51 protein-coding genes and 2 pseudogenes (2 of these 53 running past the window's edge) are annotated in these 57495 nt (G+C 54.5%); 24 read left to right on the top strand and 29 right to left on the bottom strand.

Going from position 1 to position 57495, the window contains the following annotated elements; translation table 11 throughout:
• Positions 1-255, bottom strand: partial view of a histidine phosphatase family protein gene (locus FKN99_RS05140; RefSeq protein WP_172116908.1) — the 5' end (the start) only. Its footprint begins 342 nt before the window's first position; 255 of the gene's 597 nt are visible here — the first part of the coding sequence; its start codon is at positions 253-255; the stop codon falls past the left edge of the window.
• Between the two features lie 182 nt (positions 256-437).
• On the opposite strand from FKN99_RS05140, the gene phnD reads away from it, so the two are divergent.
• The 8 genes from phnD to FKN99_RS05100 all read left to right on the top strand — a co-directional run bounded on the left by phnD (position 438) and on the right by FKN99_RS05100 (position 10481).
• The gene (gene phnD / locus FKN99_RS05135) at positions 438-1424 is read left to right on the top strand and encodes a phosphate/phosphite/phosphonate ABC transporter substrate-binding protein (RefSeq protein WP_172116907.1); all 987 of its coding nucleotides are present in this window, start codon (positions 438-440) and stop codon (positions 1422-1424) included.
• 53 nt (positions 1425-1477) lie between these two features.
• Positions 1478-2275: a phosphonate ABC transporter ATP-binding protein gene (gene phnC, locus FKN99_RS05130; RefSeq protein WP_172116906.1), complete on the top strand. Its 798-nt coding sequence runs from the start codon at positions 1478-1480 to the stop codon at positions 2273-2275.
• Positions 2262-3074 (top strand): phosphonate ABC transporter, permease protein PhnE, encoded by an 813-nt coding sequence (phnE, locus tag FKN99_RS05125; protein ID WP_172116905.1) that lies wholly within the window; start codon positions 2262-2264, stop codon positions 3072-3074. Before phnC ends, phnE (FKN99_RS05125) begins: the two co-directional genes overlap by 14 nt.
• On the top strand, positions 3068-3877 hold the full coding sequence (gene phnE, locus FKN99_RS05120) for a phosphonate ABC transporter, permease protein PhnE (protein ID WP_172116904.1): 810 nt from the start codon (positions 3068-3070) through the stop codon (positions 3875-3877). The genes phnE (FKN99_RS05125) and phnE (FKN99_RS05120) overlap by 7 nt, the downstream gene beginning before the upstream one ends.
• A gap of 65 nt (positions 3878-3942) precedes the next feature.
• Entirely contained in the window at positions 3943-4374 is a 432-nt protein-coding gene (locus FKN99_RS05115) for a host attachment protein (protein ID WP_172116903.1), read from the top strand.
• A 119-nt stretch (positions 4375-4493) separates the two neighbouring features.
• Positions 4494-6365, top strand: a complete 1872-nt coding sequence (locus FKN99_RS05110) for a methyl-accepting chemotaxis protein (protein WP_172116902.1) — start codon at positions 4494-4496, stop codon at positions 6363-6365.
• 51 nt (positions 6366-6416) lie between these two features.
• Positions 6417-8528: a methyl-accepting chemotaxis protein gene (locus tag FKN99_RS05105; protein ID WP_172116901.1), complete on the top strand. Its 2112-nt coding sequence runs from the start codon at positions 6417-6419 to the stop codon at positions 8526-8528.
• A 96-nt stretch (positions 8529-8624) separates the two neighbouring features.
• Positions 8625-10481 (top strand): methyl-accepting chemotaxis protein, encoded by a 1857-nt coding sequence (locus tag FKN99_RS05100; RefSeq protein ID WP_172116900.1) that lies wholly within the window; start codon positions 8625-8627, stop codon positions 10479-10481.
• A 4-nt stretch (positions 10482-10485) separates the two neighbouring features.
• Here the strand turns inward: FKN99_RS05100 and FKN99_RS05095 are convergent, their stop codons facing one another.
• Entirely contained in the window at positions 10486-11412 is a 927-nt protein-coding gene (locus FKN99_RS05095) for a LysR family transcriptional regulator (protein WP_172116899.1), read from the bottom strand.
• Between the two features lie 166 nt (positions 11413-11578).
• Here FKN99_RS05095 and FKN99_RS05090 point away from each other — a divergent pair, with 166 nt between their 5' ends.
• On the top strand, positions 11579-12355 hold the full coding sequence (locus tag FKN99_RS05090; RefSeq protein ID WP_087110558.1) for a ferredoxin--NADP reductase: 777 nt from the start codon (positions 11579-11581) through the stop codon (positions 12353-12355).
• A gap of 155 nt (positions 12356-12510) precedes the next feature.
• Here FKN99_RS05090 and glnK read toward each other — a convergent pair whose 3' ends face one another.
• The 3 genes from glnK to FKN99_RS05075 form a co-directional block, all read right to left on the bottom strand.
• Positions 12511-12849, bottom strand: coding sequence for a P-II family nitrogen regulator (gene glnK / locus FKN99_RS05085; RefSeq protein WP_027337179.1), 339 nt, complete (start codon positions 12847-12849; stop codon positions 12511-12513).
• 164 nt (positions 12850-13013) lie between these two features.
• On the bottom strand, positions 13014-14261 hold the full coding sequence (locus tag FKN99_RS05080; protein ID WP_172116898.1) for an ammonium transporter: 1248 nt from the start codon (positions 14259-14261) through the stop codon (positions 13014-13016).
• A gap of 46 nt (positions 14262-14307) precedes the next feature.
• Positions 14308-14646 (bottom strand): P-II family nitrogen regulator, encoded by a 339-nt coding sequence (locus FKN99_RS05075; RefSeq protein ID WP_172116897.1) that lies wholly within the window; start codon positions 14644-14646, stop codon positions 14308-14310.
• 352 nt (positions 14647-14998) lie between these two features.
• Between FKN99_RS05075 and FKN99_RS05070 the strand changes: the two genes are divergently transcribed.
• The 6 genes and pseudogenes from FKN99_RS05070 (at position 14999) to FKN99_RS05045 (ending at position 22590) form a co-directional block, all read left to right on the top strand.
• Positions 14999-15379, top strand: a complete 381-nt coding sequence (locus FKN99_RS05070) for an accessory factor UbiK family protein (protein WP_172116896.1) — start codon at positions 14999-15001, stop codon at positions 15377-15379.
• A gap of 199 nt (positions 15380-15578) precedes the next feature.
• A complete protein-coding gene (locus FKN99_RS05065) occupies positions 15579-16502 on the top strand; it encodes a helix-turn-helix transcriptional regulator (RefSeq protein WP_172116895.1) in 924 nt (307 codons plus the stop codon).
• A 111-nt stretch (positions 16503-16613) separates the two neighbouring features.
• Positions 16614-18731: a TonB-dependent siderophore receptor gene (locus FKN99_RS05060; protein ID WP_172116894.1), complete on the top strand. Its 2118-nt coding sequence runs from the start codon at positions 16614-16616 to the stop codon at positions 18729-18731.
• Between the two features lie 141 nt (positions 18732-18872).
• The gene (locus tag FKN99_RS05055) at positions 18873-19754 is read left to right on the top strand and encodes an ABC transporter substrate-binding protein (protein ID WP_172116893.1); all 882 of its coding nucleotides are present in this window, start codon (positions 18873-18875) and stop codon (positions 19752-19754) included.
• Positions 19755-19891: 137 nt separating this feature from the next.
• Positions 19892-20740: pseudogene (locus FKN99_RS05050) on the top strand (YifB family Mg chelatase-like AAA ATPase); the annotation flags it as partial.
• Between the two features lie 80 nt (positions 20741-20820).
• Complete coding sequence (locus FKN99_RS05045) at positions 20821-22590, top strand: hypothetical protein (protein WP_009286194.1); 1770 nt, start codon at positions 20821-20823, stop codon at positions 22588-22590.
• Between the two features lie 33 nt (positions 22591-22623).
• On the opposite strand, the gene FKN99_RS05040 is transcribed toward FKN99_RS05045, so the two are convergent.
• A complete protein-coding gene (locus FKN99_RS05040; protein WP_009286195.1) occupies positions 22624-23994 on the bottom strand; it encodes an MFS transporter in 1371 nt (456 codons plus the stop codon).
• Between the two features lie 34 nt (positions 23995-24028).
• Complete coding sequence (locus FKN99_RS05035) at positions 24029-24304, bottom strand: metal-sensing transcriptional repressor (RefSeq protein WP_051051813.1); 276 nt, start codon at positions 24302-24304, stop codon at positions 24029-24031.
• A 128-nt stretch (positions 24305-24432) separates the two neighbouring features.
• Here FKN99_RS05035 and FKN99_RS05030 point away from each other — a divergent pair, with 128 nt between their 5' ends.
• Genes FKN99_RS05030 through FKN99_RS05020 form a run of 3 tightly spaced genes read left to right on the top strand, consistent with a single transcriptional unit; the run spans position 24433 to position 26377 of the window.
• Positions 24433-24798, top strand: coding sequence for a hypothetical protein (locus FKN99_RS05030; protein WP_039857633.1), 366 nt, complete (start codon positions 24433-24435; stop codon positions 24796-24798).
• A gap of 55 nt (positions 24799-24853) precedes the next feature.
• Positions 24854-25588, top strand: a complete 735-nt coding sequence (locus tag FKN99_RS05025) for a HupE/UreJ family protein (RefSeq protein ID WP_009286196.1) — start codon at positions 24854-24856, stop codon at positions 25586-25588.
• 15 nt (positions 25589-25603) lie between these two features.
• Entirely contained in the window at positions 25604-26377 is a 774-nt protein-coding gene (locus tag FKN99_RS05020; RefSeq protein WP_039857635.1) for a hypothetical protein, read from the top strand.
• A gap of 88 nt (positions 26378-26465) precedes the next feature.
• On the opposite strand, the gene FKN99_RS05015 is transcribed toward FKN99_RS05020, so the two are convergent.
• From FKN99_RS05015 to FKN99_RS04995, 5 genes are all read right to left on the bottom strand, one after another.
• Entirely contained in the window at positions 26466-27527 is a 1062-nt protein-coding gene (locus FKN99_RS05015) for a hypothetical protein (RefSeq protein WP_236614920.1), read from the bottom strand.
• A gap of 353 nt (positions 27528-27880) precedes the next feature.
• The gene (locus FKN99_RS18085; RefSeq protein WP_083868672.1) at positions 27881-28969 is read right to left on the bottom strand and encodes a TniQ family protein; all 1089 of its coding nucleotides are present in this window, start codon (positions 28967-28969) and stop codon (positions 27881-27883) included.
• Positions 28969-29853 (bottom strand): TniB family NTP-binding protein, encoded by an 885-nt coding sequence (locus FKN99_RS05005; RefSeq protein WP_172116892.1) that lies wholly within the window; start codon positions 29851-29853, stop codon positions 28969-28971. Before FKN99_RS05005 ends, FKN99_RS18085 begins: the two co-directional genes overlap by 1 nt.
• On the bottom strand, positions 29850-31778 hold the full coding sequence (locus tag FKN99_RS05000) for a Mu transposase C-terminal domain-containing protein (protein WP_172116891.1): 1929 nt from the start codon (positions 31776-31778) through the stop codon (positions 29850-29852). The genes FKN99_RS05005 and FKN99_RS05000 overlap by 4 nt, the downstream gene beginning before the upstream one ends.
• Positions 31771-32451, bottom strand: a complete 681-nt coding sequence (locus FKN99_RS04995; RefSeq protein WP_172116890.1) for a TnsA endonuclease N-terminal domain-containing protein — start codon at positions 32449-32451, stop codon at positions 31771-31773. The genes FKN99_RS05000 and FKN99_RS04995 overlap by 8 nt, the downstream gene beginning before the upstream one ends.
• A gap of 141 nt (positions 32452-32592) precedes the next feature.
• Between FKN99_RS04995 and FKN99_RS04990 the strand changes: the two are divergent.
• Positions 32593-33255, top strand: a pseudogene (locus tag FKN99_RS04990) (ATP-binding protein); the annotation flags it as partial.
• Between the two features lie 72 nt (positions 33256-33327).
• Here the strand turns inward: FKN99_RS04990 and FKN99_RS04985 are convergent.
• Positions 33328-34239 carry a LysR family transcriptional regulator gene (locus tag FKN99_RS04985; RefSeq protein WP_172116889.1) on the bottom strand — a complete coding sequence of 304 codons (912 nt, stop codon included), beginning with the start codon at positions 34237-34239 and terminating at the stop codon, positions 33328-33330.
• An 89-nt stretch (positions 34240-34328) separates the two neighbouring features.
• Here FKN99_RS04985 and FKN99_RS04980 point away from each other — a divergent pair, with 89 nt between their 5' ends.
• On the top strand, positions 34329-35501 hold the full coding sequence (locus tag FKN99_RS04980) for an MFS transporter (protein WP_172116888.1): 1173 nt from the start codon (positions 34329-34331) through the stop codon (positions 35499-35501).
• Between the two features lie 134 nt (positions 35502-35635).
• Here the strand turns inward: FKN99_RS04980 and FKN99_RS04975 are convergent, their stop codons facing one another.
• Together FKN99_RS04975 and FKN99_RS04970 are read right to left on the bottom strand one after the other, a co-directional pair.
• On the bottom strand, positions 35636-36214 hold the full coding sequence (locus FKN99_RS04975; RefSeq protein WP_172116887.1) for an NADPH-dependent FMN reductase: 579 nt from the start codon (positions 36212-36214) through the stop codon (positions 35636-35638).
• Positions 36215-36242: 28 nt separating this feature from the next.
• Positions 36243-37238, bottom strand: a complete 996-nt coding sequence (locus FKN99_RS04970) for an alpha/beta hydrolase (RefSeq protein WP_172116886.1) — start codon at positions 37236-37238, stop codon at positions 36243-36245.
• 182 nt (positions 37239-37420) lie between these two features.
• Here FKN99_RS04970 and FKN99_RS04965 point away from each other — a divergent pair, with 182 nt between their 5' ends.
• Positions 37421-39595, top strand: coding sequence for a malate synthase G (locus tag FKN99_RS04965; RefSeq protein ID WP_172116885.1), 2175 nt, complete (start codon positions 37421-37423; stop codon positions 39593-39595).
• A 130-nt stretch (positions 39596-39725) separates the two neighbouring features.
• Here FKN99_RS04965 and FKN99_RS04960 read toward each other — a convergent pair whose 3' ends face one another.
• Genes FKN99_RS04960 through FKN99_RS04935 form a run of 6 tightly spaced genes read right to left on the bottom strand, consistent with a single transcriptional unit; the run spans position 39726 to position 44857 of the window.
• Positions 39726-40472 (bottom strand): SDR family NAD(P)-dependent oxidoreductase, encoded by a 747-nt coding sequence (locus FKN99_RS04960; RefSeq protein ID WP_172116884.1) that lies wholly within the window; start codon positions 40470-40472, stop codon positions 39726-39728.
• Positions 40473-40475: 3 nt separating this feature from the next.
• A complete protein-coding gene (locus FKN99_RS04955) occupies positions 40476-41327 on the bottom strand; it encodes a fumarylacetoacetate hydrolase family protein (RefSeq protein WP_172116883.1) in 852 nt (283 codons plus the stop codon).
• Positions 41324-42313 carry an aldo/keto reductase gene (locus FKN99_RS04950; RefSeq protein ID WP_172116882.1) on the bottom strand — a complete coding sequence of 330 codons (990 nt, stop codon included), beginning with the start codon at positions 42311-42313 and terminating at the stop codon, positions 41324-41326. The genes FKN99_RS04955 and FKN99_RS04950 overlap by 4 nt, the downstream gene beginning before the upstream one ends.
• Positions 42310-43107 (bottom strand): amidohydrolase family protein, encoded by a 798-nt coding sequence (locus FKN99_RS04945; protein ID WP_172116881.1) that lies wholly within the window; start codon positions 43105-43107, stop codon positions 42310-42312. The genes FKN99_RS04950 and FKN99_RS04945 overlap by 4 nt, the downstream gene beginning before the upstream one ends.
• Positions 43104-43538, bottom strand: coding sequence for an RbsD/FucU family protein (locus tag FKN99_RS04940; RefSeq protein ID WP_172116880.1), 435 nt, complete (start codon positions 43536-43538; stop codon positions 43104-43106). Before FKN99_RS04940 ends, FKN99_RS04945 begins: the two co-directional genes overlap by 4 nt.
• A complete protein-coding gene (locus tag FKN99_RS04935) occupies positions 43535-44857 on the bottom strand; it encodes an enolase C-terminal domain-like protein (RefSeq protein WP_172116879.1) in 1323 nt (440 codons plus the stop codon). Before FKN99_RS04935 ends, FKN99_RS04940 begins: the two co-directional genes overlap by 4 nt.
• Positions 44858-44954: 97 nt before the next feature.
• Here FKN99_RS04935 and FKN99_RS04930 point away from each other — a divergent pair, with 97 nt between their 5' ends.
• Complete coding sequence (locus FKN99_RS04930; protein ID WP_172116878.1) at positions 44955-45668, top strand: FadR/GntR family transcriptional regulator; 714 nt, start codon at positions 44955-44957, stop codon at positions 45666-45668.
• Between the two features lie 16 nt (positions 45669-45684).
• On the opposite strand, the gene fucP is transcribed toward FKN99_RS04930, so the two are convergent.
• Positions 45685-47034 (bottom strand): L-fucose:H+ symporter permease, encoded by a 1350-nt coding sequence (gene fucP / locus FKN99_RS04925; protein ID WP_319941232.1) that lies wholly within the window; start codon positions 47032-47034, stop codon positions 45685-45687.
• 275 nt (positions 47035-47309) lie between these two features.
• Here fucP and FKN99_RS04920 point away from each other — a divergent pair, with 275 nt between their 5' ends.
• Entirely contained in the window at positions 47310-47723 is a 414-nt protein-coding gene (locus FKN99_RS04920; protein ID WP_172116877.1) for a PaaI family thioesterase, read from the top strand.
• 110 nt (positions 47724-47833) lie between these two features.
• On the opposite strand, the gene FKN99_RS04915 is transcribed toward FKN99_RS04920, so the two are convergent.
• The 5 genes from FKN99_RS04915 to FKN99_RS04895 all read right to left on the bottom strand — a co-directional run bounded on the left by FKN99_RS04915 (position 47834) and on the right by FKN99_RS04895 (position 53681).
• Positions 47834-48802 (bottom strand): substrate-binding domain-containing protein, encoded by a 969-nt coding sequence (locus FKN99_RS04915; RefSeq protein WP_172116876.1) that lies wholly within the window; start codon positions 48800-48802, stop codon positions 47834-47836.
• 108 nt (positions 48803-48910) lie between these two features.
• The gene (locus tag FKN99_RS04910; RefSeq protein WP_172116875.1) at positions 48911-49903 is read right to left on the bottom strand and encodes an ABC transporter permease; all 993 of its coding nucleotides are present in this window, start codon (positions 49901-49903) and stop codon (positions 48911-48913) included.
• A gap of 1 nt (position 49904) precedes the next feature.
• The gene (locus FKN99_RS04905; RefSeq protein WP_172116874.1) at positions 49905-51428 is read right to left on the bottom strand and encodes a sugar ABC transporter ATP-binding protein; all 1524 of its coding nucleotides are present in this window, start codon (positions 51426-51428) and stop codon (positions 49905-49907) included.
• A complete protein-coding gene (locus FKN99_RS04900) occupies positions 51425-52603 on the bottom strand; it encodes a Gfo/Idh/MocA family protein (RefSeq protein ID WP_172116873.1) in 1179 nt (392 codons plus the stop codon). The genes FKN99_RS04905 and FKN99_RS04900 overlap by 4 nt, the downstream gene beginning before the upstream one ends.
• Before the next feature lie 22 nt (positions 52604-52625).
• The gene (locus tag FKN99_RS04895; protein ID WP_172117030.1) at positions 52626-53681 is read right to left on the bottom strand and encodes a sugar phosphate isomerase/epimerase family protein; all 1056 of its coding nucleotides are present in this window, start codon (positions 53679-53681) and stop codon (positions 52626-52628) included.
• 377 nt (positions 53682-54058) lie between these two features.
• On the opposite strand from FKN99_RS04895, the gene FKN99_RS04890 reads away from it, so the two are divergent.
• The gene (locus FKN99_RS04890; RefSeq protein ID WP_172116872.1) at positions 54059-55108 is read left to right on the top strand and encodes a LacI family DNA-binding transcriptional regulator; all 1050 of its coding nucleotides are present in this window, start codon (positions 54059-54061) and stop codon (positions 55106-55108) included.
• Positions 55109-55184: 76 nt separating this feature from the next.
• Here FKN99_RS04890 and paoC read toward each other — a convergent pair whose 3' ends face one another.
• Together paoC and FKN99_RS04880 are read right to left on the bottom strand one after the other, a co-directional pair.
• On the bottom strand, positions 55185-57368 hold the full coding sequence (gene paoC, locus FKN99_RS04885; protein WP_172116871.1) for an aldehyde oxidoreductase molybdenum-binding subunit PaoC: 2184 nt from the start codon (positions 57366-57368) through the stop codon (positions 55185-55187).
• 3 nt (positions 57369-57371) lie between these two features.
• On the bottom strand, positions 57372-57495 hold the end of the coding sequence (locus FKN99_RS04880) for an FAD binding domain-containing protein (RefSeq protein ID WP_172116870.1). Its footprint extends 827 nt past the window's final position; only the last 124 of its 951 coding nucleotides appear in the window; its start codon lies off the right edge, out of view — the gene reads right to left on this strand; the stop codon is at positions 57372-57374.

Raw genomic sequence — 57495 nt, 5'->3', positions numbered from 1 at the left:
CTCGGCCACGCGGGCAGCCGTTTGGGTGGTGCGCAAAAAATCAGAATGCACCACCTGCGTTGGCACCGGCCAGGCCCATGCATGCACGGCGCTCGCCAGTTGCTGCTCGCCGATAGTGGAGAGTCCAAACGCTTCAACACCCCGCCCGGGACTGCTGATAATCAACGCTTGCTGGTTTGCCTGGCTATGACCATGACGCATCAACAGGTAACGATTACGCCAATGGTAGGAGGCGGCAAGAAAAGTGTTTGACATAACTTTGTAACAAACCCTAGATTGAGAGTGTCGATTTTCGAAAAATAAATATTTTGATGGCTAAATGTACATTTTCGAAACACTTGACGCCTTTTGATCATGGCACAAAGTATATAAAAGAACATCATTAGCCTGCTGAGCAACTGCAAGAACACAAAAATAATTCATGAATGAGGCCCCTTATGACTTCCATGACGTTTTGCAAGCGTCCGCTTGCCCTACTGACCACAACTACGCTCTTGGCACTGCTTTCCAGTCATGCCTACGCCGAATGCGAACGCGGCGACCTTGATGCGCTTTACTGTGACGAAAACTCCGATATGGTCGCGGACCGTCCCGCCGATGAGGCGCAATGGCTAAATCCCGACACGCTTATCTTTGCCTATACCCCGGTGGAAGATCCAGCCATCTATTCCGATATATGGCAGCCCTTTATCGACCACCTGTCAGAGGTGACCGGCCGCGATGTGCGCTTCTTCGCCGTTCAGTCCAACGCGGCCCAAGTGGAGGCAATGCGCAGCGGGCGACTGCATATCGCGGGCTTTTCTACCGGTCCCACGCCCTTTGCAGTCAACCTGGCAGGGGCAGTTCCCTTTGCATTAATGGGCTCAGATAGCGGCCAGTTTGGCTATACCCTACAGCTTTTCACCCACGCAGACTCCGACATCCATGAACTGGAAGACCTGAAAGGTAAACGGGTTGCCCATACATCACCCACTTCTAATTCAGGCAATCTGGCGCCTCGGGCACTACTGCCTGAACTGGGTATAACACCTGACGAAGATTACGAAGTGGTCTACTCTGGCAGCCACGACCAATCCATGTTGGGCGTCGTGGCGCGCGATTACGACGCCGCCCCAGTGGCCTCGGAAGTGGTTGATCGAATGGCCGCGCGCGGGCTTTACGACACCGACGACGTCCGCATGATTTTTGAATCCGACCGCTTCCCCACCACCTCCTATAACTACGCCTACAATCTGCACCCGGACCTGGTCGAGAAGATCGAAGAGGCCTTCTTCAGCTTCGATTTTAAAGGCACAGAGCTTGGCGAAGAGTTTGAGGGTGTCGAGAAGTTCATTCCCATCAATTACAAGGATAACTGGCAGGTAATTCGCACCATCCAGGCTGCCAATGGCGTGAGCTATACGCCTGACAATCTGGAAGAGTAAAACGTACCGCGCCCGCGTGGCGCGGTTTGTTAGCTACCGATGGAAGCGAAAACATGCTGGAAATCAAGAATCTGGTCAAACGGTATGGCCGCGACAAAGCCGTGCTGGAAGGTCTCGACCTGAAGGTTGAGGGCAATAGCGTGGTATCGATTGTGGGCGCCTCCGGCGCCGGTAAAAGTACCATGCTGCGATGTATCAATCGCCTGGTGGAGCCGACCTCCGGCTCCATTACCCTCAACGGTACCGAGCTTGTGCATCTCAGGGGCGCTGACCTGCGCCGTGCGCGTCGCAAGATCGGCATGGTGTTTCAGGGCTTCAACCTGCTGGACCGCCTGACGGTAATGGAGAATGTGCTGGCTGGGCGGCTGGGCTACGTGAATCTCTATCAGGCAATTACCCGCCGCTACCCGCAGGCGGATATTGAGCGCGCATTTATGCTGATGGAGCGTGTGGGCATTGCCCACTACGCCAACAAGCGCGCCGATGAGCTTTCCGGTGGCGAGCGCCAGCGGGTAGGCGTGGTACGGGCGCTGATGCAGGAGCCCGACGTGTTGCTGGCCGACGAACCCACCGCCTCGCTTGACCCGCGCACCTCCGAGCAGATCATGATGCTACTGCAGAGCTTGGCAAGCGAGCTTTCACTGCCGGTGCTGATCAATATCCACAACGTGGCCCAGGCCAAAACCTACACCGAGCGCATTGTGGGTTTGCGCCACGGCAAGATGATTTTTGATGGCGTGCCAAGTGATTTCAATAAAGACGCGCTGGACGCCATTTACGGCGGCATCGAAGCACCGGACGATGCGATAAGCGACGCCCCATCAGAGGAGCGCGCCCATGACCCCGCCTGAGGCTTCATCCAGCACGCCGCGCACCTGGAAGAAACCGCCGTTCATTGCCAATCCTCTACTTCGCTACGGGCTGATCATCGTCGCGGCGGTATATCTGGTGTGGGCATTTGGTTCGCTACCGTTCAACTGGGCGCGCATCTCTGAAGGATTGCCCCGCGCCGCACGTATCTTCAGCGGCGGCTTTCCACCCAACCTCGAGCGCTACGAACTTCTCCTGACCGGCTTCAAGGAGAGTTTTCAGATCGCCATTTTGGCCACGCTACTGGGCGTCTTCCTGTCGATCCCTTTTGCCGTGATGGCGGCGCGCAATATTGCGCCCATGCCGATCTACCTGATTGGCCGTGCAGTCATCATTATCTCGCGTAGCTTTCACCCGGTGATCGTGGCGATTCTGTTCGTTGCCGCTGTGGGGTTTGGCCCGCTGGCGGGCATCTTGACGCTCACGCTCTACTCCATCGGCTTTGTCGGCAAGCTTCTGGCCGAGGAGATCGAGGAGATCGACTGGGGCCAAGTAGAGGCCATGCGCGCCGCTGGCGCCGGGTATCTGGCCACGCTCTTCTACGCCGTATTCCCGCAGATTCTACCGCGCCAGGTAGGGCTTTCCATGTACCAGCTGGACAGCAACCTGCGGGCGTCTGCCGTGGTAGGTATCGTGGGTGCCGGCGGCATTGGCGGCACGCTGATGAACGCCTTCGGGCGCTATGACTATGACTTCGCCTTTGCGATCCTGCTGGTCATCATCGCGGTCATTTTACTCAGTGAAGGTATCAGCGGCTGGGTGAGGAAAAAAATATGGTAGATCATGCACAGAAACTCGCCGACCACGTTTGGCAACGTTTTGATCGCAAGGAACGTCTTATTCGCTTTGCCGTGCTGCTCATCACTCTGATGGTGGTGGTATGGGCGGTTCGCGATATCGATATCTTCTGGCCCTGGGTGTGGGATGCGCCCAACCAGATTTCCGGGCTGGGCGCGCGCATGTGGCCCCCCAGCGCTGCCGGGCTTGGCAATATCGTAAATGCCCTGATCGAAACGGTACACATAGCCACGCTTGCCACCTTCCTGACCATTTTTCTGGCATTGCCGGTGGCCTATATCGCCGCACAGAATACTACGCCCAACCGGGCCTGCCTGTGGCTGGGGCGGTTCATTCTGGTTTCCAGCCGCTCGGTGAACACCATCATCTGGGCGCTCTTGTTCGTGGCGATCTTCGGCCCCGGCGTGCTGGCAGGCATTCTCGCCATTGTGTTTCGCTCTATCGGGTTTATCGGCAAGTTGATGGGCGAAGCAATCGAAGAAATCGATAAGCGACCGGTCGAAGCCATGGAAGCCACCGGCGCCTCCAAGGCCAAGGTAATTGTCTATGCCATCGTGCCCCAGGTGATGCCAGCGTTTTTCGCCATCGTGATCCTGCGCTGGGATATCAACATTCGCGAATCTACCGTGCTGGGACTGGTGGGCGCAGGCGGGATCGGCGTCATTCTGCAGGGTGCCATTGATACCTTTGCCTGGCCTACCGTGGCGACCATTCTGATCGCAATTATTGTGCTAGTGCTGATTGGTGAAGCAATAACCAGTCTCTTACGACGTAAAGTGCTCTAGTTTGACCGAATGCCAAACGCTTGCCATGGTTAATATATCCCTAACGGCATGGAGGACGTTGACTGATGACAACCTATATCGTGGTAGCGGATGCCGCTCGAGCACGCATTTTCACTCGTGACTTTCTTCATCTGAAGGAGAAAGAGAGCCTGGTTCATGCCGAAGGCCGCCTGCATGAGGGGGATCTGATTACAGACAGTGCAGGCGCGGATGTACATGAGTCCATGTCATCGAGTTCACGTTCGTCTGCCGAAGGGGGGACAGCGTTAAAACATGAGAACGAGCTGTTTGCCAAAGAGGTGGCTCAATGCCTTTATAATGCCCGCGTCAATAACAGTATGGAAAAACTGATTATCGTCGCACCGCCCAAATTCCTGGGCCTGCTGCGCGAAAAGCTTGATGCGCCAACCCAGAAACTGGTACTCCATACGCTCTCGAAAGATCTTAGCAAAGCATCACTTAACGACATCCAGGAAGCCGTTAGCGACATGCGGTAAATAATTTCTGGCAATGATGGGATTTCTACTAAAGTAGTGGTCGCTTTCGCCGATAAGCTAATCACCCTTACTCCGTATGCAGCAGCGCATACGGTTGCTTATCGACAAAGAGAGTGACCATGTTTTCCTCCCTTCGTGTACGTATTCTTCTGGCCGCTCTTGCAGCGATCACCCTTGGCTTGATAATCAATGGCGTGGTCAACTACGCAACGGTAAAACATCACAACGATGAACAGATAGCACGTAACCTTAAAGCGGTGGTCAGCGGCAATGCCAAAGCCTTGAACGAGTGGTTTAACGCTCGACTGGATATGCTGGAAAGCATGGAAACAGCGGCCACCAGTAATGCCCCCGGCCCGGCACTTCGTCAGTTCCTTACTTCAGGTGGGTTTATTTCCACCTATATTGGCTACCCTGGGGCGGGAGAGATTACCTATGACAACGACTTTCAGCCCCCAAGCGGCTACGACGCACGAGAACGCCCTTGGTACAAAGCGGCAGTCAGCGCACAAGAAGCGATTATTACCGCGCCCTATATTGACGCTCAAACTCACGAGCTGGTGGTCACGTTCGCTCGCCCGTTCTACCTGAATGGTGAACTGACTGCCGTGGTAGGTGCTGATATTCCTATCAGCAACATCATCGAGACAGTGACAGGCATTTCACCGACCCTTTCAAGCTTTGGCTTTCTCACCACCCACGATGGCACGCTGGTCGCCCACCCCGATGCTGACTTGATACTGACGCCTGTGTCAGCCATTAACGAACAGCTTACGGCAGGCTCCATCAATCAATTAATGGGCGCTACCACGCCTCTGCCTCTTGCCCTGCAAGGCGACAACAAGCTATTGCTAGGCCACGTGATTGGCGGTGAAAACGGCTGGCGCCTTATTGTCGCGTTGGACGAGTACGAAGCCACCGCAGGATTACGCGCCATTACTACCTCTTCCCTTATTATCCTGGTCGTGGTCGCGGTTATAACGGCGCTCGCCTTTGGCCTACTGCTTTCGCTACTGCTGCGCCGCCTGTTGGGTGTGCGTAACGCCATGGATAATATTGCCTCTGGTGAGGGGGACCTGACCCAACGTCTGCCTGAAGAAGGCAACGATGAAGTCACCCAAATCGCCCACTCTTTCAATCGATTCGTCGCCAGAATGGATGAGGTGATGCTGACCATTCGCGACAGTAGTCAGTCGGTACAGACCGCCGCCAATGAAATTTCCATGGGCGGGCAGGACCTGTCTCGCCGCACCGATAATGCCGCATCCAGCCTGCAACAAAGCTCGGCATCTATTGAAGAGATTACCAGCACCATTGAACACACGGCAGAGGCTGCACAACAGGCCAACCAGCTTTCGATGAATGCCTCTGAAGTGGCCAACAAAGGCGGTCAAGTAGTTGATCAGGTAGTGGCCACCATGGGCGACATCTCGGCAGCGTCGCATAAAATCAGTGATATTGTGTCACTGATGGATGGCATTGCTTTCCAGACCAACTTGCTAGCCCTGAATGCCTCCGTTGAAGCAGCCCGTGCCGGTGAACATGGTCGGGGCTTTGCGGTCGTGGCGGATGAGGTTCGTAAGCTTGCACAGCGCAGCAGCGATGCTTCCAACGACATCAAAACGCTGATCGATACCTCACACCAGACGGTCACCAACGGCACCGAACTTGTTCAAAGCGCCGGTGCCACCATGCGTGACATTGTGGAGAGTATTACCCGTGTCACCGATGTGCTGGGTGAGATTGGTGCCGCCACGCGCGAGCAGAGCGACGGCATCCATCAGGTTAATATCGCGGTGGCTGAGCTTGACCGCATGACCCAACAAAACGCCGCGATGGTGGAAGAGTCCACTACCGCCGCCGAGCATCTAAAAGAGCAGTCACTGCGCCTTTCCGATGTCGTTGGCGGTTTCACCCTATCAAACGGTTCAGCATCCCAACATGGCCGGCTTATACCGCCCTCTCCCACCCTCGCGTCACGCCATCGCTAATCACGGCATGGCTAGTCACGACATAACCAAGTGCTGAGGGCAATAAAAACCATGAATTTCAAGTCAGTCCGTACGTTAATTACCCTCCTGGTAGGCGGCTGTATCTTGCTGGTGGTGGCGGCATTGGCCGCCTACTCACTGGTTGCCAATGAGCGCTCTCAGGCGGTGGTAGAAGACCAGACCAAAGAGCTGCTTGAGCGCAATATCGAAGCACGCTTAACGGCGGTTGCCTCAGCGCAGGCTGAGCTTATCCAGGGCCAGTTTGAAAAAACCCTCAAGATTGCCGAAAACCTGGCCGCCACCAATGCCATGCTGGGACAGCGGGATAACAACGGCCGACCGGCACTGAACCTCAGCCGCCGCGAAATTTCGCTGCTGGTACGCCAAACGGTGATCACCAACCCCGAAATACTGGATGCCTATATCGGCTGGGAACCAAACGCCTTTGGTCTGGATGCGCGGTTTGCCGGGCGCGAGGGTCTTGGCTACGGTGACGATGGCCGTTTCCAACCCTGGTGGTATCGCACCGAGAACGGTGATTTAGCCGCGCTTCCTCTAGGAGAGACTATGGAGAGTGAGGCTATTCAGGCAAGCGGCGTGCGCAGCGGCGAGTACTATCTATGCCCGCGTGAAACGCTTGCCCCCTGTATCGTTGACCCGGCGCAGTTCGATTACGACGGCAAGCTCACGTTGGTCACCTCGTTCAATGCCCCTATCATCGTTGATGGAGAGTTTCGTGGCGTTGCAGGCGTTGATTATACGGTCGACTTTATTCAGTCGATACTTAACGAGGCCAACCAAACGCTATACAGCGGCGCGGGCGAAATAGCGCTTATCGCCTCGCAGGGAGGCGTCACGGCCTACACCAGCGATGCCTCCCTGGTTGGGAAATCTGCAAACGAAGCCTTTAATCCCTCCCTACAGACGCATATTCGCCGTGCTCAACAGGGCGACGTGGTCCGTAACGTTGACCAGGCGCAGGGGATGATCGAACTCTATTGGCCCTTTACCATCGGCGGTACTGAAGCGCCCTGGGTATTGATGCTTCGCTTACCCGAGCAAGCCGTGTTTGCTGGCTTAAACAACATGCAGGAGCAGATGCAAGAGCAACGCACGGCCTCCATGTTGAGCATGCTGGGCATGGGCCTTGTCATCGCGCTTCTGGGCTTGCTGGTCAGTTGGGTGTTGGGCAGCAGTATTTCTCGCCCGCTGCGAACCCTCGCCGAGCGTATGCGTGACATTGCCTCAGGCGATGGCGACTTAACCCAACGCCTACCAGTGCGTGGACGCAATGAAAGCGCCGAACTTGCCATTCAGTTCAACGCCTTTGCGGTCAAGATCCACGATGTACTGGTGGATGTACGCGCCAGCAGTGAATCCGTTCACCATGCCGCCAGTGAGATTACCCAGGGCGGCCAGGACCTTTCACGGCGCACCGACCAGGCCGCGGCCAGCTTGCAACAAACGTCCTCGGCCATGGAGCAGATCAGCAGCACCGTCGGACATACCTCCAGTGCGTCCCAGGAAGCCAGTGGGCTTTCTCAAACGGCCTCACAACTGGCCTCGCGGACCAACTCGGCGTTTGAGCAGGTGGTGGTCACCATGGATGACATTCGCACGACGTCGGCTGAAATTCAGGAAATTGTGACCGTGATTGACGGCATCGCCTTCCAGACCAACCTGCTGGCCTTGAACGCATCGGTAGAAGCAGCACGTGCGGGAGAACATGGCCGTGGGTTTGCGGTGGTGGCTGATGAAGTTCGCAAACTGGCGTCTCGCAGTAGCGACGCCGCCGCCGATATCCGCCAGCGCATTCATGCCTCAACGGGCAAGGTGGAAAGTGGCACCCAACTGGTCAAGGGTGCTGAAACGGCCATGCATGAGCTGGCGGAAAGCGTCACACGCGTCACCCAAATGCTGGCCGAGATAAGCACCGCAGCAAGCGAACAGAGCGATGGTATCAGTCAGGTCAGCATCGCGGTGACCGACCTGGACCAGATGACCCAGCAAAACGCGGCGCTGGTAGAAGAGTCCACCACGGCTGCCGAGCAGCTCAAGGAGCAGTCTGAACGGCTCTCGGCACTCGTCGGTGGCTTTACGCTTGAAGCCAGCAACACTTCTTCTCGCCATCAGTTGCCGTCTCCACCCTCTTCGTCCGACTAACCCATCAGCGGCGGCGATAGGTTGCTATATCGCCGCCGTATTGGATGGATGTACGAAGCCTTCTCCCTTGTCTTCCTTATTAATGAGGCTCTACTCATGCTGTCGTCCCTGCGCTTGCGCATTCTGGTGATTACGCTGGTTGTGATCACTCTGGCCTTAACCATCAACGCTTTTGTCAACTATTCGACCCTACAAGCTCATAACGATGAGCAGGTCGCCCAACAGCTCGAATCCATCGCACAGGGTAACGCGCTGGCCATTGAGGAGTGGGTGACCGCCCGTGTAGCCATGCTGGAGGCAGCGCGCACGCCGGTGATGGATAACGACCCGCGCGCGCCGCTGGTGCAGCTAGCGAAATCTGGCGGGTTTCTGGCGGCGTTTTTTGGCCAGCCTGATGGCAGCCTTCTCTCGTCCGATGGTTGGATACCCGGTGATGATTACGACCCACGCGAGCGCGACTGGTACCAGACGGCGGTGACCCAGGATGACACTATCGTTTCGCTACCCTACGTGGATGCCAACAGCAATCAATTGGTCGTTACGTTCGCAACACCGGTCAAACGCGACGGCCGTCTTTACGGTGTCATCGGCGGTGATGTGGTGATTGATAATCTGGTTAACCAGGTCAACGCTATTCAACCCACCCCCTCAAGCTTCGCTTTTCTAAGTAGCGGTGGCGAGACGGTGATTGCGCACCCTGATGCAGCGCTAACGCTTGAACCGCTAAGCCAAATCAGCAATGCCTTAACGCCTAGTACCCTTCAACGGCTGAGCGCTACCCGGGGCATCTGGGAGCCTATTGACGTTAGCAGCCAGACCAAACGCTTGTCTGCAACATCAATCGCCGGTACCGATTGGGAGCTAGGTGTCGCGCTTGATGAGTATGAAGCGACCTCTGGCCTGCGCGCCATTCTAAGCTCTTCGCTGATCACCCTGCTGGTCATCATCGCCGTGACGACGCTGCTGCTAAGCCTGTGGCTCAAACGCACCTTTTCTGGCCTTGAGCGGGCACGGGATGCACTGGACGATATTGCCAGCGGCGAAGGAGACCTGACCCGCCGACTGCCAGAACATGGGCGTGATGAAGTCGCCCAGATAAGTGGTACCTTCAACCGTTTTGTCGGCAAAATGGAGGCTGTGTTGATCGATGTACGCACCAGCAGCGTATCGGTGCATCATGCAGCGAATGAAATCGCCATGGGTGGTCAGGACCTATCCCGCCGCACCGACAACACCGCGGCCAGCCTGCAGCAAACGTCGGCGTCTATTGAAGAGATCACCAGTACCGTACAGCACACCGCTGCCTCGGCTCAAGAAGCCAACAAGCTCTCGCAAACCGCCTCTGAAGTCGCTAATGAAGGCGGCCAAGTGGTCGCGAATGTAGTCACCACCATGGAAGATATTACCCAAGCGTCCGATAAAATCGGTGATATCGTTACGTTGATGAACAGCATTTCCTTCCAGACCAACCTGCTGGCGCTGAATGCCTCTGTGGAGGCCGCCCGAGCAGGCGAACATGGACGAGGTTTTGCAGTGGTCGCCGAGGAAGTACGCAAGCTTGCCAGGCGCAGCAGCGAAGCGGCCAACGATATTCAAAAACTGATTGAAGATTCACAAAGCAAAGTCAATAACGGCACTACGCTTGTTCGTAATGCGGGGGCCACCATGAAGGATATTGTGGCCCACATCACGCGCGTCTCGGACGTACTGGAAGAGATACGAGCGGCCACCAGCGAGCAAAGCGACGGTATCAACCAGGTCAACATTGCGGTTGCCGAACTGGACCGCATGACCCAGGAGAACGCCGCTATGGTGGAAGAGTCCACCACCGCCGCCGAGCAGTTAAAAGAGCAGGCTGATCATTTAGCCACCACCATTGGCAGCTTTAAATTATCGCAGCACGCATCAGCGCCCCTGGCATTACACTCGCCCAACGCGGTGACCGAGCATTGAGCACTTAAGGCACCGGCGGCAGCTCAATATCGTCACTGCGTTTAGCGCCTGCGGTCATTTCACGACACAGGCGCAGGAACTCACGCACGCCCGTGGTGAGGTATTTATGGCGGTGCCAGATAAAGGTGAACTGACGCTTTAAATCCAGCTCCGGCGTGGGAAGCGGTACCAGGCTTCCCCGCCGGAAGGCATCGCGTAGCGCTAGCCGCGAGACACAACCGATGCCAAGCCCCGACTCTACCGCCCGCTTAATCCCTTCCGTATGCTCCAGCTCCAGCAACGTATTAAACCGGCTGCGCCGGTGGCGTGCGGCGTGCTCTAGTGTCATGCGGGTGCCTGACCCCTCTTCACGCATGATCCAGTCTTCGCGCAGCAGTTGCTCAAGTTCGAGGTGCTCTTTTCCCGCCAGCGGGTGGCGCGGCGAGCAGAAAACACACAGCTCATCCTCAACCCAAGGCTGGCTGATGATCATTTCGTCATCGCACTGGCCTTCAATCAGGCCCAGATCCAGTGAATGCTGGCGCACGCTTTCGATAATATGGCGCGTATTACGCACCGAAAGGCGCACCCGGCTGCCTGGGTAACGCTGCATAAAATCACTGATCAGAAGCGTGGCCAGGTAGTTGCCAATGGTTAGTGTGGCCCCCACGTCCAGCGCCCCAACGCCTTGCTGGCCACGAAGAAGCTCTTCGATCTCCTCGCCGCGGTCAAGCAGTGCTACCGCCTTGGGCAGCAGTTGAAAGCCCAGCGCATTTAATTTTAACCGCTTTCCCATGCGGTCAAGCAGTTGGCAGTCGAACTGGCGCTCAAGCTCGGCAAGCGCCGTGCTGGTAGCCGATTGAGACATGGCCAGCGCACGCGCCGCTTGCGAGACGCTCTCGTGCTGAGCGACCGCGACAAAGACTTCCAATTGCCGGAGGGTATAGTGCATACAGGGCCTATATCGATTTTAAAGATAAGTGTTATCAATATAATTCGCTTAACAGATATATCACCTTTACTTAGAATTGATGACAACATATTTCATGATTTTTTATTCTTTTAAAGAATATAGATGCTGTGATTTCCTGCCAGCATCGCTATAGGGAGACATTGGTATGAGTAAGTTTGCTCTGGAAGAAGTTCTCAGCGTTCACCACTGGAACGATACCCTGTTTAGCTTCCGCACTACGCGCGAGCGCAGCCTGCGTTTTAAAACCGGCCAGTTTGTCATGATCGGTCTGGAAGTGAACGGCAAACCACTGATGCGTGCTTACTCCATCGCCAGCCCGAACTATGAGGATCACCTTGAGTTTTTCAGCATCAAGGTACCCGATGGCCCGCTGACCTCACGCTTGCAGCATCTGAAAGTAGGCGATCAAATCATGGTCAGCCGTAAGCCGACCGGTACGCTGGTGTGCGACGACCTGCTGCCGGGCCGCAACCTGTATATGCTCTCGACCGGAACGGGCCTTGCACCGTTTATGAGCCTGATTCAGGACCCGGAAGTGTATGAGCGCTATGAGAAAGTCGTGCTGGTGCACGGTGTGCGTGAAGTATCTGAGCTGGCCTACGCTGATTTTATTACCAAAGAGCTGCCTGCCCACGAGTATCTGGGCGAAGATATTACCAATAAGCTGGTCTATTACCCCACGGTAACCCGTGAAGAGTTCCATACCATGGGCCGCTTAACCGACCATATCCGCAGCGGTAAAATCTTCGAGGATACCGGCCTTCCGCCGATCGACCCGCGCCAGGACCGCGCCATGATTTGTGGCAGCCCCGCGATGCTGGATGACACCAGCGCACTGCTGGATGAGCTGGGGCTGAATATCTCACCGCGTATGGGTGAGCCGGGTGATTATGTGATCGAGCGTGCGTTTGTTGAGAAGTGATGGATTGGCGAGGCGTGAAGAGTGAGGTGTGAATAGTCGAACCAGATCACTGCCCCCTCATACGTCACTCGCTGATAAAAAGCCCTGCGGAGATACTCTGCAGGGCTTTGATTCATGACTTACTACTTATCCCTCACGACTCACCCTTCACCCGCTTAAACCGCGTCTTTACCCGTTTCGCCGGTACGAATACGAATGACCTGCTCAAGCGGCATCACAAAGATTTTACCATCGCCGATTTTACCCGTGTTGGCGACTTGGGTAATCGCATCAATTACCTGCTCAACCATATCGTCATCGACAGCGACTTCCAGCTTCACTTTGGGCAGGAAATCCACCACGTACTCAGCTCCACGATAAAGCTCCGTGTGGCCCTTTTGACGACCAAACCCTTTTACTTCTGTGACAGTAATGCCCTGCACGCCGATATCGGAGAGCGATTCGCGTACGTCATCAAGCTTAAACGGCTTGATAATGGCTGAGATCAATTTCATTGCGACATCCTCTAGCTTGGTGGCCATTGTCTTGTCTATTGGGTGCGGCGAAAGCCAGCCACCTCTGGTGCTAAGCATACACCGCTACAGGCGGAGAATAAAAAGGCCTTCCCCGAAAGGAAGGCCATAAAGGAGCACGCCAGCTCACTTGCTTAGTATTATGCTTATTTCTTAACGCTAAACTCAGGGTAGGCTTCAAGACCACATTCCGCGATATCCACGCCTTCATACTCTTCTTCTTCGCTCACCCGGATGCCCATTATGGCTTTCAGCACCAGCCAGACCACCAGGCTTGTCAGAAACACCCAACCGAAGATACCCGCAATACCAATAATTTGAGCACTGAAGGACGCGCCATCATTGGTGATAGGCACCGCCAACACGCCCCAAATACCCGCCACGCCGTGAACAGAAATAGCACCGACCGGATCATCCAGCTTGAGCTTATCAAGCGATACAATCGCTACGACCACAATGGCACCGCCCACCGCACCGATAATGGTGGCACCTAATGCCGTTGGCGAGAGCGGGTCAGCGGTAATCGCCACAAGGCCTGCCAGCGCACCGTTAAGCGCCATGGTCAGGTCCGCTTTACGGAACCACAGTTTGGCCAAGACCAGCGCGGCAATCACACCGCCAGCAGCGGCCGCATTGGTATTGGCAAACACCTGGGCGACGTTGTTGGCCGACTCGATATCCGAGACTTTTAGCTCAGAGCCACCGTTGAAACCGAACCAACCCATCCACAAAATGAACGTACCCAGCGTTGCCAGCGGCATGTTGGCACCGGGAATGGCATGGATAGCGCCATCTTTACCGTACTTGCCTTTACGCGGCCCCAAAATCAGCACGCCCGCCAGAGCAGCGGCAGCGCCTGCCATGTGAACAATACCCGAACCGGCATAATCCGAGTAACCCACGCTGCTCAGCCATCCGCCACCCCAGGTCCAGTAGCCAGAAACCGGATAGATAAAGGCGGTCATGACCACAGCGAAGGCCAAAAAGGCCCATAGCTTCATGCGCTCAGCGACCGCACCGGAAACAATCGACATGGCAGTAGCCACAAAGACAACCTGAAAGAAGTAATCAGCGCGCATGGAGTAGTACGGCGCATCTTCGCCACCCGCCAGCACTGAATCGACGCTGTTCTCAGTACCCAGCAGAAAGCCCAGGCTTGGCAAGAAGCCGCCTTCGCCGCTGGAGTACATGAGGTGATACCCCACCAGCAGATACATGGTGCAGGCAATCGCAAACAGCGCGATGTTTTTCGTCAGAATTTCGGCGGTGTTTTTAGCGCGCACCATGCCCGCTTCAAGCATAGAGAAGCCCGCGGCCATCCACATGACCAATACGCCGCACATCAAGAAGTAAAACGTGTCGAGCGCGTAGCTCAGATCAGCCAGTTCGTTCATTTGTTAGTTCCCCGTTGAACTACGAAGTAGCCCGGTAAGCCCCTGTTTAAACGGCATCAACGCCGCGTTCACCGGTACGAATTCGGATAACATCGTCGAGCGGCGTGACGAATACTTTGCCATCGCCGATTTTTCCACTGTTAGCGGCATTACAAATGGCATCCATCACGCTTTCCAGGCGCGCATCGTCAACCGCTACTTCTACTTTTACCTTGGGCAGAAAATCGACCACGTACTCAGCACCCCGGTAGAGCTCGGTATGCCCTTTCTGACGCCCAAAACCTTTTACCTCTGTCACGGTAATGCCCTGCACGCCGTTGTCGGCCAGTGCTTCGCGGACATCGTCAAGTTTGAATGGCTTAATGATGGCGGTGATGAGTTTCATCCCATATCTCTCCTGCTGGATAAGTCCTGCTAGATAGCTAGCGGCATTGCCGCTGAAAATGGCGATGCTCTACTAATGCGCATACCGTGCCATTAGCTAATTTCTTATTAATTTTTAGTGACTTAACAAAACATAAGGCGCTTTTACGCACACCCTAAGATCGCGAAAGGCGTAGGGCGCAACCGATTGCACCAAAAAAGAACCGACGCGAACGGTTGGCGCACCATGACTGGGCAACGAGATAAACGAATAAATGCACCAATGCCATACGCAATACATGCGTACTGGCGGCGGGTTGCGTATCCTTAAAATAGTGCCCACTTTTAAAGCATCATTATTTAAGGAGAGAACCATGACGCCCCAGGATCGTATTAGCCGTTTGGCACAACAGATTGGCGACCGCTTACAAAATGCGTCACAAGCGCCGGAAGATATTCAGAAAGGCGTTCAACAGGTGGTTCGTGGTGCCTTTGATCGGCTGGAGCTCGTATCGCGGGAAGACTTCGATATCCTGATGGACGTTCTACAGCGCACGCGTTCACGGGTAGAAGCCCTGGAGAGGCAAGTAGCGCAGTTGGAAGCTACGATGGAAGCGAGTCAGCCTGAGAAGCACCTACCAGTCGCCACTAAGGCCACTGAAAGCGCTCAGCCCAACGCCGATACGGATGCGCCCGCTGCCCCAAAACCGGCTGCCAGCAGCACACTGAACGACGATAAGAAAAGCGATACGTAAGCACAGTGCTGGTAACGCCTGCCGCCACCAAAATGAGAACACCTATCATTGCGTTTTAATCTACTGATGGTAGGATCACGATGATTTACGCGTTCTCTGGATAACCCACGAACCGCTCCTCTTTCCAAGCGTCGCTCTTTTGGGCGGCGTTTTCTCGCTGGGTTGATCACTGGATTACCAAGCCGCAGGGTCCTTATTGATGCCAACCTTGACGTCGTTAACGCCATCGACACTTAGCCAACTGGGCCAAACGTTCGGCATTGACTACCTGTATGCCGGGGAGGGAATTGACGACCCCATTGCCCAAGGCAACGTCAGTGATTTGCCGCTCTCTTCTGCGCTGCATCTCACCCTGTCCGACCTTGCTGTTCGTCAACGCTATGTCTCCCGCTCTACGCAAACAGTGCCCTGGTTTCTAAGTATTGTTTTGGAAGGCTGGATTGACATCGCCCAAGGCCAGAAGCGGCTGACTATAGGCGCGGGGCAGGGGCTTTGCGCGCACTTTACCCCGCAGGCGCCGTTGATCGTTGAACAACCGGCACAGCCACGGCTGCGTACTCTCAATATTGCGGTACTGGCCACTATTCCTAATGCGTTGCCTAGCGCTCAAGCGCCTCAGCTGCATGCCTGGGCGCCACCTTCCACACTCTTTGCTCAGCTACGCGCCACCTGCGAAGCGCCACTGGACGACTGGCGGCATTCATTAGTCTGGCAGGGGCTTGCCCTCCAGCTTCTTGGGCACGGCTTACCCGCGCCGCCTGCCAGAGAGGGTAAACCTGCACGAGGCATCAAAGCCCGCGAACGCGAACAGCTTGCTCAATTACATGCCGAGCTGCGCAATAACCCAATGACCGATTACTGCCTGAGCGGCCTGGCTCGTCGTGCGGCGATGAGCTCCAGCAGCTTGCGCCAGAAATTTAGTGCACTTTACGGCTGCTCAATTTTTGATCACTTACGCCACTGTCGGCTTCAACAAGCCTACAGCCACTTGGAAAAAGGCTATAGTGTTCAACAGACAGCCCATGCCTGTGGCTATCGCCATGCCACCAATTTTACGACGGCTTTCAAACGCCACTTCGGTGTTGCGCCAACAGAAGTGAGCAGCAGGGCCAAAACACATTAAGCGCATCATCAACACTGGCATAACGCATAGCTGATTTGGCATATTGCATAGCTCAACAGGTTCTTAAAAGGCAATAATTCTCATTATTACAAACGGTAGAGAATTATTGTCATGCTTATGCTCCCGCACCGCTTTTCCTATCGCTACCTTGCACTGTCCATTGCCTTGGCAGGCGGCTCGGTATCTGCCGCCTACGCCCAAACATCACCGGATGCTGCTCATCAATTAACGACAGTTACGGTCACTGCTCAGCAGGCTGCCACCAAGGTAGAAACACCCTTTATCGAGACGCCGCAAAGTGTGTCAACCATTACCCAGAAGCAGATGGAAGAGCGTGGCGTAACGACCGTCCAGCGCGCAACCGACTACACGCCAGGCGTTTACTCCAACCAGGTGGGCGCTTCAAACCGCTTCGACTATTTAGTGTTGCGCGGTTTTTCCGATGGCAGCTTAAGCAATACGTTTCTGGATGGCCTGAAAGTGATGGGCGATGCCAACTCCCACAGTTCGATGCGTATCGACCCCTGGTTTTTGGAAAGCATCGAAGTCGTTCGCGGACCGGCCTCCGTGCTCTATGGCCGCGCCTCTCCGGGCGGCATGGTAGCGCTGAACAGCAAGCGTCCTGAGTTTGAGCAAGGCGGCGAGCTGCGCTTGCGAGTGGGCAACAACAATCAACGCAGCGCTGCGTTTGATCTCACCGGGCCGATTGGTGAGCAACAGCGGGTGGCTTTCCGCCTGACCGGTATTGCCAGCGGTGCGGACACCCAGTTCGGGTCCGCCGAAGAGCAGCGCTTTGCCATCGCGCCACGCCTGACATGGGACATGACCGACGACACCAGCCTGACGGTTGAAGCCTACCTGCAGGATGAACCTGAAGGCGGCTATCACTCCGGCGTGCCTTATGAAGGTGCCGTAACACCCCGCAACGGGCGTAAAATCAGCAATAATTTCTTTGACGGAGAAGAAGATTACGACGCCTACGAGCGCACCCAGCGTATGTTCGGCTACTCGCTTGAGCACCGCTTTAATGACCAGTTCACTGGCCGTCAGATGCTGCGTTACCTGAATTCGGACGTAGTACTCAATCAGGTATACGGCTTTGGCTGGACATCGCCCACTTCCAATGAATTAACCCGCTATTACTCCGGTAGCGACGAGTCCCTTGAAGCATGGACCATCGACAATCAGCTTGAAGCTCGATTTGATAGCGCTGCTATGGCGCATACACTGCTCTTTGGCGTGGACTACCAGCAGCGCGAAAACAATGTGTCATGGCCTTCCGGTGCCTTCCAGCCCATTAACGCCTTTGAGCCCGTTTATGGCGGTGATCCCGTCGCATTTTATACCCCTACTCGGGAACAACATAACATTGAACAGACCGGTGTTTATCTACAGGACCAAATTGCGCTCAATAACTGGCGCTTCACGCTGGGCGGACGCTATGACTGGGTAAGCATTGATAACACGAACAAGGATACCGACGCTTCAAGCTCACTAAACGATACTCAGCTTAGCGGCCGTGCGGGCGTGGTGTATCTATTCGATAACGGCGTAGCGCCTTACTTGAGTTACTCCACCGCGTTTACGCCCACAAGCTTTGTGGATGAAAGCGGCGATTTGCTCTCGCCCATGGAAGGCGAGCAGTGGGAAACCGGGGTGAAGTACCAACCCAGCGGTAGCGCCAACCAGTACAGCGCGGCCATTTTCCATATCAGCCAGGAAAACGTAGCCACCAAAGAGCAGCCCTCTGACCCTTACCGCGCCGTGGGTGAAATTGAGTCCCAAGGACTTGAGCTGGAAGCCCAGACCCAACTGACCGAAACGCTCTCGCTTCAGGCAGGCTATAGCTTTACCGATATTACCTACGCTAAAAGTGACGACGGCAACCAGGGCAACAATGCGATTTACTCGCCCCGGCACCAGCTACAGGCATGGGGACATTATGAAGCGAACAGCGGCTGGCTAAACGGCGTGGATGTAGGCGTTGGTGTGAGGCATTACGCGGATATCGCCGCAGACCGCGCAAACACCGAAACCGTACCCGACTACACGCTGGTCGATGCCACCATCGGCTACGACCTTAGCCATGTGGGCGTTAACGGCGTCGAAACCCGCCTTAACGTCAACAACGTACTGGATAAATCCTACGTAGCGTCATGCAACTCACTGGATTACTGCTACTTTGGCGCTGAGCGCGGGATTACAGCAAGCGTTCACTACCGTTTCTAAAAACTTAAGAGAGCCGCTAAGCCCCGTCGCCCTGTTTAACCACACGTCGTCGGGGTTTAGCTAACGACAAGCCTGCACGGCGTTGCAAGCAAGAAAGATTATCGTTTAAATACAGCTCTTCTTTCAAAATGGCTCTTCCTCATGCGCCGTACCGTGACGCTTTTTTTCGCCCGAGCCGCGCTTCTGCTCACCAGCCTGCTAGCGTTTACCAGCGCCCATGCCCAATTTGCCACGGTGGACTGGACCATTGCCGAGACGTTGGTGGCTATCGACGCGCCGATCAGCGGCGTGGCCCAACAGAAGGACTACTACGACTGGGTCGGCGAGCCGCGACTTCCAGAAGGTGTAACCGACCTTGGGCTGCGCACCCAGCCCAATTTTGAATTGTTGGCCCAGCTGGCTCCCGAGCAGATATTGATCTCGCCGATGTTTGCTGCACTCACGCCTCGTTTGGAGCGCATCGCACCGGTAACTTCCATTCCGCTTTACTCTCCCGGCGCCGATACCTGGCAGGAAATCCAGGCATTAACGCGCCAGTTGGGTGAGCTCACCGAGCGACAGCCCCAGGCAGAGCAATTAATTGCCGATACGCAAGCGCTAATGGCATCACTACGTGAAGCGCAACCTGACACCGCACCGCTATTGATGATGCAGTTTATGGATGCACGCCATGTGCGGATCTTCGGGGATAACAGCCTTTACAATGCGGTGCTTGAGCAGCTTGGCCTGGACAATGCCTGGGACCAACCCACCAACGCCTGGGGGTTCGCCTTAGCAGGTATCGAAGTGCTTGCCCGCTATTCAGAAGCGACGCTGGTAATTGTTGACCCGGTGCCCATGGGCGTAGAAGAAGAGCTGGCAGAAAGTGGCCTGTGGCAACAGCTGCCCGTTGTGCAAAGCGGCAACTTTTTGCGCCTGCCACCCGTATGGAGCTTTGGAGCGCTACCTTCCGCCCAACGCTTTGCCCGTGTGTTGTCTACCGCTTTGGACGACTTTTCCCGCCACAATCAGCCCACCCGTTAGAAATGGCGTCCGCACATCGCATCATCTCCCCGCTATGCTCATCACGCCTAAAGCCCTGCCTGCTATCAAAGTTTTCTTAGTTACGGTAAGTTAACTATTTTGATCAAGTAGAATTAGGAAATAAGCGAGGAAGCGGAATGACCTTAGCCATTGTGGCCACGCGTGCGGGCGTGGGCCTGGATGCACCAGCCGTCCATGTAGAAGTACATCTTGCCAACGGCTTACCGGGGCTTACGCTGGTTGGGTTACCCGAAACAGCAGTCAAGGAAAGCCGTGAACGCGTGCGTAGCGCATTGGTTAATGCCGGGTTTGATTTTCCCAACACCCGGCGCATTACGCTCAACCTGGCGCCTGCGGACCTTCCCAAGGAGGGAGGCCGGTTCGATTTGCCCATCGCACTCGGCATTCTTGCGGCCTCAGGCCAGATTCCAGTAGACGCGCTAGAAGGCATGGAGTGCGCGGGCGAATTGGCGCTGGACGGCAAGCTGCGCGCCGTACCCGGCATGCTTCCTTTCGCGCTGGCAACGCGCCGGGCCGGAAACGCTCTGATCATCCCTCGCGCCTGCGCCGACGAAGCCGCACTAGCCGGTGACTTACCGGTACTGCCAGCGGATACGCTTTGGCAGGTCGTTGCTCACCTACTTGGGCAGGAGAAAATCCCGCCCCACCGCCTGCCCGCCTCAGTAAAAACCACCGCGCCAATGGCCGATTTAGCCGATGTACGCGGCCAGCAACAGGCGCGTCGCGCGCTGGAAGTTGCCGCTGCGGGAGGCCACAATTTACTGTTCGCAGGCCCGCCTGGCACGGGTAAAACCATGCTGGCCAGCCGCCTGCCGGGCATTCTACCGCCGCTTTCCGAAGAAGACGCCTTGGCGGTCGCCGCCGTGCGCTCGGTATGTGGGCTGTCGCTGGATGCTGACTGGGGCAAGCGCCCATTTCGCCAACCGCATCATAGCGCCAGCGCCGCCGCGCTGGTGGGCGGTGGCTGTCATTTTCAACAATTGTTGCGACTAAACAATAATTACTGCGACAATCTCTATGTTGAGTTTACATAGAGCGCGCCCTTGTGACGGTTTCACTCAAACAATGCAGAACCTTTAGCTTTTCAGACGGCACTCTCAAAGACGAAGCTGAACGCTTGGTCGTTTGGTGGTATGGGCCTATCGAAAAAAATACCCGCTCAGAAAGCGTCCCTAAAATTTATGTATTTTTCAGACCCATTGATAAGAATAACAATTTAGGGAATGTGATTGAGCGAACGACGGTCTTAACACATGTCGGACTATTGAGGATCGGTTCTGTCTGGGAAAAGGGGGTGAGCAACTCTCGCATCGCGTTTGATGAGAGAACATTCCCCGTTTCATTTTCTCCAGGCGGCTGGCGGATAGTCTCTCTAGATGACTTACGCAAAGCAGGGCGCAGCCTCTATACCTCCTTTCATGATGAATACTATTTGCCACTGAACAGAGAGCAAAGATCTTATCTGATCGAATTTGACCTTCCAGATGGCAAACACTTGCTCATCCCTTGCACAGAATTTTTTACTCGCGTTTACGGTCGATCCTCTGAAATCAAGCGGGTGCTCGCCACTTACCCCTGGGAGGCGGTCAAAGAACGTCTTTATCGACCGCTTAATGCGCCTGCATCCCCAGGTACATGGCCTGTCAAATTTACGTATCGTGTTCATAAACACGATGCCATTTTGCTCGCGCATATGCTGTACGACCCCTATGCTGAACAGGCCGCCAGAAAAATTTATTCACAGATTGAAGCCCGCTTCCCCGAAGATAGGATACTTTTTGAGGTCACGCCTTGGTTCCAGGGAAGCGGGGAACTCTCTGTTTCTGGCGTTCCGATTGATGGTGGCAAGACATTTCTAGGGTTGCAGATATTAGGCTGTACTCAGCCTGACGGTGCCACGATCCATCGCGAAAGAGAGAAGTCAACGACAGTACCAGCCACCGATGGCGATGATGCTCCCACTCAATTTCCCTATCATCAGCTTCCAAACATCCCCGATGTCATTGACCTGACGGATGATGAAGAGCCAGACCATGGCTCTTCTTGGCTAGACCTTACTGAGGACGAATTCGTTATTTTAGGTAAGCCTCGCGTCGTCTTGGATAAACGATATACCCGAAAAAACGTGCCCGATACACGAGGCGTCCCCGTTCCTGGTGACGAAACGATTTTCTCCACTGGAGAGCCCTATGGGTCAGGGAAGGGAGTGGGACAAGCGTCTATTCACGCCCCCATTACACTGGAGTCGCAGGGCTTTCTACGTGATATGTGGAATGCGCTTCTCTATTTAAAATCAGCCTATCCTACAGCGATTCATAGCGTTAGCTGGTTTACCTTTGAAGATGGCTTCAGCACTTCCCCTGACCCTCGGTTAATTAGCCTCGAACCCTTAGGCATAGACGATGATGTAGAAACGTCCGTGGCCAATTGGGTCTATATGGACACTCAGACCAAGGTTCCTCGCGGGGTACTCGTCATCAAGGTGCATGTGTTAGATCAAGCGCTTTATCTCATGGAACTCCAACGCCGCCCGCCTAAACCCAGAAATGGCGGTAGGGAGGAAGGGTCAAAACCTCCGTCCTACAAAGGTTTGGTATTTACGCTGGATCACCAAGGCAGCTTTGAACACTGGTTGCGCCAAGTGCTGTCTAACGTGCGGCACGTTGAAGGTGTCGTTCAAAAACTCGTTCGTCACTGCCCAGGATTCGCCGATACGTTCAAGCACCCTAAAGCCAAAAATGAAAACGTTCCCTGCGAAGCTTCTGTGATGAATGCCTTCAGTAAAGTAGGCATCACCCGTGGTGATTTAACCTAACAGGCATCTATTCACTTATCAGCCTGAAATGTGTCACGAAGGCCATCGTGTATGGTGGTTATCAATGACAAACATGTGCCGATGCACATTTCTGAGATGATAGTGGGGATGGCTATGAGGTTCAGGCCCCTCCCATCCTTCATGCTCGTGTTGATGGTGCTCGTCGTGATAGTGAAGATGGCTATGACGTATAGGCGAGTGCTCATGCGCAATCTCTATTGGATCTCTACGAGGCCAAGCAAACGCAGCAAGCCCCGTCGCCGTTAAAGCCACGGTTCCGAGCATTGCGAACGTTCCGGTCATTCCCATATTCAGCCCTAACCACCCTGCCAACGGATAGGTGATCAACCAGCAACAGTGTGACAACGAGAATTGGGCAGCAAATAGCGCTGGACGATCCTCCGGCTGGCACGAACGCTTGAGCAAGCGTCCGGTAGGGGTCATGACCATCGACGCGCCTGCACCCAATAGCCACCATAGCCCGACCAGCCCCGCAAACGATGGGCCTAGCCAGCCCAAGTAGAGACTGAGCGCCATGATAATGCCACCCAACAGCATGACTGGTCGTTCAGGCAGTCGATCCAGTACCTTAGGTAGCAGTAAGGCCACCAGCATGGAACCCCCTCCTGCGGCAGCAAAGGCCAAAGCTACTTCTTTCTCGCCAAGCCCCAACATAGAGCGCACAAGCACTACCGTATTGACGATCTGCATCGCTCCGGCGGCAGAGACCGCCAAGTTCAACGCCAACAGACCGCGCAAGCGAGGTGTTTTTAGATAAATCCGTATGCCGTGAGAAACGCGACGCCAAACGCCGGGAATTTCTTCTAGCGGTTGTGACTCAGGTAACATCACCGATATAACCAGGGAGGCAGAGATCACGAACGCCAGAGCGTTGAGTACAAACAGGACATCAAAGCTCATCACCATCAGTAATGCTGCTGCCGCCATCGGGCTAAGAAGATTCTCTAAATCGTAGGCAAGGCGTGACAGGGATAATGCTCGCGTGTATTGCTCTTCGTCTTCTAGGATGTCTGGTATTGTCGCCTGGAAAACGGGCGTGAAGCCTGCTGAGCAAGCATTGAGTAGAAAGATCAGCACATAGATTTGCCACACTTCTGTAACGAAAGGCAGTGCGCAAACCACGGCTGCTCGCAGCAAGTCGAGGCTAACCAACAACGTGCGTCGAGGTAGGCGTGAGGCGTAAGCACCCACCAGTGGCGCAATGCCCACGTAGGCGACCATCTTAATTGCCAGCGCTGTGCCTAGTACGACACCCGCCTGCCCCCCAGCAAGATCATGAGCCAGTAACGCTAGGGCAACGGTGGTCAAACCGGTGCCAATCAGTGCAATGACCTGAGCGAAAAAGAGATGGCGATAGACGCGATGGGCGAGTACATCGAGCATAGAGCGTTCCTCAAGTGAGGGGGCTTAGATGTATTTACAGGTAGCGGGCAATGGCCTTGAACTCTTCAGCCCGCGCCCGCTGCGTTTGATCCTGAGAATCCAAGGCATTCTCTAGGCAGTGATCGATATGATCTAAAACCAAGGCACGTTTGGCCTGTTGAATAGCTTTCTCAACCGCATGAAGCTGCTGAGCAATGTCCAGACACTGGCGACCGTCCTCTATCATCTGCGTCACGCTCGAAAGGTGTCCCCGAGCCCGGTTCAAGCGCTTGATGATATCGGGATGTGACTGGTGTGTATGTATTGTCATTTTCTTTCCCTTATTCTATTCCTATCCCCCTGGAAGGGATGATAAACTATTGTTGCTACGCGGCGCTACGGCGTAAGCAAACTGTTATTTACTTTTTTTATCGTCAATTTTTGTCCTGGTTGCTTTAAATGCTCAATCGGCTGCGCCACCGCCTTGGCTATCTGACCCTGCTACTGCTGTTTTTGCCTAGCCTATTGCTTACCAGTGTGGGCGAAGCGAATGCGCATGGCGCAATGAGCATGGTCGGCGTTGAGTCATCTCACCATGAGAGTGTTCAGAAGGCCCATGGGCATACCCATGGGCATGAACACGATGACGGTCGTCACCTCTCTCATGAGAGCGGCAGTCACTTCCACGAACAAGCGGACCGGTTGGGGGCGAGCATTGCCATCGCGCCGAACGTCCGTCATGCCCTGCGGCTGGGCGAACGGCGCGGTATTCCCCTGCGTCGTGTCTACCGCTTGGAGCGGCCTCCACGGCCAGTCGTTGCTTGATGACTGGGGCCATCCATCGGATGGCCAAGACTAATGACAGACCCGTGGAGGTTGCATGTTTCCATCCCAAGTAAGGGGTGCGCTCGGCTTGCCTATAATGGCCCGACGCCACGCCTTAGCCTTTCTAACCCTGCTGTTAATGCTACTGGGCGCCAGTGGCGAGGCGCTTGCTCACGCGGTGGCCGAAGGTGACAAGGGCTACATCCAAGAGATCTATGGCGTTCATCTGATCTCGTTTATGTATCTCGGTGCCAAGCACATGGTAACGGGGTATGACCACATTCTGTTTTTGCTAGGGGTCATCTTTTTCCTCTACCGAATGCAGCATATCGCTATTTACGTCAGCCTCTTTGCCATCGGTCACTCGACGACCATGCTACTAGGGGTGTACTTCAATATCGGCATCAATAGCTACCTCATCGATGCCATCATCGGGCTCTCCGTTGTTTACAAGGCGCTCGATAACATCGGTGCGTATCAGCGCTGGTTCGGCTTTCAGCCCAACACCAAGGTAGCCACATCGGTGTTCGGTCTGTTTCATGGCTTTGGCCTGTCGAGCAAGATCATTGAGTACGATATCGCTCCCGATGGCCTCGTCCCTAACCTTCTGGCATTCAATATAGGCGTAGAGATCGGCCAGCTACTGGCATTGAGCGCTATTCTCATCGTAATGGGCTTCTGGCGACGCACTACTGGCTTCTTACGCCATGCGTATACCGCCAACGTCGCCATGATGTGTGCTGGTTTTATGCTGGTGGGTTATCAACTGACCGGCTATTTCATCGCCTAATTGAAGGAGTCCCTGATGTATAACACTGATCTTCCAACCCGTGCCGAACTACCATCAACGGGTCAGTTACTTCGCTCTACGCTAATAGCAGCGGTTATTGCCGTCGCTTTACTGATCACGGTTGTGTTACCTGCTGAGTATGCCATTGACCCCACCGGCGCTGGGCGCTTGCTGGGGCTGACTGAGATGGGAGAAATCAAGACCCAGTTAGCCGAAGAAGCCGAACTCGATCAGGCTAACGATCAAGCCAGCGCCCAACAAACTGCTCAAGCCACTGCACCTCAAGAGGCTGCTAGTGATAGCCAACCTTCGACCGCAACCGCTACTGCTGTGCCAACTTCAGACGTAGAGACGGAGCAGGTAGCCGCTTCGTTACCAGAAGGTCAAGAGATGGTGCAGACTGAAGCAAACGTAGCGCTTGCTGACGCTCCTGCCGCTGAGGAGACACCTTCCCAGGCAACTGAAGAAACTGCGGCATGGGGTGATGAGGTGACATTCACACTCACCCCGGGTGAAGGTACCGAGTATAAGCTAACGATGGAAGAAGGTGCTGTCGCGACATTCGCTTGGGCGTCCGACGGCGGGCCACTTAATTTTGACACTCACGGCGATGGCAATGGGAACTCCATCAGCTACGAGAAGGGGCGTGGCGTACCCGAAGATGAGGGAGAGCTGGAAGCTGCTTTCACCGGCAACCACGGCTGGTTCTTCCGTAACCGCAATGACAACGACGTGACCGTGGTCTTGCGTGTTGGGGGAGACTACGGGGAGCTGAAAGGTATGCTTTGATCCCCTTAACTGAACCGCTCCGGCCAAAAAGGCCGGGGCGGCCCCCATAGCGCACCTAACGACAAACAGCAAAGCTAACGTTTTACTCTTATACAATAGGCAGCCAGTAGCTCACGCCCTCCATGCTAACCCGAACCCCGTCCCCTGAATGCTCCACGGCCTGCTGACGGAGTACTTTTTTAGATACTTTCTTGTCATGAAAGTATTCCATGGCAGTGACGACCCATCGCTCCTTCCACTCCTCCCCTTGATCAGCTGACTTAGCCATTTGCATCATGGTGCGAGCCAACTTTTCTTTTCGCCGTTTTCCTGCCCGTTTCTCATCCACCCTAGGGGTCAGTGTGGTGGCATGTTGGCGATTTAAGAAATTGGTAAACCCCGTCACCGAGGCTGCTTGTCCGGGCACCGCACTCAAGTAACTGTCCACATCGCCCTGATTAGGTAGCCGCTGTCCCTCTCGGTCAGTATTGAGTAACAATGCGGCTGCCGCGCTTAGTGCAAAGCGTGCGGACGTATGGGACGTTCTGCCCGCCTCAATACGTGCTTCTAATTGCTGCCAATAGGTTTGCAGCACACTTTCTGATAACGAAGCGGACGGCATGGAACTGAGGTACGCCTGAATACGCCGTTTCTCCGAGCTTATGCGCTTGGCCTGATGATCCGGCTCAACCCCTTTCTCTTCATGCAACCAGCGCATAGGGAGCCTCACTCGCCGCAACCCCTCAGCCCCAAAGTGATGGAGCAGCTCCAGATAACTTGGTATGCGTGACCATGCCTGGTCGAGCTCAAGGAAGAATAATAAGAAGGTGTTGATCTTTAGTGCCGCTTTATGCGGTCCCGTGGTGCGAATCAACCATTCACCAAACTCCCCAAATGCCTCACTTAACGCTTTGGCACTGATGCCAGCTTGGCCAATAGTGACCCGCTTACGACATGTCCGCGTCCAGTAGCAGGGCTCACAGACATCGCCTCGCCCCGCTGGCATAGGATGACCACAAGATGGACAGGTAATCTCACCTTGTTCATAACAGGCCTTGCACAATGCATCACCGCTAGATGCCACCACTAATAAGCGATGTCGACGACACGCAGAGCAGGTACCGTGGTCTGCCGTCGCACAGCTTGGACATAAGCGATGGTCATTTCCCATACGAGTCACCCGGGTAAGACGTTGAGACGGCTTCCCACACGCCTCGCAAGGCTCTGATTCTCTAAAATAGGGAGCACAGGCGTTACAAACAGGGCCGTAGGGAGTGACCTTGCCGATGTTGTAGTCTGAACTGGCTTTCCCACATCGCGCGCACGGTTTGTCGACATCACACTGGCGACAGACGGCTTCTGGGTCATTCTTAGGCAGACGAGCTAACTCACCACATCGTGGGCACATTCGCCGCTTAAACACCCGAGCATAGCAAGTTGAGCAGTAACCATGCCCCTTATGGCGTCGCCACAATTTGGAGACTTCTCGACCACACTCATCGCAGTCTACCGTTTTGTGTTGCTTCAAGAGGTTGGCTCCGCTTTCATTCTCCGTTTTAAACGCGCCCATGAGGCTCTCACTGCGCGTTCCGACGTAGGGCGATGATCCGGTTGAGCGCGGCGGCGATGTGGCCCATGCGGGTGATGAGATAACCGTGATAACAACGGCAACAACATAACGGGGGGTGACTTTCGGGGATCATGAAGCGCACTCGTTTTGACATTACAATCGACCAGAGCGCTAAACGTTTTTTCAAGGCCTATACTTAGCAAACGCTCCACCGCCGCTAATAAAGCACAACGCTCGTTGACAGGCAGCAGCTCAAACGCCAACCCAGACACAGGCATTCGGCAATCCGTAACCGAAATGCCCAATGATAGAAGCGCATCGCCGAGGGGTGACGCAGGCCTCCGACTTGCACGCCGTACAACGCTAAGAAAGAAGGTCACCATAGAAAACCAATCGGCAGGTGCGATAGAGGCCTGCCTAAACGTCACGTTATCCGATTTTAAAACACGATCCGCCATCACTTGGAAACTGAACGCTTCAGGTAAATACGACGTGCACACCGCCTTCCTAAAATCGTCATGACACCGGCTGCACTGAGCTAAATGTTGATCTTCCGCTGACAGGCGATGGGGCTCTATCGGGGCCTTACATGCTGGGCACTCATCTATCAGCTGCACCCCATGAAAGCGGCACCCAATGTGCCAAGCGAATCGCCAGTGTCGGCGCAAGTAGGGGGTTGAGTCCTCTGCCAAGCACAACGTGCATACCTGTTGTCCTCCATAGCGGGTTCGATTGCGGCTGCCGAGTGCTAACAACCAGGGCCAAGTCCGCGTTTCCGGTAATGAGTAACCAGCCACTTTCTCACAATCGTCCCTCATCCCAGCCTTCTGAAAATCAGCGTAAGAGATCCCCGAGGCATTGACTAATGGGCGCATTCTGACGAGGGGAATTTCCCTATCAATATCCCTTATCCATATACGCCATGTTGGCCAAATAGCCCCAGTGAGCGACAAAGGATCACATCCCTGTCTCAACGCCGCCCGTACCAACCATGAAGAAAGGGATTCCTCAGGCAACAGAGGCACACTCAGCGCCCACGGCATTACAGCATCACTTCCCTAATGCCACGGGTTGGCCGCACCCACGATTTACTCTGAATAATTTTCTCATCGATGCGCTCAGCTCCAGACAAAATAGCGGCATTTGCACACTCAATCAGCAGCCGGTGCAGGTCACCCAAATTACCGCCAGAAATCGCGTGGAGCTGAGTAGCTAATTGTGGCTCATGCAGTTGGGAAGGGTGTTTGAGCGGTAGGATCTTCTCAAAGCCAGCAAGCAGCTTCTGAAACTCCTGATTGAGCTCCCACTTCGGTAATGCAACCACATCAAAGCGACTCGCATGCTGCGGATCTGAATGCAGCACACGCACAGCATCCTGCGTACCCACACCAACGATGGGAATCATCAACTCATTGCATAAGAGCTTAATGGCATTCATCGTTTCCCGCTGCTTGACGGCTCCACCGGTTAACAGTGAGTGGAACTCATCAATGATCAGCAGCCGCGTATGGCAAGCACGCAGTTGATGAATCACCTGGTAGCGCAGCTTGGGAACCGGGTCTGTAGGACGGTAGGGAGCCCAAAAGCTCTCTAGCACTGCGATATACAGACTTTTCTCATCGGCACTCGGTGGGGCTTGAGTGACGATCACGGGTTTCACCGGTTCTACGTCTTCATTCACATAGCCCTCACCGTACTGTTTACGAAACCGTTGAACGATGGTTGTCTTTCCGTTGTTGGAGTCACCCACGAGCAAAAGGTTAGGCATACGAGGGCGACTAGGCTTCTCCATCAGCCCACGCATGACCTCAATGACACGATTAGCCAATGGATACCCCAACCATCGCGGTTGATCCATAAACTCCATTCGCTCTTTAGCGGACAGCCCCAAGACATGACGAAGATCAGGATGAAGGTGTGTGCTCATGCTATGTCCCAGTTCACATCGATATCACCCGATAAGAGACCGTCTCCCTGAGTGGGTGATTCTTTGGGAGCTGCGGTTGAGTGTGCATGTAAAAGGGGATCAGCAGGCGTCACCTTTTTCTCATGCTCTTTACGTCGTTGTGCCTGACGGCGACTTCGCTTGGTACGTGCTTGCGACTCTTCCACATGGGTTCGCAGTTCACTAATAGCGCGTAGGATTTCAGACTCATTGACCGAGCTCCTGCCTTCCTGGCGAAGGCGCGCTTTGGCCTGGGCATGCTCCCAAACACTCATCGAGGGGAGGGCGAGATTTGCAAAGGGCACGCGAAAATAGTGCCCGAGCTCCGGGTCTTTGAACCAAATGACGCTAATGTCACGAGGGTCACGCCGAAACACAAAGGTGCGTTTCTTGTTTGGCGTATCTGGATCTTTGGCATTGATCCACGGCCTTAGCGCCTCATCGTAATAGTTCATGCCATCGATGGTCACACCAAAGGTCTGGATCGTGCGCTGAAAGCTGGGCAAAAAATCGAGCAATACAGAAAGTCTATCAGCAGGCCGTGGCGCTAAGCCCACTCCCTGCACGTCAGCATTGCCAAACACACCGATTTCCCATTTCCGCATCGGTGACATACCAATTCCAGAATGAAGACGCTGGTGGTAAACCTTACAAATCAACGTCACCAGCCACTCTTCAAACTCGCTTTTCGTCATGGCCGCGTGCTTCTCTGGATCGTACCCCTCTTTCTCTTTGATGGAGGAGAAGGTCGTCCCAGGCAGGTTATGGATCTCCTTGAGAAGAGAGCCCAGCAACCGCTCGATGTGGCCACCGTAACGAGGCTGCTTAACAGGCCGAAATTCAAGGTTGATCCCATGGGCTAGGCATGAGCGCCGAAACGTCTCTGAGCGAAAATCTGGGCCGTTATCGACATGAATCGTGGCAGGAGTGCCCCATACCGGCCACTCTGCCTTCACGTTATGCAGCAGCAACCATTCATCTTTAGGAAGCATGGAGTGAGCCACACACATGCCAACGGATGTTTCAGAGGGCGGGTCAAACGACAAGTAATATCCCGTGACTATGCGAGTACACACGTCCATGGCCAACGTAATCCATGGACGGCCAATCGGTTTGCGATGCACGTCATCAACCAAAATAATATCGGCAGGCGTGTGGTCAATCTGCATGACGGCTAACGGATAATCCGCATTGGGAAACTTCCCGGCAGCCGGCTGAAACTTATTAATCGCTTTTTCTCTAAAGCCATGGCCACGCAATCGGTCGCGCTCTGGGATGTCACGCAGACGAGCACGAACGGTACCAGGGCTCGGCGGATCAATGCGCCGCTCGTGGCAGCGACGCATGACCTCCTGTACCGCCTTTTGTGCTGAGGGACGCTGCAGCGTCAAATACACGTCTTTGATGACTTCCTGAATCACCGCCTCAGCATGCGCGGGTATACGCGACTTCCCCTTCTTCCACCCTGGCTTTTGAGGAATCAAGGCGAGTACCGAGCCCGTTGCCCTGTACCGCTTCAGCCAGCGGTAGATCGTGGCCGTATCCACTCCCGTTTGTTTAGCACGTTCCTCCGCTGCATCTCGCCCTACGGTATGGCGATCCACCAAGGGCTTAATGATGGAAAAACGATGCTCGGCCTCCCGCCAATCAGCATCCCCAATCTCGGACATATCCTGCTCAGGCGGAGCAGACTCGCTATTGAGAGGCGTTAATTCACTGATGCGAAGCGGGCAACTACGCCCGGACTCAACGGCAATACCAATGACCGTCTCAAAATCGAGCACCTGAGAAATTCGGTAAACGGTGCCATCTTTCTGAACCTGCTCGCCCACCGTGATCTGCAAGTGCTGGCGTGTTTGGGCGACGCCGCTACTGGGTTCAGCTGTGTTGTCACGATGATTATTCATAATCGGGTACCCACACCTCTGATAGAAGGCTAAAGGATTGAGCCATATCGCAATCTAGCTGCCGAGTCGCCAGCAGGTGCCATAAGTGTGCAATTCCCTCTGCCCGATAAATTTCACCCATGAAGTGCCGAGACAGCAGGTAATCCAAGGTCGCTACCCCCATCTCCCTCACCGTATTGAGCACTGCCTGGCTTTCAACAGAGGGAAACACCATTCGTTTGTAACGCGCCAAGAAAGTGATGTTGTCCAGGGTCTTATCACGAATGCGGCTCTCATCATGAATGCTAAACGACCATCCCTCGTTGCTAGCATGCCGCATCGCCGCCTTCCATTTAGGCGACCATTCACGCCAATGTGCTTGCCACTTTTCCCGTGGTTTGACCTCCACCAAGAGAGGTTTGGGGTAATCCCTGTAATGACGGTTACCGAGACGGTAATAAACCAAATAATCAGGCGTGTAGGTGTAACACCTACCGGTCACGGGATGATGAAACGGAATCTCGCACGGCTGGGAAATCACACCAAGGACGCTTACATCAAAGTCAGCCTTGATGAGGAAATCACGTTCAAGCGTCGACTCGAACGCAATAGACTCCTCCCCGCGAAAGGCATAGTAGCCAGACACGCTTCGACGGGTAGGGCCGATGTTACGAACAGATGTAGGCAGTGGCATGAGCAGTCGCACCAAATATTAAATAAAACGCAGCCTGTCGCAGCAATTTCTATTAATTCTGTCGCATTCAATCCTGTACAGACTACCATAATAGCCCGATATTACGCGCTGAGGGTCGCATTAATTGCTGAAAATGACAGTGGCTCAAAACCCAAACCAGGAGAAATCTCGCTTGCCCATCACGGTGTGCTTTTTTTAGACGAGCTGCCGGAGTTCTCCCGCAACGTGTTAGAAGTTCTGCGCCAGCCACTGGAAACAGGCGAAATACATCTGGCCCGGGCCAGCCATGAACGCCGATACCCAGCTCAGTTTCAACTGGTAGCCGCTATGAATCCTTGCCCTTGCGGGCATTTGGGCGATCCACGCCAACGTTGCCAATGTACCGCCAGCCAGATTCAGCGCTACCAGGCGCGGCTTTCCGGCCCGCTGTTGGATCGTATTGATCTACAGGTCGAAGTTCCCGCGCTACCGCCTGAACAACTCACCGCCCAGACCCAGGGCGAATCATCAGAAGCAGTGCGCGAGCGCGTGATGGCCGCAAGAGAGCGACAAATGGCGCGCGGCGCACTCAACAGCCAGTTAAGCGGTAAAGCCCTGGAAGCCGCCTGCGCACTTGACGATGAAGAGCGCGCCTGGCTTGCCAGCGTTCTGGAAAAGCTCAAGCTCTCCGCCCGCGCCTACCACCGCGTGCTGCGCGTAGCACTGACGCTGGCTGACCTACAGGGCGAGCCCAAGCCCACCCAACCGCACCTGATCGAGGCCATTGGCTATCGGCAGCTGGATAGGCTGTTGAAGGGTGCTTAATGAAGTGGCTGAGCAGCGTATATAGTTCTCTGAATTAGGCATTGCCTGTCAGGTCATCAAATTATAGGTATGTCATTGCTTACCTGGCAGCGAAAAATCCAGGCACTTCTTATCAATCAACGTTTCCAGTGCTACTACAACAGGGCTTTCAGAAGCGGTAACAAGGATAAGCGGGCAATTGGATGCAATATCTGCCAAGGGGACTGAGACTAAACTGGACGAAATTTCAGCCACACTCTTAGGCAGCACGGCTATGCCAATCCTGGCCATGGCGAAGCAAAGCATGCTTGAAATATCAGGCACCTCTAAAGCATTCGCCAATGATAGCCCGGCACTCTCTGACAAGCATTCGATCTGACGTCGAAGAAAGGTTTGCTGGGTGGCAGGTTGTAAAAGTAATCGCTCGTTACTTAGGTCTTTAAGAAAGAGTCGATGGGCTTGGGCAAGATGGTGGTCTGGATGGATGAGGACATAAAGTGGCTCTTCTCCCAAGAGATGTTTTCTCAAGCCCTTGGTAGCAGTTTCAGGTATATCTGCTCTTAAAACAGCCGCATCCAGATGGCCCGAACGCAGCGAGGAAAGGTGGTCAAGCGCATTTCCGTAATGAAGCTGAAGTGTAAGATGAGGCCTTTTTTCAAGCACTGTGGCCAGCGCTGAGGTAAACACTGGCGAAAAAATAGCGCTAGCGGAGTAACCTATGTGGAGAGAACCTGCTTCACCGGCATCAGCTTGTCGAACAAGGCTCAGGCTTTGCCTTGCCGATGATAAAAGATTAATCGCCTCTATCAAGAAAACCTCACCTGCACGCGTTAGCTGTACCCCATGCGTATTTCTTAAAAATAGTTTTACATCTAGCACCTCCTCTAAATTTTTTATTGTTTGACTAAGTGGCGACTGAGTTATGTGTAAACGCTCGGCCGCCCGCCTAAAGTTAAGCTCCTCTGCTACTGCCACAAAATAACGTAACTGTTTAAGCTCAAACATAAAACCACTCACCGTGAGATAAAAAAAGACATTCCATCTAAACAAAAACCTATATAGCTTAATAAAACTTCTAAACAGAGCCTTCAATTATGCGCATTTTTATAACATTAGCATCATCTAGCGCATTCTTTAACTTATACCAAACTCAAGCTATTTATCCTTGGCTGGCAACTCGATATGCTGTAGAAATATCCCAAGCGGGATGGCTAAGCATGGCTAGCCTCTTTGGCATGATGCTATGCGCCCCCTTTGCCAGCAAACTAACCTATAAGTTGCCTCCCAGAAAAACAATCATCTTTGGAATCTATATATCAATAACCTTTAATGCATGTATAGCTATAAGTAAAACGCTGGAAGCTCTATTTCTCATACGCTTTTTCCAAGGTATCATATTGCCCTGTATCCTGACGTCTGGAATGACGATAATAGGTCAGGCGCAATGTAAGGAAAAGCGCACTAAGTGGATTGGCTGCTATGTTACTGGAACAATCATGGGCAGCACATTGAGCCGATTTTATCCTGCCTTCGCTATCGACACTATGGGCTGGCAGTGGGGCTTTATATCCTGTGCAGGGCTACTACTTTTAGCCTTGCTCATCATGGCGCATGAAAAACACGTTAACACCATTACCACAACGACTAACAATGATGATGAGAAAACATTTTATTTTAAACAACTTAGGCACGCACTGTCTGATAAAACGCTTATCATGATCTACAGCATAGGCTTCGGGCTTTTATTTACACAAAGCTCGGTATTTACTGCTTTAGGCATCGCACTATCTTACCCCCCCTACAGTAAAACGGCTGGAGAAATAGGGCTTATCTATCTAGCCTGTTTACCTGCAATAATTGCAGTTATCACCGTACCAAAGATGTATATTTCTAAGAACGAGACGCTGCTCCTTATAATTTTACTGGCATTGCTTTGGGGTTCTATGCTTCTAATGACGAAGAATTATTACCTGGTCATTTTTAGTGTACTTCTCTTCTCAATAGCTACCTATCTATTGCAAGCTTTAACGACGGCAATGCTAAGCCAAGTGCGTAAAGTACCGGTCAGATTTGCCAGCGGTGTATACCTTTTTTTTTACTACGGAGGAGGAGCGCTAGGGGCAATATGTTCCGCGACGCTTTATAGCGCCGGGGGCTGGGCGGGGGTAACAATCGCTATTATGATGGTTCACGCCTTAATATTGGCACTATTACTATGGTTAACAGCCGCTTTCAATAAAAAGAAGCCCTGCACCATATCGCATTAATATCCGTTCAAACAATATCAGTCGAGTATAGGAGTACACGGGCAATGTAGCACAGATGGGGCCAGGCGTGACGCAACGGCCTCACGTCAGGGCCCGCCATCAAAGTGTCCCTTAAGGCGCTTCGCGATGCAGTTTTAACGACGCGTACACGCCAGCATATCCACTAACCGCTGGCAGAGCGCATCCAGTTTTTTGCTATTGGCTTCTTCGATAAACGTGCCCGCTTCATCAAAAGCGGTGTGCGCTTTGGAGAGCGACATCGGCTGCGGCAGTACGATCAAGCCTAGATTGGCGAGCAACTGTTGGGCCAGCGGCATCGCACGAATGCCGCCTAACCCACCAGGCGAGGCCGACACCAGCGCAGCCCACTTGCCTGAATAAAGTGCCAGGCCCGGCGTATCTTCATAAGGGCGAGACAGCCAGTCCAGCGTGTTCTTCAAAAGCGGGGTGATAAAGCCGTTGTATTCCGGCGAGGCGATAAACAGCGCCTGGTGATCAGCCAGCAGCTCGCGCAGTTTAAGCACGTTCTCCGGAACGCCTTGGGTTTCAATATCTTCATCAAACAGAGGGCACGGGTAGTCTTTCAAATCCACAAACGTGGCCACGCCGCCCAACGCCTCAATGCGCTTGGCAACCAGCCGCGCCAACTGTTTGTTGTGTGAATCCTGGCGGCTGCTTCCAGCAAATACTAATACCTTGGGTACTACGCTCATTCGATTGGGCTCCTTAATAACAGGCTATTTAGGGTTCGACAGGCTCATGCGGCCCGCCAGGCATCTGGTCAATAAACGTGTTGATAGCGCTAAACAAGGCCTCGCGAATCGGCTCTGCTTCGTTAACTAAATGGTGGCGTGCTTCCGGATGGTAGTGAATCTCGGCGGCGGTAAATTTTTGTGCTAGAACGCTCAGGTTCCACTGCCAATCAACCGTCAAATCCTGCTCACCCTGCAAAATCAATGTTGGCACGTCGACAGGCTCAAGCGCTAGCAGGCGTGGCATCCAGCGCCGCATGGCACTTACCCACGCCACACTTAAGCGCTCGGGCTGCAGTGGGTCGTGATCACGCAGAAATTCGGTAAACGCTTCGTCGGTTGAGTTGGGCCGAAATTTACGCGGAAGATCCTTCAAGAACGGGCTAGCGATAAGGTGCATCCAACTCGCCTGAGTCCACCGCCAAGGGCGTACCAGCGGCGCGAGCAGCACCAGGCCATCCCAACCGGCCTCTTCTCGCCGGGTGAGTGCGTCGGTTGCAAGAATCGCACCTCCGGTACTCTGCCCAACACCCAACCACGGCCTGGGAGCTATGCCTAGTGTGATCAGGGTGTTTTGCATGTAGGTGAGGCAGTGCTGATAGTCGTCAAAATCTTCAATTTCTGCGCGTGGGCCGCTCGAAAGCCCATGACCCGGCAGGTCCCATAGCACTACCCGCCAGCCCTTGGCCAACAGGTGCGTTAACAGGTGACGATAAAGGCCTAAATGGTCAAAGTAGCCGTGCACCACAAAGGCTGTGCCTGATGGATTGGGTGGGCTCCATACTTGGCACCACAAGGCAAAGCGGCCGGTATCGATAAAGCCTGCATGCACCTCATCGGTGCTTTCAAAGAGTGCTTCCAGACCATAATGCAGAAAATAGCCCTTCACGACGTCCCACAGCGCTTCACCCGGTACTAATCGGGAAAAGACTGATTCGCCTGCCGTTTGCCGAAACAAACTTTCCATCTGTTGGAAATCCTGCATCCAAACCTCTCTATGAGCGCCCTGCTTTCTTATCATTTGGTCGAGCATTGTGCCGCTTTAACGTCTACGCTGTTTACATGCCTGCACAGTTGTGGAAGTATTTTCCATAAATGTATTTTGCGCTTATTTTACTCTGGCCGTGGCCATTCACCACCCACGGGCACCTTCACAGGAGAAACCCCATGAGCGAGCGTATCACGCGCCACCGTTTGCAGGTGGCCACCGAGCTGGACCGCTTTATTAACGAGCAGGCACTACCTGGCACGGGCGTTGATGAAAGCGCCTTCTGGGCCGGTGTCGATGCCCTGTTCCATGATCTGACCCCAAAAAATAAACAATTGCTAGCAGAGCGTGATGCGCTGCAAGAAAAAATTGATGCATGGCATCGCGAGAACCCCGGCCCCGTTAGCGACATGCCAGCCTACCGGGCGTTTTTGCAAGAGATCGGCTACCTGGCCGACCTGCCTTCCAACGTAAAAGCGACCACCGCCAATGTCGACCGCGAAGTTGCCATACAGGCAGGTCCACAGTTGGTGGTGCCGGTAAGTAATGCCCGCTACGCCCTGAATGCGGCGAATGCGCGCTGGGGCAGTCTTTATGACGCGCTCTACGGCACCGACGCTATTTCCGAGGAAGACGGCGCGGAAAAAGGCACAAGCTTTAACCCCAAGCGCGGCGCTAAAGTCATTGCCTATGCGCGAGGCGTTCTGGACCGTGCCGCGCCGCTGGCCACAGGCTCCCACCGCGACGCGGTTAACTACACAATTCGTGACGGCCATTTGGTCGTTACGCTGGAAGGCGGCCGGGAAACTGGCCTAAAAGATTCCGGCAAGCTGATTGGCTTTACTGGCGAAACGTCCGCTCCTGAGACGATTCTGCTAGCCAATAATGGCCTGCACCTGGAAATCCAGATCGATGCCAGTCACGCCATTGGCAAAACCGACCCGGCGGGCGTAAAAGACGTGGTCGTTGAAGCCGCGCTCACCACCATTATGGATTGCGAAGACTCCGTGGCTGCCGTGGATGCCGAAGACAAGGTAGGCGTTTATAGCAACTGGCTCGGCCTGATGAAGGGCGATCTGGAAGAGAGCATCGACAAGGGCGGTAAAACCTTCGCCCGTAAGCTGCACGCTGACCGCACCTGGAACACCACCGAAGGCGGCAAGGTGACCCTACCCGGCCGTTCGCTGATGTTTGTGCGTAATGTGGGCCATTTGATGACCACGCCCGCGATTCTGGATGAGGAGGGCAACGAGTTGCCGGAAGGTATTCTCGATGCCGTGGTTACCTCGCTGCTGGCCCTGCACGATCTTAAAAAAGATGCCGACCAGCCGCGTAACTCGCGCACCGGATCGGTGTATATCGTCAAGCCGAAGATGCATGGTCCTGCCGAGGCTTCATTTGCCAACGAACTGTTTGGCCGCGTAGAAGATATCCTTGGCATGAGCCGCGACACCCTAAAGATGGGCATCATGGACGAAGAGCGCCGCACCACGGTCAACCTCAAGGCGTGTATTGCCGAGGCCTCTTCACGCGTGGCGTTCATCAACACCGGCTTCCTGGACCGCACCGGCGATGAGATGCACACCGCCATGGAAGCAGGCCCCATGGTCCGCAAGGGCGACATGAAATCCGCCGCGTGGATTACCGCCTACGAGAAGAGCAACGTACAAGTAGGCCTTGCTTGCGGTCTACGCGGTCGCGCCCAGATCGGTAAAGGCATGTGGGCTATGCCCGATTTAATGCACAACATGCTGGAACAGAAAATCGGCCATCCAAAAGCCGGTGCCAACACCGCTTGGGTACCTTCACCCACGGCCGCTACCCTACATGCGTTGCACTATCATCAGGTAAATGTCACCGACGTTCAGCGCGAGCTTGAAGCGCTGGGCGAGCCCGACTTCCTGGACGACTTACTCAGCGTCCCAGTGGCGGAAAACCCCAACTGGTCAGATGACGAGATTCAGCAGGAGCTGGATAACAACTGCCAAGGCATTCTGGGTTACGTGGTGCGCTGGGTAGAGCACGGCGTGGGCTGCTCCAAAGTGCCGGATATTCACGATGTAGGCCTGATGGAAGACCGCGCCACGCTACGCATCTCCAGCCAGCATATTGCCAACTGGCTGCATCACGGCATTGTCGATGCGCCGCGCGTTGAAGAAACCCTCAAGCGCATGGCCAAGGTCGTCGATGAGCAAAACGCCGGTGACCCCACTTACACCGCGATGAGCAGTCACTTTGAGGACTCCACCGCGTTCAAGGCAGCATCGGACTTGATCTTCAAAGGCCGCGTACAGCCGTCGGGCTACACCGAGCCGCTGCTTCACGAATGGCGCCAGGTGCATAAAGCGAAGTAAACGCCTATCTTGATAGCGCTTATTAAACAGCCCCTTAAGGTGCGAAATGACTGCACCTTGAGGGGCTTTTAGTAGAAATCGACTACGATAACAGGCCCTGCCTTTGCGAAAAGGCAGGGCCTGTTATCGTTTACTGCGGCCTCAACCTCAGTGACTCCATCCCACCATCGACGGGAAGACACACGCCCACTGAGGAACGATTGGCAGGGTCTGCCAAATAGGCTACCGCTTGGGCTACTTCCTCTGCGCTAACAAGTCGGCCATGAGGCTGGCGTGCCTCTAGCGCTGTACGTTCCGCCGCTGGATCATCAGCCTGTTGCAGGAGCCGCCCAACCCATGGAGTATCAGCAGTTCCTGGGGCCACACAATTCACCCGAATGCCCTCACGCACATGATCAGCAGCCATCGCTCGGGTCAATGCGAGTACAGCCCCTTTGGTGGCGGAATATAACGCTCTTTGCGGCAAACCCGCATTAGAGGCGATAGAGGCCATATTCGTAATCGATGCAGACGCTGACTTTCTTAGATGAGGCAGTGCCGCTCGGGACACACGCGCCATCCCAGCAACATTGATTTCCCATGATTGAGTCCACTCTTTGTCTGAGTTATCAGCGACACTCCCTTGGGCCCCAATGCCAGCGTTATTGACTACAATATCCAAGCGCCCAAACTTATCAACAGTCGCCTGAACGGCACGGTTCACTGAGGTACTATCTGCAACGTTACACTCTTGCCAATAGTGCCGATTTCCTGAATCGACAATATCAAGAACGGCAACACTGGCTCCTTCTTTAGCCAAAAGATCGGCGATCGCTGCGCCAATCCCTGAGGCGCCACCGGTCACAAGGGCCACCAAACCTTCAAAGCGTGCAGACATAACTCACTCCTCCCAAGCTCGATAGGTTTGGCGTTGACGACCCAATCCTTCAATCTCGACGTCAACGACATCGCCTGATTTCAGATACGCAAAGCGTCCAGATACAGCGACTCCCTGAGGCGTTCCTGTCGAGATCACATCGCCTGGCTCAAGTTGCATGTACTGGGAAAGATCGCGCACGATCTCGGCACAGCTAAATATCATGTCGGCTGTACGGGAATCTTGCCGAGACTCTCCATTAACCCAAGAGCGCAATCTCACATCCGCTGGATTAAATTCATCTGCCGTTACGATCCAAGGTCCTAATGGCATATAGCCGGGGCTGCATTTACCCTTACTCCACTGACCTCCTGAAATTTCTAGCTGGAACGCTCGCTCGGAGAGGTCGTTAGCTAATACATAGCCGCCGATATGCTGCGCCGCATCTTCCAAAGAATCACAGTAGGCGGCCGTGCTACCGATAATGATACCCAGCTCAACCTCCCAGTCAGTCTTCAGGGAGCCACGAGCAATGGTAACGGTGTCATTTGGGCCCGCAATGGTATTGGGCGTTTTGAGAAAAACGATAGGGCTCTTCGGCGGCTCCGCACCGGACTCAGCCGCATGGGCGGCGTAATTCTGACCGATACAGATCACCGCTGAAGTGGTAGCCACGGGGGAGCCATAGCGAATATTATCGTCGATATTAACAGCGGTAAGACGACCTTTTTCAACCAATTCCTTGAGTTGTCGCACCCCGCCAGAGGCCCAGAATTCGGGGCCAAAATCACCTACCGACGAAGCGTCGTACAACACTCCATCAATCTCAACAAGCGGCGTTTCATATCCAAGTTCACCACGGCGTAACAGCTTCATACTTCCTCCTTTAGCAGACCCTGGGCCCGCAGATCATTCCAGAATGCTTCGGGTATTTCGGATGATGCTAGCGCAAGATTCTTCTCAACTTGCGCAACCGAACGCATACCGGCCATAACATTCACGACAGCAGGATGCCGCTTGGGAAAGTGCAGCGCGGCCTCCGGAAGGCTCACTCCATGATCGCGCGCCACCGCAGCAATCTGCCGCGTCCGATCCAGCGCCCACTTTGGTGCGGGGCCGTACTCGTACCACGCGTCCTCGGACGGCTCTTCGCGCGCAAGTAATCCAGAGTTGAAAATCCCAACGGCAATAACGCCCACTCCTTTCGCCTGACAGGCTGACATCAACCCCACTTGCTCCTGCTCAAGCAAGGTATACCTACCGGCAAGCATGACTAAATCGGGATCGGAATGATCCACGAAACGGCGCAGCATAGTGGCGTCTTTAGAACCAATACCCCACGCTGAAATAACCCCTTCGCTGCGAAGTCGGTTCAGCATGGGTACCGCACCGCTGATCGCTTCGTCGAAGCGGTCAGTCGGCTCTTCAGGGTCATGAATCCAGAGAATGTCGACAGCGTCGAGTTTCAGCCGCCCCAACGACTCTTCAAGGCTGCGCTGTACCCCATCGGCTGTGTAGTCACGAAGGCGCGTTAGATTATCGGGGACAAGAAAACCATTTTGATGATCAGAACCCTGCGGCATTGGGTTCTCTCTTAGCAGTCTTCCCACCTTGGTGGAAATAACGTAATCCTTGCGCGACTGCCCACTAAGCGCTCTACCAATCCGCTCTTCGGAAAGCCCTAAACCATAATGTGGGGCGGTGTCGAAGAACCTTAGTCCGCCCTCCCATGCGGCCTCCACGGCATCAATGCACGCCTGCTCTGCCACCTTTTTGCCCATGTTTCCAAATTGTGCCGTACCGAACCCCAACTCACTAAAAGAGGTGTTGAGCTTATTAGGTAAACGAGAAGATGTGGTCATTGACTTGGTCTCCTTGAGTAGATACGAAGGGCGTTCTCGTGGGCAATTGGCGCACGGTGTTCAGCAGGCAAGAGTTCTAATACTCGCAAGCACCAATCGTAGGTATCCAGGCTAACGGGATAGTCACTGCCGAGTAGGCAACGCTGAGGGCCGAAAAGCTCAACGGCGGCCCCCACCACGCCAGCCGTAACATCTTCCAGCGCTATAGACCCTTGGCATTCCGCAGGTAATCCGGAGAGCTTGCAATGTACGTTGGGTAGCTCCGCAAGACATGCCAAGTCTCGGTGCCAATTGAACATGGCCTGTTTATTACCAACCTCAGGCTTTCCCATATGGTCCAGCACCACAGTAAGCTCAGGCACTTGCGAAAGCAGTTGGGTGAGTGCAGGTAATTCCCCGGCTCTAACGCAGGCATCAAACGGAATGCCGTTGTCTGCAAGTCTTTTCATTCCCTGTAAGAGATAAGGCGAGTTGAAGAGGTTACGATCCTGTAGAAGCCTACGCACACCAACCAACTTGGGTAGCGTTGTAACTCTTTCCAGTCTTTCAGCAGCGTCATGTGCCTCGAGCGCCACACCGGCCACGATGCCGTAAACCCGCGAGTCCTTCTCTGCTATATCAGCGAGCCAATCAGCTTCCTTGACTGGGTCATCGGCATCGGCTTCAACGAGAATGTATTGGCGTTTTTCAACCCGCTCGGGAATGGCTGATTTGGATGGCAATCCTGCTTGAGCAAGCCACGAAACATGGACAGTTGACGTATCCCAGATGTGAAGGTGTGTATCGATAATCATGGCACGCCGACCGTCAGCAAGAGATTCGAATATGGGCGTGTTTCACCGGTAGCAACGAGAAGACATACGTCGGGCTCACGACAAGCCGCATAAAATTCCATCCGCGCCAAACTCGACCATATGATGTCTTCTCCGCCACGATGAACATGCGAAGCCAGCAACTGCTGAAATTCCTTAACAGCTTCAGAGGCACCGCCTTCGGCCGTTTGCATATAAATCGCAGACTCCACATAAATCGTCTCTGCCACCGCCTTTAAAACGTCGGCAGCCGGAATCATTCCTGCACAGAGGTTCAAGTGGACTCTTGGGGCAGTAGACGGCGCCCCCGTTGAATGCGGATAAAGCGCATCAGCAATGAGAATCTGCGCTCCATGGCCTGCCTCGGCTAGACCAGAAAGCAACGCCGGATGCAGAACGCGTCCTTTAATCATACGGCGGCTCCGTCTCGGCGCTTCTTCCACTCAGCACCATTCGGCCAAGCCCAACTCGCCAGCGACTCCGCTTTTATTTCCGCAGAGTAGCCAGGAGCTGCTGGCAGCAAGTAAGCCCCGTCTTTAACTCTGCAAGGGTCAACGAAATGTTCGTGAAGGTGATCCACGTATTCGGCAACACGTCCCTCCACCGGGCCTGAGACCGCGACGTAATCAATCATCACCAAGTGGCTAACAAGCTCACAAAGCCCGACACCACCAGCATGAGGGCACACGGGTTTCGCAAATTTTTTAGCCATGAGTAAGACAGGAATAATTTCGTTGATACTGGCGAGTCGACAGGAATCGATCTGAACAAAATCTACAGCGTTGGCTTGCAGTAACTGTTTGAACAGTACACGGTTCATACCATGCTCACCGGTCGCGATGCCAATGCCCTCGTCGCGAACACCATCGGCAATAGCGCGGTGGCCTAAAACATCATCAGGGCTAGTGGGTTCTTCAATCCATAGTAGATTGTGATGGGCTAGCTCTCGCACTCTCTGGATCGCTTCTGGCACATCCCAAATCTGGTTGGCATCGATCATTAGCGATCTGTCCGAACCAATTACCGAACGAGCGATACCAAGTCGACGCTCATCGTCTTCAGGGTTTGCACCGACCTTAAGCTTGATATGCTGATAGCCCTCCTCAATCGCTTCGCGGCAGAGCCTTTCAAGCTTTTCATCCGAATACCCCAGCCACCCGGCGGATGTTGTATAGCACTGAAACCCATGATCCTTGAGATCGGAAATTCGTTCTTCACGATATTGGCGCTGCTCTTCCAGCATAGCGATGGCTTCATCGGCCGTCAGCACATCAGAGAGGTAGCTCAAGTCGAGTTGATTGACGAGATCAGCCGGTTCCATTTCACAGATATATTGCCAGAGCGGCAACCCTGCTCGGCGTGCTGCAAGATCCCATACCGCATTCATCACAGCGGCACGAGCCAAGTGAACGACCCCTTTATCTGGCCCGAGCCAACGAAGCTGAGAGTCCTCTGCAAGTTCACGGTAGGCTTGCCCAGGCTTATCGCATAACTCAGCCACATCACGTCCGACGAAGCGAGAGGCTAATGCGTTAACCGCTTGAAGGCAGATATCATTTCCACGCCCTATGGTAAAAGTAAACCCGCATCCATAGAGCGCATCATCATCCGTTATAAGCCGGAGATAAGCGGCGGAGTAATCTGCATCCTTATTAACAGCATCAGATCCATCGCTACTGTCTGACGTAGGAAATCGCAGATCGATAAGGTCAATGGCAGTAATAGCAGTCATATTTGAACCCCGAATTCATATGATGTATTTAACTCTGGCTTAATTCTTACGCTAGCTTCAAACTTTCTTAATTCACCGCAATAACCCAGGAAAGCGCATGAGTGAAGACAACCTCGCAGACAACGCTGTACGCCGCCCATCACAAAACGAAGTGGTTGTTCAAGGCATCCAGGACATGATCACTTCGAGAGAGATCAAGCCTGGTGACAGACTCCCTGTAGAGCCCCTGCTTGCCGAGCGTTTCAATGTATCTCGCAGCTCTCTTCGAGAAGGTGTACGCGCACTGGTTGCCATGGGCATCCTGGAAACAAGGCAAGGCTCCGGCACTACCGTTACAACGCTTGATCCTCATTTACTTCTTAAACCGCTGGTTTTTTGGGCCAGCATTCAGGGCGACAAATCCTCACTTGACCTGCACGCTGTGCGCCAAGCACTTGAAGTTGAGTCTGCTGCTACCGCGGCTTCGCGAAGAACACCGGAAGATATTGAGCAACTCAAACGCCTACTCAAAACGGCAGAACCTGCCATTCGAGCTAAAGATCACGAAGCGGCCATGGCGGTAGACCTGGAGTTTCATCTCACGGTGGCAAGGATCTCCCGAAACCCCATCCTTATCGCTCTTTTAGAAGCACTGTCTCGCCCAACGCTAAGAATGAGGATATGGCAGTCCATTTACCGCGGGGGCCGCCTGGACACTACACACCATGAACATCTGGCAGTACTGAATGCGATTGCCGCTGGCGACCCCATTTCGGCGCATGCTGCCATGCACACTCATCTGGCTCAGGTTGCCGTTAATCTGGAAGACTGATCCCCAGCGATAAGCACTAGGCTAGATCTTCAGCATTGGCTGACTCCGGCGCAGGATTACGCAGCACATACATGCCGTATCCAACGATCACCATGAAACACCCCATCACTACCAGGTAACTGATTCGAGCCGATGTCATATCGATTACCCATCCCTGTAACGGAGGAATAAGTGCGCCTCCAACAATCGCCATAACCAGCCCCGCAGCACCATACTTGGTGTCCTGACCAAGCCCAGTGAGCGCGATGCCATAGATAGTGGGAAATAGAAGTGAAATACAGGCACTCAGCATAACGATGGCGACTGATCCAACTATGCCACCACTTATTACAGCAAGCAGGGACAGCCCTACGCCCAGCACACACATAAGCGTCATTAACTTACGTGGATCAAAGCGCCCCATTAAACCCACCATAAGGAAGCGGGAGAACAAAAAGACCAACAGAGATGCCTGAAGCCAGTACCCTGCAACGGCATTGCTAACGCCCAGGTTTTCAGTAATGTAGTGGAGCGTAAACGTCCAGGCACATGTCTGAGCAGCAACATTAAAGAACTGGGCGACAACACCAAATGAGTAGCGGCGATTTTTCAACAACCGCCCCAGGCGGCTACCAGGCAGCTTCACAGCGTCTGCTTTGCGGTCTGACATCAAAGCCGTATGCGCCGGAACACGCACCATAGCGATGGCGATAGCAATAACAATGTAGAGCAACGCCAACGTTATATAGGGGCCCATCACAGCTTGCAGCTCGGCTGACTGAATGCTTTCAAGTTCTTGTTGCGAAAGTGCCGCACGATCTACCGCTGTGGCGGGATTAACATGGGGCAAAATAAAGATCGCAGCCAACAACACGCCAAGGTTAGAACCAATAGGATTGAAGGCCTGTGCAAAGTTAAGCCGGCGCGTCGCATTGTGCCGTGGCCCCATAGCCATGACATAAGGATTTGCCGATGTCTCCAAAATAGAGAGCCCCGCCGCCAGCGTGAACAAAGCGACAAGAAACATTGAGTAGGTCATTACAATCGAGGCAGGAAAGAAAAGAAAACCGCCTGTGGCGGCCAAAAGCAGACCGATCAGCACACCCCCCTTATAGCCAAGCTGCGAGTTAATCCAGGCGGCTGGAATGGCTAACGCGAAGTACGCCCCGTAATAAGAAAATTGAACCAACGAAGACTGAAACGCGCTCATTGAGAAAACTGAACCGAAAACCGATACCAGCGGGTCGGTCAAGTTTCCAGCCAACCCCCATGCCGCAAAACAGGCAACTATTAACAAGAATGGCAGGCGCATGCCTTTGTGGAGGAATGGTTCTTTTTTTAATTCTGAATTCTCTTTAGACGATAGTTCAGCAAGCTGTGATTGCACGAGCAACTCCTTGTTATATTATTATTCAAGGTTAATTCATCTGATGAATTTCGCTGGAAATAAACTAGCCAACTTGGATGTATATGGCAAGCTTCGGCTTGCTAGCCATTCGTCTAAGATTTCTAGCGAGAATTGGTTTTCTTGAATACTAGAGTTGCTATACGTATACCTGATCCAGTTGTGTCCAATGTTAGCCACTTAGCTATTGCTTTCTCTTTGAAAGGCTGACTTGTAGCAGCAAAATTGTGTAGAAATAACCAAACAGGACAACAACAATGACCATCATGACTGTCGAACAGATCGAGCACTTTCTGGATGAGGTGTTTCCCCAGCGAATGGGCAGAGTTGAAAGCGTAGGCGAGATGTGTGCCACGATGCGCTTAACGGTAGGTTATGAACACCTGCGCCCCGGCCCCCGAGTAAGCGGCCCTACGATGATGGGCTTTGCCGATGTGGCACTGTATGTGGCGATTCTGGCTCAAATCGGCCCTGAACCCATGGCGGTGACCAGCGACTTAAACTGCCATTTCCTGCGCGCCGCTTCAGGCGAACACGACATTATCGCCCACGCCAAACTGATCAAGCTGGGCCGCCGTTTAGCGGTGGGTGAAGTGCAGATATTCTCCGCAGCCGATGAACGCCGCCCAGTTGTGCACGTCACCGCAAGCTATGCCTTGCCCGCTACGTAGCAGCCGACAAACGGGGTAAGCAGCGACCATAGAGAATGGCTTGCAAAAAAACGCCCCGGGCCCTGGCTATCAAGAAGCCAGGGCCCGGGGCGTTTTAACGGCTAGAACGCTTAGTAAGCGGCTTCTGGCTCGTAGTACTCTTCTACATTGTCGAGGGTGATTAGATCAGCGTTAAGGATGAGCCGTGAAGGCACGCCGTGGTACATATCGCCCAGATGCTCGCCTTTAACGCCGTGTACCGCTAGCGCCATGGCAGAGGCAATCATGTTCGGCGGATAGGTAACAGTGCCTTTAACCATCGGGTGCTCGTTACGGATCATTTCAATCACGCGCTGAGAACCGCCACCGCCCACAATCAGTTGGATATCGTCGCGGTTGTTTTCATCCACCGCCTGAAGCGCCGAGATCAATACGTCATCATCACCCGCCCAAATGGCGTCCACTTCCGGGTTACTGCCCAGCAGGTCTTCCGTTACGCTAAGCGCCTGCTGTGGGTTCCAGTTGGTCGTTTGAGAGGCCAGGATATTGATATCGGGATAGTTTTCCATCACCCGGTTAAAGGCATCGACACGCTGGCTGTTGATGGGGATGGGCGGGCCTTCCAGCACCAGAATATTGCCCTCGCCGCCCAACTCTTCAGCGATATAACGCGCGGCGTGCTCGCCTAAGCCTGGGTTATCGCCCGCAATAAAGACGTTTTGCGCAGGCGTTTCAAGCTCGCGGTCCACCACAACGGTATAGATGCCTTCATCGTAGGCTTCGGAAATAACTGCCTGAAGCGTTGCCGGGTCGTGGGGAAGAATGACCAGCGCATCCAGGTTGCGGATCATCAAATCTTCCACGTTAGAGACCTGGGCCGTGCCGGAGTTAGCGGAGAGTACCGTAAAACTGACATCCGGATACTCCTCACTTAGGTCGTCGGCGGCTTGCTGTGCCCACCATAAAAGGCCTGCGGTCCAGCCATGGTCAGCGGACGGCACGGTGACGCCAATATGGTAGTCGTCGGCCAGCGCCAGGCTGGACGTACTCGCTATGGCCGTTGCCAGCGCGGCAGTCTTGAAAAGGCGTGATAGTGTCATTGTTATTGCTCCCTTTCTAACGTACATCGTAGATGGGCGAGCCAACCCCGCCCAGTGTGATCGTCGGCCCTGTTTGGGCATAGCGACCGGAAAGACCGTTTTTACAAGTCAGGTACGCTTGTACTGCAGCAGTACCGCCAGCAAAATGACGCCGCCCTTGACCAGCCCCTGTAAATAAGGGGAAACGCCGGTCAGGTTAAGCATGTTGTTGATAATACCTAGAATCAGCGCACCGATGACCGTACCCCATATCGAGCCGCGCCCACCGGAAAGCGCCGTGCCTCCGATGACGACGGCGGCGATAGCATCCAGTTCATAAAAGTAGCCTGCATCACTCGGGCTTACCGAGTTGAGCCGTGAAGTCAGCATGATGGCCGAAAGACCCACACAGATGCCCGCAATCACAAAGGTGGAGAGCACAATGCGCTCAACCCGAATGCCCGAATAGCGTGCTACCTGAGGATTAGCGCCCACCGCGCACACATGCCGCCCGTAAGGGGTATGAAACAGCAGCACATGCGCGATGATCGCCAGGCCAAAGAACACGATCACCGGAACCGGAATGCCCAGCAAAAAGCCGCCGCCCACGCTTGAGAAGTGCGGGTTGGGGGTAGAAACCACCGCCGCATCGGTGAAGTAGAGCGCCAGCGAACGAAAGATCGACATACTGGCAAGCGTTACCACAAAGGCCGCTATGCGCCCTCGGGTGACTAACAAGCCGTTGAATAGCCCTAACAGCCCGCCCGCAGCGATAGCGGCCAACAGGCCGAGAAGCACCGCCTGAATGGGGTCACTAATGCTATTGACGATATACAGGATAACCACACCCACCAGCGCCACCATCGACCCCACCGATAGATCGATCCCGCCGGCGATAATCACAAAAGTCATGCCGATGGCGATAATGCCGGTATAGGAGACCTGACGCATCACGTTGGAAATATTGCGCGTGTTAAGAAAATATTCGCTGGCGATGGACGACACCACGAACAGCAAAATCAGCGCCACCAGCGGGGCCAGAATCGTCGCGTTAAGGGGCAACCTGCGCAGGCCTTGGCGTGCAACGCTCCCCATTGTTTTGGTATTAGGCGGTTGGGCCATCTTAATTCCCCACTTGTTCACGGTTGGCGTGCTGCCGTGCGCCAGCGGCATACAGCATTATTTGTTCTTCGTTGATATCGTCACCGTTAAGCTCAACGGCTATTTGCCCTTCGCGAATCACTAACACCCGATCCGCAATACCAATGACCTCTTCAAGCTCGGAGGAGATCACGACAACGGCTTTATTTTGTTCGGTAAGGTCGCGAATTAACCGGTAAATCTGCTGTTTGGCGCTGATGTCGATGCCGCGGGTGGGCTCATCGAGCATCAGGATATCGGGCTCAATATCAAGCAGCTTCGAGAAGTAAACCTTCTGCTGGTTACCACCGCTCAACAGGCTCACCGGCGCCGCGAGGTTGGATGCCTTGATGGCCAAGCGCTGCTGGTAATGTTCAGCTTGACGCCGTTCAGCGCGATGTTTGATAAACCCGCGCACATAGCGTTTCAGGCTAAGGGCGGTAATGTTCTGCATGACGTTAAACGAGAGAATCAGCCCCTTACCCTGGCGGTCTTCCGACAGATACGCCAAGCCGTGGGCGTGGGCTTCGCTGGGTGACCGAAGATCAACAAGCTCGCCATCGATAAATATCTCGCCCTGCTCTTTACGGTGCAGCCCCATGATGGTTTCAGCAATTTCGGTGCGCCCCGCACCTACTAACCCGGCAAGTCCCAACACTTCGCCACGGCGTACTTCAAGGTTGATGTCCTTGAGCTTGCCTTTAAGGCTTAAACCCTGCACACGCAGCGCGGGCGGCGTATTGTCAGCACGTTGCGCAAGCTTCTCAGGGTAAATTTGTGACAGCTCACGCCCAACCATTTTGCGCGCCATGTCCTCTTCATTAAGCGCCGCGGTCTCGCACAGTTCTACTTGTTGGCCGTCCCGTAAAATCAGCAGCCGGTCACAGAGATCTTTGACCTCTTTTAGCTTGTGAGAAATAAACAGAATCGTGACGCCCTTGGCGACCAGCGCGCGCACCACGTTAAACAGCACTGCGACTTCGCGGTCGGTCAGTACCGTAGTGGGCTCATCCAGAATCAGCAGTCGCGCGTCGTTAACCAGCACCCAGGCCACTTCTACCATCTGCTTTTGGGCAACGCTTAGCCGCTCGATGGGAAGTTCAGGGTCCAGGTCCACTTCTAGCGAGCTGAGCAGTTGCTGGGTGCGTTTACGCATGCCTGCGTGGTCAAGAAAACCATGACGGCGCACTTCCTGGCCCAAAAAGACATTTTCGTAAACACGCAGCGTGGGGATTAAATTGAATTCCTGGGGGATCATCGCCACGCCGTGAGAACGCGCCGTAATCGGGCCCAATGCGCTGAATACCTGGCCATTCAGGTGAATCGAACCCACCGTTGGCGTGTAAATACCGCTGATGATCTTTAACAGCGTGGATTTTCCGGCGCCATTTTCCCCCAGAATACCCAGCACTTCGCCCGGCATAACAGAAAGGGAAATATCATTCAGTACTTGAACGGGGCCGAAGGCTTTACCGATCCCTTCAAGCTTTAAAATAGGCTCGCTCATGGGGCGCCCCCGGAAGCGTCTGGCGCTTTACTCAGATGCAGCGGCGTCCAACTGCCTGCCGCCTGGTGTGAGGTAATCGCCGCGGCAATAAAGCGCATGCCATCCACACCGTCTTCTATGCCGGGCAGCCAAGCGGGATACTCACCAGCCGCGTGACCATCGGCCAACGCCTGATACAGGTTGGCAAAGGCTTCAATGTAGCCTTCCGGGTGCCCGCCCGGCACGCGAACGCCTTGAGCGATATTCGCACTTAGCCAGTCATCGCGCCGCGTTAAGCGCTGGCTTGGCCCATTAAGCGGTTTCAGCCACAGCTCGTTGGGCTGCTCCTGAGCCCATTGCAGGCTGGCCTTCTCGCCGATGACGCGAATGGTTAGCGCGTTCTCATAACCAGCGGCCGTCTGGCTTGCCCACAGCATGCCTCGCGCACCGCCGTTAAAGCGCAGCAGCGCCTGAACGTTATCGTCCAGCGCCCGCCCCGGCACCGCTGTCACCAGCTCAGCGCTTACCTCGCTAACGCGCTGGCCGCTGATAAACTGGGCCAGCTGAAACGCATGCACGCCGATATCTCCCAGGCAGCCAGCAGCCCCCGCCTGGGTGGGGTCCAAACGCCAAGCGGCCTGGCGGTTATCGGCTTCCGGGGGTTCGCTTAACCACTCTTGAATATATTCGACCTGTACATGGCGAAGCTGCCCCAGCGCGCCTTCGGTAATCAGTTCACGGGCACGCTGAACCAGTGGATAACCCGCATAGTTGTGCATTAATACAAAGTGACATGCGCTTTTTTCAGCCGCCTGAGCCAGCTGTTCGGCTTCCTCAACACTGAGCGTCATGGGTTTTTCACACACCACGTGAAAGCCCGCCTCCAGGCTTGCCAGCGCCGCCGGGTAATGCAGATGGTTGGGCGTCACAATCGCCACAACCTGCGCGCCATCTTCACGAGCGGCTTCGCCTGCCAATAGCGCTGCGTAGTCGGTATAGCAACGCTGGTCATCCACGCCTAACTCGTTAGCGGTCGCCAGGTTGCGCGCGGCTTGGGATGAAAAAGCCCCGGCTACCAGCTCAAAACGGTCGTCCAGGCGCGCCGCCATACGGTGCACACCGCCGATAAAAGCCCCCTGGCCGCCGCCTATCATGGCGAGGCGAAGTCTGCGTGGTGTGTTATTGGTTATTGTCATGGAGTAATCCCTGAGCGTTAATTTAACCGAGGCCCAGCAGCGTGCGGTTGGCCTGGCGATCCGTTCCGGCATCGGCAAAATCATCAAACACGCGGTCGGTCACCTGAATGATGTGCTCGTTCACGAACGTGACGCCTTCCGCCGCGCCCTGCTCAGGATGTTTGATCGCGCACTCCCACTCGATGACTGCCCAGCCATCAAAATCGTACTGGGCCAGTTTCGAGAACACCGCTTTGAAATCCACCTGCCCGTCGCCCAATGAGCGAAAGCGGCCTGCCCGCTCGACCCAAGAAGTGTAGCCGCCGTAAACGCCCTGCTGGGCGGTAGGATGAAACTCGGCATCTTTGACATGAAACATGCGGATATAGGGGTGATAGCGGTCAAGAAAGGCAAGGTGATCAAGCTGCTGGAGCACCAAATGCGAAGGGTCATACAGCATGCAGCAGCGCGGGTGATGGTCCACTGCGGCTAGAAAACGCTCAAAGGTCGCGCCATCGTGCAGGTCTTCACCGGGATGTATCTCAAAACATAGGTCCACACCCGCCGCATCGAAGGCATCCAGAATAGGGCGCCAGCGTTTGGCAAGCTCGGCAAAACCATCTTCAACCAGCCCTGCGGGGCGCTGCGGCCAAGGGTAAAGAAACGGCCAAAGCAGCGAGCCGGAGAACGTGGCATGGGCCTTCAAACCCAGATTGGCGCTGGCCTGAGCAGCAAGCTTTAGCTGTTCGACAGCCCAGGCTTGGCGCGCGACCGGGTCGCCGTGCAGTTCAGGCGGGGCGAAGCCATCAAACAGGCTGTCATAAACCGGATGCACGGCCACCAATTGGCCCTGCAAATGCGTCGAAAGCTCGCAAATTTCCAAGTCATATTGCGCTAGAAGCGCTTGGACTTCCTGGCAATACGCTTGGCTTTCTGCTGCTCGCTCAAGATCAAAAAACCGCTTATCCAGCGTGGGCATTTGCAGCGCTTTAAAGCCCAGCTCCGATGCCCAGCGAGCAATATTCTCCAGGCTATCGAAAGGCGGTTGATCGCCAATGTACTGGGCTAGAAAGAGCGCGGGCCCTTTAAGGGTCTTCATCATCGACCTCATTTGTTTTGTTGTTTTAGCGTCAGCAATCAGTGCTGAAAGACTCAATGTAATGGATTACATTTCAGCAGAGCAACGCACATCGGTCAAGCGCGTCAAAAAGGGGGATATAAAATGGATAACACACTGCTGTAAAAGGGCTTTAAATCTTAAACCTCTCGGTAAGCGCTTATATTTTAGACTAAAGAATAAATAAAAAGAGGGAATAAATAGCCGCATAATTAACGCGCTAATAGTAAGGATGCGTTTATATATTGTGGTTAACACTGCTAGAATTTGGATGTAAACATTTACATTCTAGTTAGTAGTGCGCCAACACTGTCTTTAACCGCCCGCTTTCAGGCGCGTTTTTTCAGGACCATCGTTCAATGCTTAACACCCAGGTAACGAGCAAACAGCCGCATAGCGTGCCGACGATTAAAGACGTGGCGAAAGCGGCGGGCTGTTCGACAGCGACCGTATCACGCGCCCTGGCAACGCCTGAAAAAGTCAGCGATGCCACTCGCAAGCGGGTGAATCAGGCAATTGCTCAGGTGGGTTATTCGCCCAACATTGCCGCGCGCAACTTGCGCCGCGCGGAGTCCAAAACCATCGTGGCGCTCTTGCCGGATATTTCGAATCCGTTCTTCTCCGAGATTATTAGCGGCATGGAGGATGTTGCCCATCAGGCGGGTTATCAGATACTGATTGGCGACTGCGAACACGACCCTGCGCGCGCAGAGGCCTACTTTCGGCTGCTTTCCACCAACCAAGCCGATGGCATTGTGCTGTTGACCTCCGAGATCCCCAAGGCGCTGGTCAAGCAAGCGGATAATCAAGCGGACTTTCCGTTGGTCATGGCGTGTGAATTTTTTAGCGACATCGATCTTCCACTGATTGCTATCGACAACCATCAAGCCAGTTGCCAGGTGATTGATTACCTGGTGTCGCTCGGCCACCGACGTATTGCCACGCTTTCCGGCCCGGCGAACAACCCTATTTGCCAGGAGAGAAACCGCGGCTACCGCGATACGCTCGCGGCCCATCAATTGAGCAATGAAGCGCGTATTGCAGAGGGTAACTTTGGCTTTCGCTCCGGGTATCAGCAGGGGCTAGCCCTGCTGGAGGGGAAAACGCCCCGGCCTACCGCGATTTTTTGTCATAGTGACGAAATGGCGGTTGGCGTGCTGAAAGCCGCCCGCCAGTTGGGCATAAGCGTGCCCGACCAGTTGTCAGTTGTCGGCTTTGATAATATCGGCCTGAGCGAATACTGCGACCCGGAACTGACGACCATTAGCCAGCCGCGCAATGAAATCGGCCAGCAGGCCATGCAGTTGCTGCTCCACCTTTTGCGCGGCGAGCAGCCCATTCGGCATCAGACGCTAAGTAGCCATCTGATCGTGCGTAAAAGCACCGGGCGGCTTAAAGGTAAACAGTGAAAGATAAACCGTAAAAAAGGCCCGGTATCAATCGCCTGACCCGGGCCTTTTTAGCGGCAAGCGTGACTTGCGCGTGTTACGTGGCGGGTAGCTGATCAAGCATACGGTCCAGCGTCATCGGATACTCGCGCACCCGCACTCCCGTCGCGTTATACATCGCGTTAGCGACGGCCGCCGCCACGCCGCAGATGCCTAGCTCGCCCACGCCTTTGGCTTTCAAGGGAGAGGATGCAGCATCGGTGGTATCCAGGAAAATCACCTCCTGCTCGGGAATATCGGCGTGGACCGCCACTTCATATCCTGCAAGGTCGTGGTTCACAAAGAAGCCGCGCTCCAGGTCAGGACTCATGCCTTCCATCAAGGCTGCGCCTGCCCCCATGGTCATGCCTCCCAGTACCTGGCTGCGCGCCGTGGTCGGGTTGAGGATACGCCCCGCATCGCATACCGAGAGCATGCGCCGAATGCGCGTTTCGCCGGTATGGGCGTGCACGGCCACCTCCACAAAGTGCGCAGCGAAGGTGGCAATCTGCATCTTGTCTTTAAAGTCGCCAAAATTGATCGAATCTTCGGCCACCAGCTCTTCACCTGCCGCGACATCCGCTAGCGCCAGGACGGTGTTATCTGCCAGCACGCGGCCATTTTCAAAACGCGGTGCGTCTATCTCCAGCCGCTTGGCTATTTCAGATTGAAGCGCAACACAGGCGGCATACACCCCAGCCGTCGAGCTTGCCGCGCCAAACTGCCCGCCCGAACCTGAGGATGTCGGGTAGGCGCTGTTACCCAAGCGAACCTCTACTGCATCGATTTCTAGCCCCATGGTTTCTGCAGCGGTCTGGGCAATGATGGTATAGGAACCCGTGCCGATATCGGTCATATCGGTTTCTACCACCAACCGCCCGCTCCGCAGGCGCACGCGTGCGCCGGATTTCAGAGTCGGCGCCCCGCGGTAGGCACCCGCCACGCCATAGCCAATCAGCCACTGGCCTTGGCGCTTTTTACCCGGCGTTTGGCTACGCTCAGCCCAACCAAACTTCTCGGCGCCCTGGCGTAAGCACTCGACAAAGTGACGTTCGCTAAAGGGCTTAGAGGAATCTTCGGGGTCGACCTGGGTATCGTTAAGAATACGGAATTCGACCGGGTCCATACCCAGCTTTTCAGCCATTTCATCCATGGCGATTTCCAGCGCGGCCAAGCCTGAGGCCTCGCCAGGCGCACGCATATCCGCCGATTCGGGAAGCCCCATATCGATAGGCTGATGAGCCACGCGGCGATGTTCACCGGCATAGAAATGGCGAGTCTGATTGACCGGGTCTTCACCGCTGCCGCCGGGTAGCGTATGCGAGACTGCCGAGTGGTCAAAAGCGGTGATATGGCCCTCGGCGTCAGCGGCAATACGAAGTCGCTGGATAGTCGCCGAGCGATGGGTGGTGTTGTTGAACATCAGTTGGCGTGGCAAGGCGAGCTTGACCGGGCGGCCCACCGCCCGTGAACCCAGCGCGGCAAGCACCGTATCCGCCCGCAGCCACAACTTACCGCCAAAGCCACCTCCCACGAAGGGGCTCTCCAGCCGGCTGGTGTCGGGGTCGATACTGAGGGTGGTCGCCAGCGCCTTACGCGTCCACTCGATCATCTGGTTCGAGGTCCACACCGTCATCTGGCCGCCATCGGACCAGTCGACGATAGACGCGTGCGGCTCCATCATGGCGTGGCTCTGGGAAGCAGTACGGTAGACTTCGTCAAGGGTCACCACCGCGCCTTGAAAGGTGGCCTCCACATCGCCTACCTCGGCCTCCGGCTCGCCGGTGTTCTGAAGCCGCTCCCAGGCGCTTTCAAGATCAAACACGCCGGGCGTTTCTTCATAGCGCACCTCAATCAGGGAAGCCGCGCCACGTGCCTGCTCCAGCGTTTCTGCCACCACCACGGCAATCGCTTGGTGATAATGCTGGATGGTGTCACCGCCAAACAGCCGGGCGACATTGCTATCCGCGCGCTCCAGCGGCTCAATGTCCAAGGTGGTGACCACGTCTACTACGCCGGGGGCAGCACGCGCCGCAGAGGCATCCATATATGTCACGCGGCCGTTGGCGATGGTGGCACACAAGGGGTAACCCACCAGCTGATTGGCCACCACGTCATGGCGCTCATAGGCGTAGGGCGCCTGGCCGGTTACCTTAAGGATCCCATCGATTCGCGTATGGGGTTTGCCGATGATACGCGCGTGATCAAACAGGTTGTCGTCTGTCGCTTGATTGAAATCCATGGGTTACTCCTGCGCCAGCAGCGCGGCAAGCGTTCGTTCAGCCAGCGTTACCTTGAAGGCGTTGTCTTGCGTCGGGCGTGCGCCATCCAGTAGCCGCGCCATGACCGCTTGCGCCCCTTCCGGTAAG

This window comes from Halomonas hibernica, assembly GCF_013183775.1.
GTDB lineage: Bacteria > Pseudomonadota > Gammaproteobacteria > Pseudomonadales > Halomonadaceae > Vreelandella > Vreelandella citrativorans.
This window is presented reverse-complemented; position numbering and strand designations above follow the sequence as displayed.

What these genes read in the sequence shown, in the direction of transcription:
- glnK (WP_027337179.1), bottom strand. Translation starts at nt 12,849, where the DNA reads ATGAAATTGATCTCAGCCATTATCAAGCCGTTTAAGCTTGATGACGTA.
- FKN99_RS04950 (WP_172116882.1), bottom strand. Translation starts at nt 42,313, where the DNA reads ATGACCACATCTTCTCGTTTACCTAATAAGCTCAACACCTCTTTTAGT.
- FKN99_RS05030 (WP_039857633.1), top strand. Translation starts at nt 24,433, where the DNA reads ATGCTCAATCGGCTGCGCCACCGCCTTGGCTATCTGACCCTGCTACTG.
- FKN99_RS04930 (WP_172116878.1), top strand. Translation starts at nt 44,955, where the DNA reads ATGAGTGAAGACAACCTCGCAGACAACGCTGTACGCCGCCCATCACAA.
- FKN99_RS04965 (WP_172116885.1), top strand. Translation starts at nt 37,421, where the DNA reads ATGAGCGAGCGTATCACGCGCCACCGTTTGCAGGTGGCCACCGAGCTG.
- FKN99_RS05075 (WP_172116897.1), bottom strand. Translation starts at nt 14,646, where the DNA reads ATGAAACTCATCACCGCCATCATTAAGCCATTCAAACTTGACGATGTC.
- FKN99_RS04985 (WP_172116889.1), bottom strand. Translation starts at nt 34,239, where the DNA reads ATGTTTGAGCTTAAACAGTTACGTTATTTTGTGGCAGTAGCAGAGGAG.
- FKN99_RS18085 (WP_083868672.1), bottom strand. Translation starts at nt 28,969, where the DNA reads ATGCCGTGGGCGCTGAGTGTGCCTCTGTTGCCTGAGGAATCCCTTTCT.
- phnC (WP_172116906.1), top strand. Translation starts at nt 1,478, where the DNA reads ATGCTGGAAATCAAGAATCTGGTCAAACGGTATGGCCGCGACAAAGCC.
- FKN99_RS05095 (WP_172116899.1), bottom strand. Translation starts at nt 11,412, where the DNA reads ATGCACTATACCCTCCGGCAATTGGAAGTCTTTGTCGCGGTCGCTCAG.
- FKN99_RS04960 (WP_172116884.1), bottom strand. Translation starts at nt 40,472, where the DNA reads ATGTCTGCACGCTTTGAAGGTTTGGTGGCCCTTGTGACCGGTGGCGCC.
- FKN99_RS04920 (WP_172116877.1), top strand. Translation starts at nt 47,310, where the DNA reads ATGACCATCATGACTGTCGAACAGATCGAGCACTTTCTGGATGAGGTG.
- phnE (WP_172116904.1), top strand. Translation starts at nt 3,068, where the DNA reads ATGGTAGATCATGCACAGAAACTCGCCGACCACGTTTGGCAACGTTTT.
- FKN99_RS04980 (WP_172116888.1), top strand. Translation starts at nt 34,329, where the DNA reads ATGCGCATTTTTATAACATTAGCATCATCTAGCGCATTCTTTAACTTA.
- FKN99_RS04940 (WP_172116880.1), bottom strand. Translation starts at nt 43,538, where the DNA reads ATGATTAAAGGACGCGTTCTGCATCCGGCGTTGCTTTCTGGTCTAGCC.
- FKN99_RS05055 (WP_172116893.1), top strand. Translation starts at nt 18,873, where the DNA reads ATGCGCCGTACCGTGACGCTTTTTTTCGCCCGAGCCGCGCTTCTGCTC.
- FKN99_RS05100 (WP_172116900.1), top strand. Translation starts at nt 8,625, where the DNA reads ATGCTGTCGTCCCTGCGCTTGCGCATTCTGGTGATTACGCTGGTTGTG.
- FKN99_RS05025 (WP_009286196.1), top strand. Translation starts at nt 24,854, where the DNA reads ATGTTTCCATCCCAAGTAAGGGGTGCGCTCGGCTTGCCTATAATGGCC.
- paoC (WP_172116871.1), bottom strand. Translation starts at nt 57,368, where the DNA reads ATGGATTTCAATCAAGCGACAGACGACAACCTGTTTGATCACGCGCGT.
- FKN99_RS05005 (WP_172116892.1), bottom strand. Translation starts at nt 29,853, where the DNA reads ATGAGCACACACCTTCATCCTGATCTTCGTCATGTCTTGGGGCTGTCC.
- FKN99_RS05115 (WP_172116903.1), top strand. Translation starts at nt 3,943, where the DNA reads ATGACAACCTATATCGTGGTAGCGGATGCCGCTCGAGCACGCATTTTC.
- FKN99_RS05090 (WP_087110558.1), top strand. Translation starts at nt 11,579, where the DNA reads ATGAGTAAGTTTGCTCTGGAAGAAGTTCTCAGCGTTCACCACTGGAAC.
- FKN99_RS04895 (WP_172117030.1), bottom strand. Translation starts at nt 53,681, where the DNA reads ATGAAGACCCTTAAAGGGCCCGCGCTCTTTCTAGCCCAGTACATTGGC.
- FKN99_RS05020 (WP_039857635.1), top strand. Translation starts at nt 25,604, where the DNA reads ATGTATAACACTGATCTTCCAACCCGTGCCGAACTACCATCAACGGGT.
- FKN99_RS05000 (WP_172116891.1), bottom strand. Translation starts at nt 31,778, where the DNA reads ATGAATAATCATCGTGACAACACAGCTGAACCCAGTAGCGGCGTCGCC.
- FKN99_RS05040 (WP_009286195.1), bottom strand. Translation starts at nt 23,994, where the DNA reads ATGCTCGATGTACTCGCCCATCGCGTCTATCGCCATCTCTTTTTCGCT.
- phnD (WP_172116907.1), top strand. Translation starts at nt 438, where the DNA reads ATGACTTCCATGACGTTTTGCAAGCGTCCGCTTGCCCTACTGACCACA.
- FKN99_RS05110 (WP_172116902.1), top strand. Translation starts at nt 4,494, where the DNA reads ATGTTTTCCTCCCTTCGTGTACGTATTCTTCTGGCCGCTCTTGCAGCG.
- FKN99_RS04945 (WP_172116881.1), bottom strand. Translation starts at nt 43,107, where the DNA reads ATGATTATCGATACACACCTTCACATCTGGGATACGTCAACTGTCCAT.
- phnE (WP_172116905.1), top strand. Translation starts at nt 2,262, where the DNA reads ATGACCCCGCCTGAGGCTTCATCCAGCACGCCGCGCACCTGGAAGAAA.
- FKN99_RS05065 (WP_172116895.1), top strand. Translation starts at nt 15,579, where the DNA reads ATGCCAACCTTGACGTCGTTAACGCCATCGACACTTAGCCAACTGGGC.
- FKN99_RS05070 (WP_172116896.1), top strand. Translation starts at nt 14,999, where the DNA reads ATGACGCCCCAGGATCGTATTAGCCGTTTGGCACAACAGATTGGCGAC.
- FKN99_RS04910 (WP_172116875.1), bottom strand. Translation starts at nt 49,903, where the DNA reads ATGGCCCAACCGCCTAATACCAAAACAATGGGGAGCGTTGCACGCCAA.
- FKN99_RS05060 (WP_172116894.1), top strand. Translation starts at nt 16,614, where the DNA reads ATGCTTATGCTCCCGCACCGCTTTTCCTATCGCTACCTTGCACTGTCC.
- FKN99_RS05015 (WP_236614920.1), bottom strand. Translation starts at nt 27,527, where the DNA reads ATGGGAAATGACCATCGCTTATGTCCAAGCTGTGCGACGGCAGACCAC.
- FKN99_RS04970 (WP_172116886.1), bottom strand. Translation starts at nt 37,238, where the DNA reads ATGCAGGATTTCCAACAGATGGAAAGTTTGTTTCGGCAAACGGCAGGC.
- FKN99_RS04955 (WP_172116883.1), bottom strand. Translation starts at nt 41,327, where the DNA reads ATGAAGCTGTTACGCCGTGGTGAACTTGGATATGAAACGCCGCTTGTT.
- FKN99_RS05035 (WP_051051813.1), bottom strand. Translation starts at nt 24,304, where the DNA reads ATGACAATACATACACACCAGTCACATCCCGATATCATCAAGCGCTTG.
- FKN99_RS04975 (WP_172116887.1), bottom strand. Translation starts at nt 36,214, where the DNA reads ATGAGCGTAGTACCCAAGGTATTAGTATTTGCTGGAAGCAGCCGCCAG.
- FKN99_RS05080 (WP_172116898.1), bottom strand. Translation starts at nt 14,261, where the DNA reads ATGAACGAACTGGCTGATCTGAGCTACGCGCTCGACACGTTTTACTTC.
- FKN99_RS04995 (WP_172116890.1), bottom strand. Translation starts at nt 32,451, where the DNA reads ATGCCACTGCCTACATCTGTTCGTAACATCGGCCCTACCCGTCGAAGC.
- FKN99_RS05105 (WP_172116901.1), top strand. Translation starts at nt 6,417, where the DNA reads ATGAATTTCAAGTCAGTCCGTACGTTAATTACCCTCCTGGTAGGCGGC.
- FKN99_RS04890 (WP_172116872.1), top strand. Translation starts at nt 54,059, where the DNA reads ATGCTTAACACCCAGGTAACGAGCAAACAGCCGCATAGCGTGCCGACG.
- FKN99_RS04935 (WP_172116879.1), bottom strand. Translation starts at nt 44,857, where the DNA reads ATGACTGCTATTACTGCCATTGACCTTATCGATCTGCGATTTCCTACG.
- FKN99_RS04915 (WP_172116876.1), bottom strand. Translation starts at nt 48,802, where the DNA reads ATGACACTATCACGCCTTTTCAAGACTGCCGCGCTGGCAACGGCCATA.
- FKN99_RS04905 (WP_172116874.1), bottom strand. Translation starts at nt 51,428, where the DNA reads ATGAGCGAGCCTATTTTAAAGCTTGAAGGGATCGGTAAAGCCTTCGGC.
- FKN99_RS04900 (WP_172116873.1), bottom strand. Translation starts at nt 52,603, where the DNA reads ATGACAATAACCAATAACACACCACGCAGACTTCGCCTCGCCATGATA.